This is a genomic window from Halioglobus maricola (assembly GCF_009388985.1).
Classification (GTDB): domain Bacteria; phylum Pseudomonadota; class Gammaproteobacteria; order Pseudomonadales; family Halieaceae; genus Halioglobus; species Halioglobus maricola.
Map to the genome: position 1 here is coordinate 1743542 of NZ_CP036422.1, position 56627 is coordinate 1800168.

Below are 56627 nucleotides of genomic sequence, written 5' to 3' on the forward strand. Positions count from 1 at the left end.
ACGTAAGCGCTGCCATCGGCCCAGTGATAGGCGCGGGGCAGGGGGGCAGCGCAAGCCGCCGGGTCGAAGGCAAAAGCTTCGCTGCACTCACCGGCATTGAGTTGCGCATAGAGGGCCTGAAGTGCGGGCTCTGTGGATGTCCAATCGTCCAGAGCGGATTGCAGGGTGGGGCTGATCTGCGCGGCGCTTACGGCGCGATTGAGATCCCGGGATACGACGACTAATTTGCCGTCGCGGCCGGATCTAAGGCTGGCCAGTTTCATGCGTTGTCTCCAGAAAATTCTTTCTCGTGCAGCCAGGCTGCATGGCGGGGGGCTTTTTTGGTGCGACTCCATTCGTCCAGCATGGCTGGGGCGACACGATTGAGTTCGGCCATTTCTTCATCTGTACAGGTGTTAGCCACGAGTTCAAGGCGGTGACCATTGGGGTCGCGAAAGTAAATGGAATGAAAAATGCCGTGATTGGTAGGGCCGATCACGTCCAGGCCTTCGGCTTCAATGGAAGTCTTGGCTGCGAGTAACGCGTTCCAGTCTTCGAGTTCAAAAGCGATATGTTGTACCCAGTCAGGTGTATTGCCATCGAAGCCCATATCCCGCGAATTGGGCAATTCGAAGAAGGCGAGTACGTTGCCCATGCCCGCATCAAGAAATACGTGCATGTATGGATCGGGCGCTCCGGTTGAGGGTACCTGGTCTTCTGCAATGGCGAGCACGAAGTGCATGCCAAGTACGCGTTGGTAGAACTCGACCGTCTCTTTGGCGTCTCGGCAACGGTAGGCGACATGGTGTATGCGTTTCAGTTCCATGGCTGCGTCTCAGGCTGCGTGTTCGTCAGATTTAATCGCACCGCGAGCCAACTGGTCGCGTTCGATAGACTCGAACAGTGCCTGGAAGTTGCCTTCGCCGAAACCCTCGTCGCGCTTGCGCTGGATAAACTCGAAAAAGATGGGGCCGATCTGGGTTTCCGAGAAAATTTGCAGCAGCAGTCGATTGTCACCATCTTCGGTGGAGCCATCCAGCAGGATGCCACGTCGCTGCAACTCGTCTACAGGCTCGCCGTGGCCAGGCAGGCGCTCGTCGAGCATTCTGTAGTATGTCTCTGGCGGTGCAGTCATAAAGGGCACGCCATTTGCCTTGAGGCGATCCCAGCACTCGATCAGATTGTCACAGGAGAAAGCAATGTGCTGGATGCCTTCGCCGTTGTATTGCAGCAGGTATTCCTCGATCTGGCCCTCGCCGCCAGCCTGTCCCTCTTCATTCAGCGGGATGCGGATTTTGCCGTCGGGCGCGGTCATGGCACGGGAGCGCAGTCCGGTGTATTCGCCCTTGATATCGAAGTAGCGAATTTCGCGAAAGTTGAACAGGTCTTCGTAGTACCTGGACCAATAGTCCATGCGCCCGCGGTACACATTATGGGTGAGGTGATCGATCACGTTGAAACCGCAACCTTCGGGATGACGATCTACGCCTTCAAGATACTCGAAGTCGATGTCGTAGATTGAAGCGCCTTCTTCGTAGCGGTCGATGAGGTAGAGAATGGCGCCGCCAATACCTTTGATGGCCGGGAGCTTGAGCTCCATTGGGCCAACTGGCACATCGATGGGCTGGGCACCCTGAGCCAGCGCCCGTTCGTAGGCGGCCTTGGCGTTTTTTACCCGGAAGGCCATGCCGCAGGCGGAGGGGCCATGCTCTTCGGCGTAGTAGTAGGCCCAGGATTTTGGCTCGTAGTTGATGATGAAGTTGATGTCGCCCTGACGCCACAGATCCACGGCTTTACCGCGGTGTGTCGCTACATGGCTAAAGCCCATCATTGCAAATACCGGCTCCAATACGCCGCGCTCGGTTGCCGCGTACTCGACAAATTCAAAGCCGTCTAGGCCCATTGGATTTTCAAACAGGTCTGCCATGTTATTTCACCTTGTTATTTGTTAGCGATTCAGGTGAAAAATAGTAAGTCGAAGTGAGGGCAGGAATTCTTCTATTTCGGTCTGTAAATGAGGCATAATCGATGGAATTGTTCGTTTATCGTTCATTTTTGGAGAAAAATAACCGTGAAACTCGAGAGACAGGAAAAAGATATTCTACGGACGCTGCAGCAGGATGGCCGGATGTCCAACGTTGAGTTGGCGGAATCGGTGGGGCTGTCGGAATCGCCCTGCTATCGGCGAGTGCGCGCTCTGGAAGAGGCTGGCGTGATCGAGGGCTATGGTGCAAGAGTGGACCGGAGATCTATCGGCCTGCAGGTCACTGCGTTTGTGCTGGTGGCGCTGGAGACACAGGACGACCGCAAGCTGGCGAAATTTCTCTCTGCGGTGGAGGCCGAGGAGTACATAGTGGAGGCGCATGCCATGAGTGGTTCCCATGATTTCCTGTTGAAAACGGTGGCGCGCAGCATGGAGCACTTCTCGGAGCTGGCGATGAATCGAATTCTCAAGATTCCAGGGGTAAAGAATATCGAGACAAATTTCAGCCTGCGCGCCGTTAAAGAAAACGCGCCTTTACCGTTATCATAGGGTCAACCAGGTATCTGTCCGGAAAGAATTGAAAACGCTATGAAACAGAAGAATATCTCCGAGTTCGCCAGACGAATTTCCAAGGGCTCTGATTTCGGTGAACCGACTGAGCTGATCCCCGCTGCCACTGTGATTCTGCTGCGCGATGCTGATGGCGGCGTGGAAACCCTGATGTTGCGTAAGAATTCCAAAATCGCATTTGGTGGCATGTGGGTGTTTCCCGGCGGCCGAATTGATGATGACGACGGTTCTCCCGAAGATGAGATGGAGCATCGGGCGCGGATCGCTGCTGCCAGAGAAGCCATGGAAGAAGCGTCTGTGGAAGTGGCTCCTGCTGAAATGACCTGGATTTCACACTGGACGCCGCCCGCCATGGGGAACCGGCGCTTTAACACCTGGTTTTTTGCGACGTCCGCACCCCGCGGCGAGGTGACCATAGACGATGGAGAGATTACCGAGAGCCAGTGGGTTACCGGTTCTGAGGCGCTGGCTCAGCATGCCGCCGGGGACATCGAGTTGGCTCCACCGACCTATGTCACACTCAGCCTGCTAGCCAGATATACCTGTGTCGCTGACGCAATGGCGTCGCTGGAACCGATGAAACCGCGCCACTATGTCACCAAGATCGTCGCCAGCGGCGACGACCTGGTCGCGATGTGGGAGGGCGATGTTGGCTATGAATCAGGAGATGCGCAAATGTCGGGCGTTCGTCACCGCCTGGTAATGTCCAAAGATGGCTTTGAACTTGATGAATCGGGGGCTGTATGAGTCATTTAGTCGCAGATTTTCGCAGCGATACCGTTACGCGACCATGCCCGGGCATGAAGAAGGCCATGGTGGAGGCCGAGCTGGGTGATGATGTCCTCGGGGACGATCCCACGGTGATGCAGCTAGAGCAGGCACTGGCCAGGCAGGCGGGTAAGGAGGCGGGATTGTTTCTGCCCAGTGGTACCCAGAGCAACCTGGTCGCGCTGATGGCCCACTGTGAGCGAGGCGATGAGTATATCGTCGGTCAGGACGCTCACACCTATAAATATGAAGGCGGCGGCGCAGCGGTACTAGGCAGTATTCAGCCCCAGCCAATAGAGTTCGAGCCGGATTCAACTCTGGATCTACTTAAGGTGAGGGCAAAAATTAAAGCTGATGACAGTCACTTCGCGAATACCCGCTTGCTCTGCCTGGAAAACACCTGTTCCGGGAATGTGCTGCCGCTGGCATACCACGGTGAAGCTCGCGCATTGTGTGACGAACATGGCCTTGGGCTGCATCTTGATGGAGCCCGGCTGTTCAATGCCCTGGTAAAGCAAGATGTATCACTGGCGCAGATTAGCCAGCATTACGACAGCGTATCGTTGTGTTTGTCCAAGGGCCTGGGTACGCCTGCCGGCTCAGTGCTGGTAGGCGATGCTGATGTGCTGGCCAAAGCACGGCGCTGGCGTAAGGTGTTGGGGGGCGGGCTGCGCCAATCAGGTATGTTGGCAGCTGCAGGGCTTTACGCACTCGAGCACAATATCGCACGACTCGCTGATGACCACAGCAATGCCCGGCGCCTGGCCGAGGGCCTGGCTGCGATTCCGGGTGTCTCCTGTGATCCCGCGGCAGTCCAGACCAATATGGTGTTTGCGATGATTGACGACCCTGCGCAGGCGAAACCGTTGGAAGATTTTCTTCGGGATAACGGAGTGCTCACGCTAGGGGGGCAGGTGTTGCGGCTCGTGACGCATAAAGATGTAAACGAAGCAGGGGTAGAGCGAGCGCTGGTATTGGTCGCCGAGTTTTTTTCGAGCTAGCGTTATTCTCCAGACAGAATAAATTCAGCGCCTTTCTCTGCAATCATTACCGTTGGGGCATTGGTATTCCCTGAAACGATTGTTGGCATGATCGAGGCATCAATGACTCGCAGGCCATCTATGCCGTGCACGCGCAGCCGGTCATCAACCACCGCCATCGGGTCGCTGCCCATCTTGCAAGTACCCACCGGATGAAAAATCGTCGTGCCCAGGTCACCGGCGGCCCGTGCCAGTTCCTCCTCGGTTTCAATGTCCGGCCCAGGTTTCAATTCCTCGGGTGCAAAGGGTTTTAGCGCTTCACTGGCCATAATCCGGCGAGTGAATTTGAGGCCCTCTGCTGCGGCCTTGCGGTCTTCAGCGGTGGAAAGGTAGTTCAGTTTTATCTCCGGTGGGTCTTCCGGGGCTGCACTCTTGATACGGATGTGGCCTCGGCTGGTAGGGCGAAGGTTGCACACAGAGGGGGTGATTGCATTGAATTTGTGCAGTGGCTCGCCGAACTTGTCCAGCGATAGCGGCTGCACATGCCATTCCAGATCCGGTGTCGCGAGCGTCGGGTCGCTTTTGGCAAAAGCGCCCAGTTGCGAAGGCGGCATGGTGAGCGGCCCGGTCCTGAATAAAAGGTACTGCAGGCCCATCTTCGCTTTACCCCAAAGAGAATGGTAGAGCGTATTCAGCGTTTTGGTGTTGCTCACCTGATAGACCGTTCTGATTTGCAGATGGTCCTGCAGGTTCTCGCCGACACCGGCCAGCTCCTGCTTAACTTCGATGCCGTGCTGCTCCAGTAAGGCGCGGGGCCCAATGCCCGATAATTGCAAAAGTTGGGGTGAGCCAATGGAACCCGCTGCGAGAATCACCTCACTGCGCGCTTTGAATACCTGTTCATCCCCGCCAGCAACGCGGGCTCTGATGCCTGTCGCTCGCATCTTGCCTTCGACCTGGCTGAGTTCCAGCCCCTGGACCATGGCCTCGGTTAACACTGTGAGGTTGGCGCGTGGCTTTGCCGGGTTCAGAAATGCGTGGGCCGCACTGCAACGCCGGCCCTGCCGCTGTGTCATCTGGAAGTAGGCAGTGCCGAGGTTGTCCCCCCGGTTGTATTCCTCGATTTTGGGGATGCCGCACTCACTGGCGGCATCTTGCCAGGCGTCGAGGATATCCCAGCTGACTCGGCGTTCTTCTACTCGCAGCTCGCCATCTGCGCCGTGGTACTCGCTGGCACCATGCTGGTAGTTCTCGGATTTCCTGAATACCGGGAGTACGTCGTCCCAGCCCCATCCGCGATTGCCAGACTCAGCCCACTGGTCATAGTCGTGTTGTTGTCCGCGCATGTAGATCATGGCATTGATGGAAGAGCAGCCTCCGAGCACTTTGCCCCTGGCGTAGCCCAATGAGCGGCCGTTGAGACCGTCTTCCGGCTCGGTTTCGAAGCACCAGTCCGTGCGCGGGTTGCCGATGGTGTACAGATAGCCCACCGGTATATTGATCCAGAAGTAGTCGTCTTTACCGCCAGCCTCCAGTAGTAACACCTGCTTTTCTGCATCTGCGCTAAGTCGATTTGCCAGTACGCAGCCCGCGGTGCCCGCGCCTACAATGATATAGTCATATTCATGCATGCAGACATTGTGCATGGAATCATGCCGCAGGCAAAGTTTCTGCGAGCTTGCCAAAATGTGTCACGGCAAAACAATAACGACGACAATGCGCGCCAGCTCGAGGACGCCTAAAATCATGCTGAAACTCTATGGTTCCAACATTTCCTACTTCACCGGCAAGATGGAAAATTATTTTCGACTGCGGGAAATGCCCTATGAATTGCAGAGTATGTGCTATCCGCAGGACGGCAAGCTATTAGAGCGGGAGGTGGGCGTCAGCCAGATGCCCGCAGTACAACTCGACGACGGGCGCTGGTTGACCGATAGCACTAAAATGATCGAGTGGTTCGAGGCACAGCAGGATACGCCCGGAGTACTGCCAGCTGACCCGGTACAGGCATTCTTATGTTTACTGCTGGAGGATTGGGCCGACGAGTGGTGGTGGCGACCGGCTATGCACTATCGCTGGCACTATGCAGAGGGCGCGCGCTTCGCTTCCTATCACCTCGCAGATGAAGTCCTCGGGGGTATGCAAGGCCCGCAGTGGCTCAAAGCCCTGGTGCTCAGGCGGCGTCAGCGCGGAGGCTATACAACTGGCGACGGCATAACAGCTGAGAATGTCGCTGCGATAGAAGCCGATGTTGCGAACTTGCTCGGCCATTTGCAGGGTATTTTCAGCGCCAGACCGTTCCTGCTGGGGGATCGGCCTTCATTGGCAGACGTCGGTTTCTCCGGCCCCTTTTTTCGTCACTTTGCGCTCGATCCTGTGCCACTGGAATTAATCAGGCAGCGGGCACCCGCGGTACTGGAGTGGGTGGCGAGGTTATGGAATACACGCTTGGCGGATTGTCAGGGGCAGTGGCTGGAGGGTGTGCCGGAGGATTTTGGCCCCTTACTCGATATGATTGGCAGGAGTTATCTCCCGTATCTCTGTGCCAACGTAGACGCAGTCAATGAGGGTAAAACACGGTTTGATGCAGAGATCGATGGCGTCGTGTTTAAACAGGCTCGATACTCGCATTATCGCGTGTGGTGCCTGCAGCAGCTGCGCGATCACTTTAATGCCATGCCCACGGGCGCGCAAACATCAGTTCAGTTGTTGCTGGAGAGGCATGGTTGTTGGGAACCGCTCTGGCGGAAGCAGGAATTGCCCCTGCTGCCTGGGCAGGAGTCTGAGCTGCCATTCAGAGCACAGACCAAGATGGTCGGGGTCAATGAGTAGCCCCGGGCTTCACTCGCTTGCCTTGATGCGCTCCAGTACGCGAACAAAGGTTTCCGCTTCCTGTGCACCGGGCACCTGAAATTTTTTGTTGAAGAAAAAGGTGGGTACAGCGTGTACGCCGTTGTCGAGCCAAGTATCCAGCTCCTCTCTCACAAGCTCGGCGTAGCGCCCGTCTTGTAGCACCGCCAGCGCCTCTTTTTCAGATAGACCCGCGCGAGCGGCCGCGGCGGAGAGCACAGTGAAATCACTGACATCCTCCCTCTGGGTGAAAAACGCAGCGAAGAGTTCCAACTTGAGTTCGGTTTGTTTTTGCATCGTTCGGGCCCAGTGCAGCAGCTGGTGTGCGCTGAAGGTGTTGACCATGCGCATGTCATCGGCGTAAGCAAACGTGAAGCCCAGCTCGGTACCGAGTTCGGTCATCCTGGCGCGCGCGGCCTTGCTTTGTTCCGGGGTAGTGCCGTATTTCTGGATCACATGCTCGCGCAGGTCCTGACCTTCTGGCGGCATGTAAGGGTTGAGCTCAAATGGATGCCACTCTATCTCAGCATTGAACTGCCCTGACATGCTCTCAAGGGCCTTCAATAACTGTTTGTAGCCGATGATGCACCAGGGACAAACGACATCCGAGACAATGTCGATCTTCAAGTTCGGCGTTTTGGGACCGGGATTCATTGGCTGACCTCGTACTTCTTGTGACGTGACTTTATGAGCTGCACCAGCCCCAGGGTAGCCAAATTTCCCAGCAACGCCCAGAGACCACTGTGTACTGCCGGCGCGGGAGACATCTCGGGCCATAGGCGGAGCGCGATGGCTATGGCACAGCCCACGATAAGTCCGGCGAGCACAGAGCTCGATTGTAGCTTTGAGAAGCGGAGTCCTATCACCACAGCGGGAAACACCTGAATAACCAGCTCCAACTTCAGGACGAGCAGGGACCAGATGGTATTGGGGAGTACGATCGCCATGATGGCCATTACTGCCATCAATACCCAGGTAAGTCTGCGGCCGATCCGGTGCAGCTGATCCTGGGGGAGCTGAGGGTGGCGGCGGGCGATGAAATCCTTGTTGAGAATTGAGCCCATGGTCAGCAGCCCGGAATCTATGGTGGACATGATCGCTGCGACGGCAGCGCCAATGTAGAGCGCCAACAACCAGCTAAGGCTCAAGCCCGAACCTGAATCTGAGCCGGCGCCTAGAAGGTCTCCTATGGCAAAGATCACCACCTGCTCCGTTTCACTCCTGGTGAGATCCGGGAACCAGTCAGCCCCGCTGAAGCCAATCAAAAATAGGGGCAGGGTGGTTAACAGCGGCATGAAGAACATGAAGAAATAGGAGCGGCGTAAAACCGTAATATTTCTGGCGGCATAAATGCGCTGGATAGCCTGCGGGTATACCGCGGCGCCCAACGCAATCAGCAGCACGAGACTGATGAACTGGATTGTCGGGATAGGTTGCGAAAAGAACTCTCCAGTAACCTGAACCAGACGCGCGGGCTCATTCATTATGCCGTTATCGGTGCTGGTTAGCAGGAGCAGGAACACGACGAGGCTGCCAGCCATCAGCAGCAGGCCCTGGATCATATCGGTCCATATTACACCGCGCATCCCGCCCAGCGTTTCGTAGATCGCCATTATCACGCAGACCAGCACAATCGCCGGGGCAAAGCCAAGAGTGCCACCGCTGGCCGTGCTCAAAAGCAGGCCGATGGCCTTCAGATTACCAAGTATGAACGTGACCAAGACCACTACAAATACGGCGTTGACTGCGAATAGCAGAGGGGTGCTTCTGTAGCGCCACAGGATGAAGTCCCCCACGGAAATAAAGTTCTCCCGCTGCGCGATGCGCAACAGCCTGGGTGCGTAGAGCTGGTAGACCAGCACTATACTCATCACACCGACAATGAACGCGCCAGCCATGATGCCGTCGCGGTAAGCCTTGCCGGGCAGGGCGAAGAAACTATTGCCGCTGTACTGGGTGGCGTACAGGGTGAAGAAAAGGCTCATTGCGCCGAGTGAGCCCCCGGCAAGGTAATAGTCTTTCAGGCTCGACTCGCCGCTAGCTTGCTTCGCCAGCCAGCCGACCAGCAGGAGTGAAGTGAGGTATACAACGACCAGCGTGGTTCCAGTGTTATCCAGCGTCATGCTTGGCTCCGGCGTTGGAGGTCAGCAAGCGTCCCAGTTCAGCCACATGCGGGTCATCGTCTCCTAGTTCCTGAAGGGCGTCAGCCAGTTGCAGGACATAGTCACTGTTGCTGCCGCTCGGTCCGGACGAGCTGGCTATGTGGCTGGCCAGTTCATCCATCGGGGCCGGGCCAAGGTAGGCCGGGTTGTCACTGTCAGCGACATAGACAACGCCCTGCACCTCGGTATGACACTTGCGTAAGGTGATAGCGCCATCAAATCGTTGGTAGCCGTTCTTCTCCCGGTAGTCCAGGTGTTCAAAAACAGAGTGCTCGACGAGATAAGCGACGCCATGGCAGATATGGCCGGGGGCGGGAAGAAGGGTTACAACGCGCCCTGGTGCATCGGGAGTGCCTCGGTGATCGTGAGACCCCTGCCAGAAGCGACGCTGCCACCCGGTGATACTCGCGACTTCCCGTCGCAGGTAGGGGAAGTCGACCTTGTAGATCAAGGAACCATAGCCAAAGACCCAGGCGGGCTTGGGAAGGTCACGGTTCACTCTATGCCCATTAAAAAAGTTGTCCAACCTCGCTCCTGAGTTGACGCAATGACAGCTTGCGACTATAGCTCAATGATCATATTTCCCACAGGACTTCCGACCATGGTCAGATTGTTTCACCGTGTCACTAAAGTATTGGCGATAATAATGTTGTTGTCGCCACTGCATGCCGCCCAGGCCGCGATCGATAATGACGCAATCATGCAGCGATTGATGGCTCTGGAGGAAAATCAGCGTCGTCTCGAGCAAGAGTTGGCCCAGCGCGATGGCCGAATTGCTGAGCTGGAGCAGCGAGTAGGGCTTACTGATGAACATCTACAGTCAATCGATATCTCGTCAGACGGCGACAGCGCCGTACCTTCGGCGGATGTGGCGACGGGACAGCTGGCTTCCACGGAAGATTCAGTCATAGGCAGGTTTAATACCGGTGGGCGAGGTATCACGATCGCTGAGTCGCCCGAGGCAAAGTTGAATTTTAGCGCCTGGAGCTATGTACGCTATCTCAATCAGCGCGGTTTGAATGACGAATATACCGACAGTTTTGGCCGTGAGTTCGACATAGACAAACGCAATGATTTTCAGGTCAGCAAGGTTAATCTGACATTCTCTGGTTGGCTCTTCGATCCTGCGTTCCGCTGGATGTTTTATACCTGGACGTCCAATACCAGCCAGGGCGAAAGCGCTCAGGTCGTGGTCGCCGGCAATATGAAGTATCAATTCAACGACTATGTAGATGTTGGATTGGGGATTGACGCTCTGCCTGGCACCCGTTCCATGTCCGGGACCTTTCCACGTTTCCACAAGGTAGACAGCCGTGCCATGGCGGATGAATTTTTCCGCCCCAGTTACACGACCGGGATATGGAGCGCTGGCAAGATTACAGACAGGAGCCAATACAAACTCATGCTGGGGAACAATCTCTCGCAATTGGGTGTCAACGCGAACCGATTGGATGATGAGCTCAATACCTGGTCCGGGCGGGTTGACTGGATGCCTACGACCGGTGAGTTTGGCCCTCAGCGCGGCTTTGACGATTGGGAGATGCATGAGGATGTAGCGACGCTTTTCGGCATAGCTGCGACACGGAGCAAGGAAGATCGGCAGAGTCAGCCCGGTGAGGAAGACATTAATAACAGCCAGATAAGGCTCTCTGATGGTACCAGGATATTCGAGCCGGGTGCATTCAACACCAACGGCAGAATTAATCGAGCGACCTACGAGATGCTGGCAATGGATGCGGGTATGAAATACAAGGGGTTCTCGCTCATGGGCGAGTACTATTGGCGCTGGGTGTCTGACTTTGAGATAGACGGAGATATTCCCGTTGATGAGCTATATGACCATGGTTTCCAGATCCAGACGTCCTATATGTTCATGCCCAAATACCTGCAAGGTTATGTCGCAGGCTCCAAAATATATGGAGAGTACGGTGATCCATGGGATACTGCCGTTGGGATCAATTGGTTCCCCCTGCGAGAGCGACTGTTCCGGGTTAACTCAGAACTGGTTTACATGAAGGATTCGGCGGTTGGTTATTCGAGTATTCCCTATGCCGTGGGTGGCGATGGGGTTGCCTTCCACACCAACGTTGAAATGAAATTCTGACCGGGAGAATTTGACGCTATGAAATGGAAAATTTCGACGATGAAAAGAGCGGCCATGCTTGCCCTTGGGCTGGCTGTGAGCCCTGTCTCTGCACAGGATGACTATTATGACGCCCATGTGCATCTTACAAATTACATTCAGGAAGGGATCAGTGCGCGCCAGTATCTGGATGTTGTGGGTGAGCGGGTGCAGAGGTCAGTTCTATTCGGCATTCCACTGCAAATGCATTGGTCTCACCGTGTCACGGGTGAGGTCGCCCCGACGTACTATCTGGACGCAGATACAGCGCTCTACTACTACTCGTTTACAGACGCCTTCATCGCCCAGCAGTATCTGGGATTGACTGCACAGGAGCAGGCTCGATTTGAGCCGATGATTACCGGCTTTAACCCTGCAGATTCCTACGGCGCTGCACATATTCGCCGTGTCCTGCAAACGTTCCCCGGGGTATTTTCGGGAATTGGTGAGTTTACGATTCACAAAGAGTTTGTCTCTGCAAAAGTGGCGGGCGATGTTGCCAGCCTGATCGATCCTGCGATAGACAAGGTATTCGAGTTTTGTGCCGAATCAGGCCTTGTTGCAATTATGCATAATGACATTCAAATGCCATTTGCCAAGACCGACGCACGTCGATTCTATTTCGAGCAGGCCAAGGCATTGCTCGCTCGCCATCCCGACGCCACTATTATCTGGGCACATACCGGGCTCGGGCGGGTCGTCCAGCCACTTGAAGGGCACATGGCGCTGGTTGAGGAAATTCTGTCAGACCCCAGTCTTGCTCACGTCTATTTCGACATTTCCTGGAGTGAAGTCGCCAAGTATGTGGTGGAAACACCTGAAACGACGGAGTTGACGGCCAGACTGCTGGAGAAGTATCCGGATCGCTTCTTGATGGGTAGCGACAATGTTGCCCTGACAACGCCCGCCGAAAGCTTTGCGGTGTACGAGCAATACCGGCCACTCTGGGATCAACTGTCGCCGCAGACCAGCGAAATGGTGCGTAAACAGAACTTTGTTCGTATATTCGATGCCGCGTCGGCGCGAGTGAGAGCCTGGGAGCAAGCCAATCCGCTGGCCAAGTAGGTCTTATCGGTCACAGAATTGCACGGAGATAGTCTATGGAGTTGCTTAGAACGCCCGATGAATGTTTCAGCGGTCTGGCTGGTTACCCGTTTGCGCCCAATTACCTTCAGGCCGACGATACGGAAGGTGGCGAACTGCGTTTGCATTATCTGGACGAGGGCCCGGCGGAAGCGGAACCTGTACTGTTATTGCACGGCGAGCCTTCCTGGAGTTACCTCTATCGCAAGATGATTCCTGTGCTAGTGGCCGCGGGGCACAGGGTGGTCGCACCGGACCTCGTCGGCTTCGGCCGTTCGGACAAACCCACCCAGCGCACTGACTACACTTACGCGCGTCATGTCGGCTGGATGAAGATGGTTCTGGATCAATTGGGCTTGCGGGACATTACCCTGGTCTGCCAGGACTGGGGCGGCTTGCTCGGTCTGCGTCTCGTGGGAGAGAATCCTGATCTTTTTTCCAGAGTGGTGGCCGCCAATACCCTGTTGCCGACAGGAGATGAAGAACTCGGGGAGGCTTTTCTCAACTGGCGCAAATTTTCTCAGGAGGTCCCGGAATTTCCTACCTCTGGAATTATCCGTGGCGCAACAACAACTGAGTTGAGTGAGGCGGTTTGCGCAGGGTATGACGCACCTTACCCCGATGAGTCGTTCAAGGCCGGCGCGCGTCAGTTTCCTCTGCTCGTACCCGCCACACCCGATAACCCAGCGAGCGCTGCCAACCGCGCCGCATGGGAATCACTCTCGAACTGGCAGAAGCCTTTTCTTACTGCATTCAGCGATAGCGACCCGATTACCGCTGGATGGGACGATTTGATGCAGGAAAAAATTCCTGGGTGTGCAGGGCAGCCACATACGATTATTGAGAACGGTGGGCATTTCCTGCAGGAAGACCAGGGCGAGAAATTGGCCGAAGTCGTGGTCGACTTTATGGCCGCGAGCTAGCGGGTAGGGATTAGTCCCACTTCGGCTCGCGCTTCTCCAGAAAGGCGCCAATACCTTCTTTGGCGTCCGGACTCTTCAAACACGCATTCAGTTGCTCGCGCAGGTAGGGCAGGGCATCGTCGAAGTCCATGCCATCCTGAGCCGCGTATGCCGCCAGACCCATGCTCATGGAACCGGGTGCCAGGCTTGCAAGTTCAGTGGCCAGATCTGTGACATGTTTGTCCAGGGCCTCCGCGGGAACGGCCTCGTTGATGAGCCCCCAGCGCTGTGCTTGTTCAGAGTTGATTGGGTTGCCGCGCATAATAAAGTCCAGGGCGGCGCGCTGGGGCATTACCCGGAACAGGCCGCCCATCACCATAAACGGCCAAATGCCGCGTTTGATTTCCGGGGCGGAAAATTTCACGCCCTCGGCCGCAATAGCATGCGTCACATTGCACAGGAACAACAGGGCGCCAGCATAGAGGTTGCCGTGCACGCGGGCGATCGACGGTTTGTTGAGGTGGCGAAAGCGCAGGGCGATATCGTCGAGGTCTCCGCGTACCGGTACGGTAGAACGGGTCTCGATGGCTTTGCCGCTCATGGCAGCAAGATCGCCGCCGGCGCAGAAGATATCGCCGTTGGCTGCAAGTACTACAACGCGAACGCGCCTTTCCTGTTTGGCATAGTCCAGCGCATAGATGATTTCGGCTGCCATGGTGGGGCTAATGGCATTCTTGCGCTCAGGCCGATTGAGGCGGATGGTCAGCACGTGATCGGTTTCTTCTATTTCGACCGCCTCGAAAAAGAGGCCTTCCAACGAGAGTTGCTCGTCATTCATGTTGTTTTCCTTCTTCATTGCACCAGGCTTGCTGGGACATCGATCATTTTCGCGCGCAGGTATTCTCCCAGGGACTTGGCCTGCGGATCAGTGCGCACAGAGGAGGCTACGCCTTCCCCGAGTATGCCCTTGATAAAGAAATTCAGCGAGCGCACGTTTGCGAGCTCATAGCGAACCGTTTCGAATCCGGCTGTGTCGGGCATCAGGGTCTTCAGTCGTTCCACGGTGAGGTACTCGTGGAGAAAGCCATAGGCTTCATCCGAGGTGGCCCACACGCCGAGGTTGGCGCAACCACCCTTGTCGCCTGAACGTGTGCCGAAGAGACGTCCCAGCGGTATCCGCACGTGGTCGCCTGACGGAGCCGGAGCTATGGCTGCGGCAGGCGCCTCGTATTCGACCGTAGCCAATTGCAGTTGGTTGCTCGGTTTTACCGGGGTGACCTTATCGCCGATATGAACTTGTTCGACGATGTGCTTGCTGTCCACCAGGGCGGGCCAGTAGGCGAGGAAGCTGGCGCCATTGCCGATGGGTGTGGTTACGCCCAGGCCGGGAATGTTGGCCAGCGCAATTTCGATAAACCGTGCACTGAACAGGCGTCCGACCAGGTCTTTGTTGCGGGACTTGGCTATGATGCGCAGGCGAGCGAAGGCCTCCTCGTTCGTTTGCGGGTCTTCCTTGTCGCTGCGCACAAGCTCGATAGAGACATCATCGAATTGCTCCTTGCCGCCCACATTGCGGAAGAAGGTTTCGGTCAGAATTTCCGCCTTGGCTTCAATATCCAGCCCCGCTATCAGTACCTCAAAGCCGTTGCGATAGCCACCGAGGGTGTTGATGCAAACTTTGTGACTGGCCGGGGGAGAGGAGCCCTTGCAGCCGCTGACGTAAACACGGTCGTCACTTTCCTGGTTGATACTGAGGCTGTCGAAGTGGCCGATGACATCGGGGTTCTTGTACGCCGGATCGCCGATTTCATACAGCAGTTGGGCGGTTACCGTGCCTACCGAGACCAGACCCGCGGTGCCCGGATGTTTGGTGATAGTGAAGTTGCCGTTGGCTTCAATTTCAGCAATCGGGTAGCCAGGCTGATCGAAGCTGGGGACTTCCTGGAAGAATGCATAGTTGCCACCGGTGGCCTGTTGGCCGCACTCGATGACGTGACCCGCTGCCAGTGCGCCGGCCAGCGCATCGTAATCATCACGTTGCCAGTTGAATTTCCACGCAGCGGGGCCGATCACGACAGCAGCGTCCGTTACCCTCGGGCAAATGACGATATCGGCACCCTGGTCCAGCGCTTCCTTGATACCCCAGGCACCGAGGTAGGCATTGGCAGTGAGTAGGGTGTTTTTGGTGTCTGCCAGATTGACGCCAGTATCCATGTTGGTGAACGGCTCGCCGGCATTCTGCAGCGCCTCCATACGCGGAGCGAGATCGTCGCCATCGATGTAGGCGACCTTGACGTCCAGCTCCAGCTCCGCCGCGATGTCCTCTACCGCTGAGGCCATTGCCGAAGGGTTAAGGCCGCCTGCGTTACTGACTATCTTGATGTTTTTTTCGATGCAGGGTTTGAGCACTTCCTTTACTTGCTTCAGGAAAGTGCCTACGTAGCCGCCGGTATCACGCGTCATTTTCTGGCTGTAAAGAATGGCCATGGTGAGTTCGGCGAGATAGTCGCCGGTGAGAACATCGATAGGGCCGCCCTCTACCATCTCCTTGGCAGCTGAGAGCTTATCGCCGTAGAAACCACTGCAGTTGGCAATCTTGATGACATCACTCATCGCTTTGTTCTCCTTCTACAGTGGCAAGCAACTGTCTGGATTTAACCTGTTGGCCTGCCTCGCAGCTGATAGCGCTCACCGTGCCGCTGACGCCAGCCTTGAGAGCGTGCTCCATTTTCATCGCCTCAAGCACCACGAGGGTTTGGCCTGCCTCAACCGTGTCGCCCACCTGTGCCAGTACCGCCACAATGGCGCCATCCATGGAGGCTTTCACCTGGCCGTCCCCGGCGCCGCCTGCGGCAGCGGCTGGTTGGTAGGTTGTATCCTCAATGATGAAATGGCCAGTGCCGTCATCGATGTACAAGGTGTTGCCAGCAAAGGCAAAGCGCATGCTCTGACGGACACCGTCTTGAATGTAAACGCACTCACTCTCGTCAAAGTTCACCAGCGAGAGCGCGTAGCTGTTGTCACCACAGAGTATGTCAAAGTGATCGCCCCGACCCGCTATTGAAACAGTGGTGGGGGTGCCTTCGAAAGCGAGTTGATAGTTTGTCGCCGTGGCTGCCGGGTTGTGCCAGTTGGCTTCGCAGTCTCGCTCCCTGTTCAGGCCGCCTTGTAGATAAACCAGAGCAGCTTTGGCCAGTGTCGAGCCGGAGGGGGTGTTCTGGTCCATGCTCAAGTCGGTACTGAAGTGCTGTTCGATAAATGCGGTGGTTGCTTCCCCCGCGCCGAATACGGGGTGGCGTAAAACGTTTTCGAGAAAGCGTTTGTTGTTGTTTATGCCCAGCAGCTGGGTGTCCTGCACCGCGGACGCCAGCCGCCGGATAGCCTCGTTTCGATTGTCCCCAAAGGCGATGACCTTGGCGATCATTGGGTCGTAGAAAGGGCTCACCTGTTGGCCGGTCTGAATGCCGTGATCCATGCGCAACCCGGGGCGCTCCGGATACTCCCACAAGTGTGCTGTGCCTGTTTGCGGCATGAAATCATTGCGCGGATCTTCCGCATAGAGGCGCACTTCCACAGCGTGACCTGTCAGCTCTACCTGCTCCTGGCGCAGCGGCAGCTGTTCGCCCGAGGCGATCTTCAGCTGCCATGCCACCAGGTCGAGCCCGGTGATCATTTCAGTGACGGGGTGTTCTACCTGCAGTCGTGTGTTCATCTCGAGAAAGTAGAAGTTCTTCTCCTTGTCGACCAGAAACTCCACGGTGCCAGCGCCGCGGTAGTTGCACGCTTTGGCCGCGTTGACCGCCGCTTCACCCATGCGTTGACGCAAGTCGGGTTCGACAAAGGGGGAGGGCGCTTCTTCCACGACTTTCTGGTGCCGCCGTTGAATAGAGCAGTCGCGTTCACCGAGATAGATAGCGTTGCCGTGCTCATCGGCAAACACCTGGATCTCAATATGTCGTGGCTCCAGCACAGCCCGCTCCAAGATCAGCTCACCACTGCCGAAAGCAGTTTCTGCTTCTGAGCGCGCGGTGCGAATCTGCTCTGCGAGTTCATTCTGCTCGAGGACCAGCCGCATGCCACGACCACCGCCACCAGCGGAGGCCTTTACCATCAGTGGAAAGCCGATGTCTCCAGCTTTAGCGAGCAAAGTAGCGTCCGACTGGTCCGCGTCCTGATAGCCGGGGATGCAGGGAACGCCTGCCTCCATCATGGCGATTTTGGACAGCCGTTTGCTTCCCATCAGTTCAATGGCGTCGGCGCGTGGGCCAATAAATGTAATTCCGGCGGCTTCGCAGGCATTGGAGAAGGCGGCGTTCTCTGAAAGAAACCCGTAGCCCGGATGAATGGCATCGGCGCCGGTCTGTTTGGCCGCGGCGAGTATCTTGTCCGCGACAAGGTAGGACTCCCCGACGGCAGCAGGCCCTATGCAAACAGCCTGGTCGGCCTCACAGACATGCAGGGCGTCGGCGTCGGCCTCACTGTAGACGGCTACAGTGCGGTATCCCAGGTCGCGTGCTGTGCGTATAACACGTAGCGCGATTTCACCGCGATTGGCGATCAGTACTTTGGTGATATTGCTCATAGTTTATAAACTCTTACAGGCGACCGATGCCAAAGTTGTTGGTGTTTACGCTGCGCTCATCGCCTTCGCGGCAGACGCTGAGGACGAAGGCGACGACCGAGCGCGTGTCGGCCGGATCGATGATGCCGTCGTCCCAGATACGCGCGGTATTCGCCAGGGCATTGGAACGTGCCTCCATGTCCGCAATGGTTTCTCGCTCCAAGCCATCGATAAAGGCCACGGTCTCATCGTTTAATTCGCCACCGGAGCGAAGCACTTTGGCTTCGGCAACCTGTCGCAGTACGTTGCCTGCCTGGGCGGGCCCCATCACCGACACCACGCTGCGCGGCCAGGCGAACAGGAATCGAGGGTCCATTCCGCGGCCAGCCATGGCGTAATTACCGGCTCCGTAGGAGCCGCCGACGATGATAGTAATCTTCGGTACCGTGCAATTAGTCACGGCCTGGATGAACTTGGCGCCGTGTTTGATGATGCCTGCTTGTTCGGCCTCGGTACCAACAATGAAGCCAGTGGTGTTTGTCAGGAAGAGCAAGGGCGTGCCCGATTGTTCACACAGCTGGATGAATTGCCCAGCCTTGGCGGCACCTTTTGCCGTGATAGGGCTGTTGTTGGCGATGACTCCGCAGGGGTAGCCCTCGATCTCGATATGACCGCAGAGGGTGCCCTTGTCGACGTCGCCCTTGAATTCCAGAAAGTCGGACCCGTCAGCCACGCGAGCGATGACCTCGCGGATGTCGAAAGGTGTTTTGGGATCTTCCGGCACGATGCCGCGCATTTCTTCAGCACTATAGAGAGGGTTTTTATAGGTAACAGGGGCGCGTAGTGGCCGATGTTTGTTCCACCCCAGTTTGCCGGTGATATCTCGCGCAATACGAATGCCGTCAGCATCGTTTTCGGCCAAATAGTCATTGGTGCCTGCAACTTCACTGTGCATTTCTGCGCCGCCAAGCTCTTCGTCCGTGGCGATTTCTCCAGTGGCCGCCTTGAGGAGAGGTGGGCCTGCCAGGTACATGGTGGATTGTTTGCGTACGAGGATCAGGTAATCAGAGAGGGTGGGCTGGTAGGCACCGCCGGCGGTTGCACTGCCGTGCACCACGGTAATTTGCGGAATACCGGCGGCTGACAGGCGACACTGTTTGGCAAACAGTGAACCGGAATTGCCGAATATATCTCCAGCCAATTTCAGATTGCCGCCGCCACTTTGTGACAGATTCACCATAGGGAGTTTGTTTTCCATGGCGATATCCAGCATGCGCTTCCGCTTGTCTCCGCCCATGGGGCCGATGCTGCCGCCTTTGGTGAGGTAGTCATCTACTGCTACCACGCAGCGGACACCGCCTATGTAGCCAATACCGGCGATGTAGCTACCGCCGGCGCCGGAGCCGTCGGTGTCTTCATCTTGCATATATCCGGCCAGCGTCGATAGCTCGAGGAAGGGAGCGCCGGTATCCAGCAGAAGGCTCAATCGCTCGCGGGGAGGGATATAGCCTTTCTTGATGTAACGCGGCGCCTTGGCCTGGGCGGTTTCGATGACCTGGCGTTCGATACCGCGGAACTCGTCTACGGCAGCGCTCATCACTTTGAGGTTATTCTGGTAGGCCTCGCCCTGTGTATCCAGTAGAGATTCGATAACAGCCATAATATGTTCCTGTAAAGGTTTATCCCCGTGGCAAGATGCCCATCTTCTTGCAGATAATTCCCAGCATGACCTCGTCGGCACCGCCGCCGATAGATGTCAGACGGGTGTCTCGATAGGCCCTGGAAATCGGGTTGTCCCACATAAAGCCCTGACCACCCCAGTACTGCAGGCAAGCGTCGGTTACCTCGCGGCCCAGGCGGCCGGCTTTGAGCTTGGCCATGGATGCCTTGAGCGTCACGTCCTCTCCCGCTATGTAGCCTTCAACTGCAGCGTAGGTAAGCGCGCGCAGCGCCTCTACTTCAGATTGCAACTCGGCCATGCGGTAGTGGATTACCTGCTGGTCCAGTAGCGGCTTGCCAAAGGCAATGCGCTCGCGCGTGTATTCAATAGTGGCCTCGATACAGGCCTCCATGCCCTTGATGCCGCCGGCCGCAGCAAACAGCCGTTCCTCCTGAAATTGCATCATCTGGTACGCAAAGCCCATGCCCTCGTCACCAATGCGATTTGCTTGCGGCACGCGCACGTCGTCGAAGAAGATCTGTGCGGTATCGGAGGAGCGCATGCCGAGTTTGTTCAGCTTCTCTGAAAAGGAAATGCCGGGCGTGTTGGTGGGTACTACGATCAGGGATTTGTTCAGGTGCTTGTGGTCGCCGCCGGTGTTGGCAAGCAAGCAGAGGTAGTCCGCCTGGGTGGCATTGGTGATCCACATCTTGGTGCCGTTGATGACATAGTCGTCGCCGTCTTTCACGGCATTGGTTTTGATCGCGGCAACGTCTGATCCAGCGTGAGGCTCGCTCACGGCAATCGAGCAAACCGCATCACCGGCTACTGCCTTACTTAGAAATTCCTGCTTGATGTAGTCGCTGCCGAATTTTGCCATGGCAGGCGTTGCCATATCCGTCTGTACCCCGATAGCCATGGATACACCGCCACTGGCGATGCGGCCGAGCTCTTCCGAGAAGACGATCTGGTAGCTGTAGTCTAGTCCCATGCCGCCGTACTCGGTTGGCTTCGCGATGCCAAGTAAGCCGAGGTCACCCATCTTTTTAAACAGCTCATGGGCGGGGAAGATGCCATCTTCCTCCCACTGGTCGCAGTAAGGATTGATCTCCTTGTCAATGAACTGGGCGATAGTATTGCGGATGGCTTCGTGTTCTTCAGTCAAAAGCATTGTGGATATCTCTTCTGGTTATTTGAAAATGCTGCCTTCTTCGCCGAGCACGACCACTTTCTGGAAGGCAGGGCGTTCGCGCATGCGGTTAAGGTAGTCACGTACCTGGGGCTTGTAGCGTTCGTCAATTTTCAGTACCTCGCCCAGGTGCAGGGCATAGGTGATATCAATGTCGGCAATGGTGAACCGGTTGTCCACGAGGTATTCGCGGCCGTCTTCGAGGAAACGGTTCAGCCTGCGCAGGCGGGCGTGGTACCACTTCATATAGTCTGTTGCCGCATCCGCAAGGCCGCGCTCGGGCGGCTCCTGCAAGGTGTAGCGAATGTACACCGTCTGGGGGAATGTGAGCGTGGCATCACTGTGAAACAGCCAGTTTATGTACTCCCCGTACTCCGGATGATCCGGTCTGAGGCCGAACTCGTGTTTGCCGTAGCGCTCCACCAGGTAGAGAGGGATGCCTGATGACTCTGTCATATGGACATCGCCGTCAATCATATAGGGAATGGTGCCCAGCTCATTGACTTCGAGAAATTCTGGCTCGGTAAAACGTGGCGGAAAGGGCATGACCTGAACCTCGTAGTCAAAACCCATTTCCTCCAGAGCCCAGATCGCGCGCAGCGAGCGCGCGTTGTGACAGTGCCATACTTTGATGCTCATGGTCAGACTCCGTATTGACGAGAGGCCAGGTCGCGCATGATTTCTTCTGATCCACCGCCGATGGCCTGGACGCGGACTTCGCGGTAAATACGCTCTACCCGGTTATCGCGCAGGTAGCTTGCGCCGCCGAGTATCTGGCTGGCTTCCCTGGCACAGAATTCCATGGTCTGGCTGCACTGTACTTTGAGTAAGGCGATATCGCCAAAGTTGGCATTCCCCTCGATGATTTCGCGAGAGCAATGGTTGATCATGGCCTGGCAGGCGTTGATCTGTTGTTTCATCTCCGCAATCTTGTGGCGAATGACCTGGTGGTCGGCCAGACGCTTGCCGAAGGTTTTGCGCTCTTGAGCCCAATTCACGGCTTCCTCGAGGCAGACTCGTGCATAGGCCTCCATCTGCACTGACATGGCCATGCGCTCGCTGTTGAAATTGTTCAGAATCACGAGAAAACCGTGGCCTTCCTCTCCCACAAGATTTGCTGCTGGCACCTTAACATTGTCGAAGTAGATGGTGGCTGTGTCGGAGCACCACCAGCCCTGCTTGCGGTCCAGCTGGGTGCGAGACACGCCCTCGAGGTCCATCGGGATCAGCAGCATGGAGACGCCAGCCGGGCCTTCGTCGCCAGTGCGCACGGCGGTGGTGGTCCAGTCGGCCCTCATGCCACCCGAGATAAAGGTCTTGGACCCATTGACGATGTAGTGGTCACCCTCGCGGCGGGCGGTGGTCTGGATGTTGGCGACGTCCGAGCCGCCGCTGGGTTCGGTGATACCCAGGGATATTTTCTTGCTCCCGTTCAATACAGCCGGTACGACTTGCTGTTTTACCGCTTCACTGGCGAAGTTAACGACAGGCGGCAGACCGATACCGTGCACCAGCAACGAGGGGAAGATGCCTCCAACACCGACGCGGGAAAGCTCTTCGTTCAAGATGTTGACGTGCCAGAGGTCGATTCCCTCTGAAATGCCGCCGTACTCCTCGGGGTAGCCCAGGCCCAGCATGCCCACATCTGCGGCCTTGGGCCAAAGATCGTCGGGGAGTGCGCCCGCTTCATCCCAGTCGGCCGCATAGGGCATGATTTCGCGATCGATAAAGCGGCGCAGTTGGGCGCGCCATTCCTCGTGCTCTGACGTCAGGTGGGGGTTGACCAGGCGGGCGCTGTCGAAGTCCAGGGCCATTGATTTTCTCCAGTTTCGGGTTTGTGGCGGGCGAGGGCGATCCTCGCCTCTCGTCGAAGAGAGCTAAGTTTAGACCGATGGCTGGGCGGCGCCCCTTTTTGGGTGCCAATCGCATGGGATTTGGTGCCACAGCAGCCCTAGTGGAGGCGGTGCTCCAGTGGGGACCTGCCGTACCAGGACTTGAAAGCGGTAGAAAAGGAGCCCTGATCGCTGTAGCCGAGCAGAAAGGCGATCTCGGTCACTGTGAGGCGTTCGTCAGAGAGATAGCGCAGGGCCAGATCTGCCCGCAACTGCTGCAGCACTTGCTGGAACTGGGTGTCGCGGTCTGAAAGACGCCTTTGCAGGGTGCGGCGTGACAGGTTCAGCGCTTCAGCAACACCGTCTATATTGCCCCCGCCCTGGGGCAGGAGACGCAGCAGAGTCTCCCGCAGTTCCTTGAGGAACTGGTCGCGGGGCTCGGCCTCATCGAATAGTTGGTCTACCGGCAAGTGGGCCAGCGTCGTGCTCAGGTCGCCGTAGGGGCGGGTCAGGGGATAGTCCAGTGTGTCCCGAGCAAAATACAGGCAGCTGACCGGTTGATCGAAGTACAGCTTGTCCCCAAACAATGTGTGCAATAGCGTCACATCCCTTGGTCTGCTGTAGGTGAAATGGGCCTCCAGAACCGGAATAGGCTGGACACACAGGGAGTCTACAATGGCGGCCGATATGACCAGAACAAAGTCGCTGAGAAAGCGCTGTTGCTCGCTTGGTTGCCACAGAGGGAGCCACTGTAATTTGAGATATTGCCGTTCAGTCTGCATCGCGACTTCGCCCAGATCCCCGGTGGTGCGCAACATACTGGGCATCAGGTTGAGATATTCACGAAAAGTTGTACACACTGTAGACATATAGAGCTGCAGGTGCAGCCCGTCGACGTAGCCGATGCGCCCGGTGTAGAGCCCCAGGTTGCCATCATCGCTGTATTCAGTCGTCAGCTCCGTCAACCTGAGTGCCTGTGCCACGGGAAAACGCTGCTCAGAGTCTTTCAGCAGATGCTTGTCGATGCCCGCCTTGACCAGCAGGGTGTCGATTGGCACTCCCAGTGACTCTCCGGCCTGGACGATGGAGCTTACGAAGGGGCTGTAGACACTCCAGCTCGGATTGAGCTCCTGCATAAAACGGCCTTGTTCCCTGTTGCGATGGATGAGCGGGCGTATTTTAACAGCCGCCCATAATAGCTTTCTATAACCCACCATGGAAATTCGCGAGCGTGGGGTTTATGCTCACTGGCCTCCAGATAACGAGATCCACTGAGGTCACTATGATTCGCACTCTTTCTGCACTGCTCCTGGCCTGCCTGTTTGGCAGCAGCGTGGCTGTTGCCCAGCAACCGTTGAAATTGATGGCGAATACCTCGCCTCCTTACGCGGATGAAAAACTGCCTCAGCGCGGCCTCGCGATTGAGCTGGTCGAGCACGCTTTTGCCGGGACCGGGGTCGAAACCAGTGTGACTATCGAGAGCTGGTCGCGCGCGCTGGAAGGGGCACGGCTTGGAGTCTATAACGGGCTGGCTACGGCCTGGTATTCGGATGAGCGAGCCCAAGACCTGGTGTTTAGTGAACCGTATCTCAGCAGCAAACTCATCGTTCTGAAGCGGCACGGCGACCCCAGGAACTACACTCGCCTGGAACAGCTGGCGGGGAAGCGTTTGGGTATCCGTACTGACTACGCCTATCCAGTCGATCTGGCGGCCATTCCCGGCTTACAGCTTGTGGAAGAGAATCACCTGATCCAGAACCTGTTAAACCTGATCAACGGTGAGGTCGATTTCGTCATTGGCGACCTGCGCACCGTAAACCATCAGCTGCACGAATACCTTGCCAGCAGTCGCCACAAGGTGAAAGTCGCCAATATTTCACTGCCATCGGTTGCCCGCCATGTCGCGGTCAGCCGCAGCTATGCCGGTCACGAAAAAGTTATCGCCAACTTCAATGCCTCGCTGCAGCGGGCCAGGAAAGACGGCAGTCATCAGGCCATTGTCGATCGCTGGGACCAGCGCTACACGGCCAAGTAAGTTCTAGATCAGCCCAAACGCCCTGGCGCCATTATTGAGCTGGTCGTAGAAGGGATCGCTCGCGGCGTCCCGGTGCCACTGGTACTCGGCGCCGTCCGCCGCTGCGACGGCTTCGTCTTCCCCCCACAGCTTGGCTATCAAGGCCAGGCTCATATCCATGCCAGCAGAGACGCCCGAAGATGTAAAAAATTTGCCGTCTTCCACCCAGCGGGCTTCCTCTACCCATTGGGTGTCACTGGGCACCATCGCGCTCAGTGCAAAGAACTGCTTGTTGGTCGTTGCTCTGCGCCCATCCAGCAGGCCGGCTTTGGCCAGCAAAAGTGAGCCGGTACACACCGAGGTCGTGTATTGTGCGTCGGCAGATTGTTGCTGCAAAAATGCGAGGATGGTGTTGTTTTCGAGTTCCGGCAGGGTGCCGAAGCCTCCGGGCAACACGATAATGTCTGCCTGCGGCGCATTGGCGAAATTGTAGTCTGGCGTAGCCCGAGGGCCTGCGCCGACGGCCTGACCCATAGCGGAACCAACAGGCTCCACGGTGGCAGCGATCAGTTTTATATCAACATGTTCTGGCCCCAGCATCGAATACATTTCCAGCGGTCCGAACAGATCAAGCAATTCGAAACCCGGGTAGAGGATACCTGCGACGAGAAGTTTGCCTGCACTCATAGTGTTGTACTTTTCTGTCTGATTAAGCTCTGAATCTAGCAGTGTCGGGGCTAATGTCCAAGGCTTGATATGCTAGAGTGAACCATGTCTCTCGCCTTGATCTACGCTCGCTCGCAAAACTACTGTATCGGCAATAACGGCCTTTTGCCCTGGCGGTTGCCCGCCGAATTCGCCTTTTTTAAACGGACCACGATGGACGCCGCGATCATCATGGGGCGCAAGAGTTACGAAGATCACAACTGTGAGTTACCGGGTCGCTTGAATATTGTGATCACGCGGCAGGGCGACTATCCCCTGGCTTCCGGCGTATTGCGGGCGGATTCGCTGGCGCAGGCGCGAACCCTGGCGAACGAGCACCGTGTGCGTCCATTTGTGATTGGCGGAGTGGGTTTGTTTCGAGAGGCATTGCCAATCGCCGATACCGTCTTCGAAACAATCGTCGATGCACATGTCGACGGCGACACCTTCGTGGACGCCTTTGACTTTTCTCGGTGGGACACGGACGAGCTGCTACACCATCCTGCAGACGAAGAACACGCTTTCTCTTTCACTGCCTACAGTCGAACAAGGCCTACATAGAACTCATCAGGAAGCCCGTGATAGCTGCATTGTTGTGACTCAGGGTAGGCACGACTTCGTCGCGAACGTCTTTGACCAACTTCTGGTATGCCTTGTAGAAAGCCCAGCTGGGGGTGGGGTGGTAACGAAAATCCTCAATTTCCAGATAAGCGAGAATGCCCTTGGCCGTGGTGGGCTTCACAAATACTTCGCGCTTGGGGGCGTAGTAAAAAGGGACAACAGAAATCACCGACCACTTGGCGAGTTTGTGTTGCTTGAGCATGCCCAGCATAATTTCGAAGCCCAGCTGTTTTCTGCCGTGAATTCTCTGGTACACCGCGTCAGAAAAATCCTGTTTTTCGTGGCTATTGAGGCCATGAATGAAATCTCTGAAGCGCGGTTTTTCGAAGCGTGACACCATCGACGAGCGACTGGTGATGGTGAGCACATCGGAACAGACTTTTTCAGGCCGGCCGAACGCGGCTTTCCCTAAATTCTCTCGCGCAAATTCGGTGAGTTTGTCGATATTGTGCTTCTTGCGGACAGTCTCCAGGCCAGGATCGGCGAAGCCACCGGGATAGCGCTGGAGAAAATCAGCTTCTGCCTGTTTTAGTTTTGGCAGGTTCATCAGCCGAAGCAGAATACGTTTAGCTTGTTGCCATCCAGATCACGGAAGTAGCCCGCGTAAAAACCCTCCCCTCGAGGCCCTGCGGCGCCTTCGTCAGCACTACCGAGTGCCAGGGCTTTGGCGTATACGCGGTCAACTTCTTCTTTCGTGTCAACCTGTATGGCAGCCATTACGCCATTGCCTACTGTGGCCGGTTCGCCGTTAAAGGGTTTGGTGATGGAGATAGGAGTGCTGTCTGCACCCGTCGTCCAGGCCACAAATGTTTCTTCATTCATGTAGCGCTTGGCACCGATTTCCGCGAGCAATTCATCGTAATAAGCGACTGCTTTGTCGAGATCGTTGGTGCCGAGCGTGAGGTATCCAAGCATGGTACCTACTCCTGGTGAGTGCGCACTGCGCCGAGGTAGTCCATCTTGCCGAGATTTACACCATCGGCGCGAAGCAGTGCGTAGATGGCGGTGGCATGGAAGTAAAAATTCGGTTGCGAGAAAGTCTGGACGAAACTTTCAGTGGTGAAGGGGATTTCAAAGTCGCCCATTTTAAACTTCATGGGATTGCCACTCATGGCGTTCACGGCTTCAGGCGTCAGCGCTTCCAGTGCTTCGATGGCTTCATCTACGAGGCCTGCGTAGCCTTTCCAGCCTTCAACGTCGACTTTTGGAGGAGGCGTAAACACGCCGGCTTCGATGCCACGGATGGCGCCCAGCGAGTGGTGCCACACAGAAATAATCTGAAACGTCATCGGATGCATGTCATCCGTCATCCGTAGATTGAGCAGGTCATCCGGGTTGCCACCGTTTGCCGTGGCGTGTTCGGCACCTTTGGCCAGTACGTTTTTGACTGCGCCTAGAATCTGCAGGTAGTTGGGCACGGTGATGTCGTAGAGTGATAAAGCCATGTGTTATTTGTCTCTCAAGTGAGTGGATCCAAGGAAGAAGTGAATCGATGCCCACACGCAGGTCGCGGGAACGACATAGAGCATAGCAGTGCGCAGGGATTCTGCACCGAGTTCGGGAGCGAGATAGTCACTCAGTGCCCCGATCAGGGTAGGGCCCATGCCAAGGCCAATGATATTGATCACGAGGAAGTAGAGGGCGGATGCGGTGGCACGCATACGCGGCTCGACCATGCCGTGGGTTAACGCCAGGGCGGGGCCGATATAGCAGGTGCTGAAAATGCTTGGCAGGAAGTTTACGAGCAACGCTGCAGTCTTGCTCTCAGTTGTCAGGACGAATGCGGTCAGGGGCGCCATCAGGAGCACGGTAATAGTGGGTACCCACATGTACCAACGGCGGTCATTTTTGCCGGCCCGATCTGCAATATAGCCCGCCAGAAACGTGCCCAGGCCGCCAAACACACCGGCACCAATTGCCAGCCAGATACCCAGTTCTGCGGTTCCCATGTCATGGCTGCGAATGAAGAACGGTGCGGTCCAGTTGACCATGCCATAGCCCACTAGAGAATTGAGCGCAGAGGCAATGAACAGTTGCCGCAGAGCTCGCTGCTCCCAGATTCGGCTGACAACCGAACCCAGGGATGCGTGGCTCTTGTCAACGACAGCCTGTTCCGACCAGCCGCGAAGGGGCTCAGCCACCGTAGTGCGAATCCATATCGCCAGTAATACGCCCGGGGCGCCTACCAGCACGAAGGCCCAGCGCCAGCCCAGCACTTCATTGAGAATTCCGCCGAGGAAGAAACCGAACATAATGCCGATGTTGATCCCCAGACTATAGGTGGACATCGCTGTGGCTCGTTTTTCCGGAGGAAAAATGTCCGAAATCATGGAGTGCGCGGGGGGGCTGCCGCCAGCCTCACCGACGCCGACCCCGATTCGGGCCATCAGCAACTGGGTGTAGTTCATGCACGCGCCACTGATGGCGGTCATAAAGCTCCAGGTGCCCACCGCGAGGGCGATGATGTTGCGGCGGTTGCCGCGATCGGCCCAGCGCGCGATGGGTACGCCAGCAGACACGTAGAACAGTGCGAACGCGAAGCCGGTTAGCAGGCCCAACTGGGTATCAGACAGTTGCAGGTCTGCCTTGATCGACTCCTGCAGAATGGAGATAAGTTGACGATCAATAAAGTTAAAGGAGTAGACCAGCGTCAGCACCATCAGAACATAGGTGCGGTAGGCGGGTTTCGCGTAAGGGTAGTCTTCACCTGGAGTCTGTGGAGTGACAGCCATTCGTTGTCCTGTTTTGCATTATTGTTAGAACCGTTGTCATCTTAGCTCCTGGCAGCGCAGAGTGCATCCTACTCTGGTGTCGAGCGTCAAAACGCGAGATCATTGGCAGCTGCATAAACCTCGAGACTATTCGATGTCGAACCCCTTTTATCGCCGGTGGATGGTCCCCGCGCTGTTCTTTTTTTCGCCAATGACGCTGGCTCAGACGCCGGCGGCTCCCGTCGTAGTGGCCGCTGCACAGCAGGCCGAGGTCGTTCAGGTGGTACAGCTGACGGGCACCGTGACGGCCCAGCGTGACGCTCGATTGTCGGTGGCAGTGGCTGGGTTGGTAGAAAGCCTTGCCGTAGATGCGGGTGACCATGTCGAAACCGGAGAGGCCATACTGCAGCTGGATGCGGAATTGGCAGAACAACAATATCGGGCAGCAGAAGCCGCCCATGCCAGGGCCAGGCACGCGATGGAAGATGCGCAACGACGTTTGGCCGAAGCGCGTCGCCTTGCACCACAACAGAGTATCGCTGAAACCGCCGTCCGGGATCTCGAGTCTGAGGTGGCTGAGGACGAGGCAGAGCTCAGCCGACTGAGGGCAGAACTCGCCTACCGCAAAGGCGTGCTCGACCGGCACACAGTCAGAGCACCTTTCAGCGGTGTGATCGGTGCGCGGTCGGTGGAACTGGGAGAGTGGGTCGCGCCCGGAGCGGCGGTAATGTCTCTGGTTTCTACCGAGGATCTACGCCTGGACTTTCAGGTGCCGGAGGATTATCTGGGGCGGGTTGCGAAGGGCAATAAGGTCCAGTTTAATCTCGGGGCAGACAAAGAGAACGCCTATCCTGGGACAGTGATAGCTGCCGTTCCAGTGACCGACCCCACGGCGCGCACGTTTCTTGTCCGGGTGGTGCCCACCGGAGAAATCAGTGGCTTGTTGCCCGGAATGTCAGCAAACGTGACGCTTCGCCTTGGAGACGGACAGAAAGGGACGGCAGTACCTCGCGACGCAATTCTTCGCTATCCCGACGGGCGCGTTATCGTGTGGGAGGCCGTTAGTGAAAATGGGGCGCTTGTGGCCAGAGAACGCCTCGTACAGCCGGGCTTTGATTTCGATGGCCTCATTGAAATTCGCAGTGGGCTGGATGAAAACGCCCGGGTGGTCGTCGAGGGTAATGAGACCCTGCGGAACGGCCAGGCACTCGATGCCCGTGCCTCGGGGGCGCGCTGAACGTGTTTGAGAAAATTGTCGCAAAGGGCACGCTGGTCGCAGTTTCGGTACTGATTGTTGCGCTCCTGGGCATACTCGCCGCGACCCGGATCCCGGTGCAGATGATTCCTGACCTCGATGTGCGCACTATCGGGGTGCGCACTGTCTGGCCCGGGGCAACGCCGCAGGATGTGGAGAAGGAACTGATCATTGAGCAGGAAGATTTCCTGCGCAATCTGCCCAATCTGTCGCGCATCACCGCTACCGCCCAGAGCAGTTCGGCCAATATCAGGCTGGAGTTCCCGCTCGGCGTCGATATGACCGATATGATGATTCGGGTGAGTAACGCTCTCAGCCAGGTGCCGAACTACCCGGAGAATGTCGACGAGCCGGCGGTCTTCGCCAGTTCATTTTCCAGCAATGCTTTCATGTTCTTTAACGTGATGCCGCTGCCTGGTAATCCGCGCCAGCTGGATATGGATCTGGTACGCGATTTCCTGATTGATAACCTCAGGCCACGCATGGCAAGTGTGCCCGGTGTTTCGGAAGTGGATTTCTGGGGTGGTTCAGTGCGTCAGGTGCAAATTCTGGTGGACCCGGCCCGGCTGGCTCAGCGCGGTCTGACACTGATGGATGTGCGCAGTGCGATTCGTACGCGCAATCAGGATCGATCCGGCGGCGACCTTTCTTCAGGCAAGCGCCAGTATCTGTTGCGCACCATCGGGCGCTTTGAAAGCCTGGAAGAGTTGAAGGACCTGATTCTTGCTCGGCGCGATGACAATATTATCTACCTTAAGGATGTAGCAGAAGTACAGCTGGATCACTTTGAAAAACGCCAGTTCGCGCGCTATAACGGCCGGGAGAATATTACGATCGCTGTCCGGCGAGAGTCTGGCTCGAATGTCATTGAGATCAAGGAGAAGATGCTCGCGGAGATGGACATCCTGCGGGAGAAAGTGCTCAAACCAGCCGGGCTGGATGTTGTGCTGTCGTCTGACGACGTTCGCTACGTGGAGGATTCGGTAGCTACTGTATGGAAGAACCTGATCCTCGGGGCATTGCTCGCAACCGCGGTGATGTATCTGTTTTTGCGCTCTGGGCGGGCGACTCTTGTCGGCGTTATTGGTATCCCGCTTTGCATCATCGTGGCGTTTCTGGGCTTGCTGATCACAGGGCGCACGATCAATGTGATTTCCCTCGCCGGTATCGCTTTTGCCCTTGGGATGACGCTCGACAACAGTATCGTTGTGCTTGAGAGTATTGAACTGGAGCGACGCAGTGGAGCCAGTCGCTTTCAGGCGGCAGTCAACGGCGTGCGCAAGGTATGGCCAGCGGTGTTCGCGTCCACTATGACAACCGTCTTGGTCTTTCTGCCCGTACTCTTTGTTGAGCAAGAGGCAGGGCAGCTCTACTCTGATATTGCTATCGCGATCTCGGCGGCAATTCTAGCCTCGTTGGTCGTGGCCATCACTGTGTTGCCTACCGCAGCTGCCCGACTCGAATTCGTGAGTGAGTCGCGACAGGCGCGTGGCGCTGGGGATGGACCGGGTGGTGCGAAAGCATGGACCATGCGTCTGGTCGGCCGTCTGTTGCAGAGCCCGAAGAGTCGTCTCGTCACTGTTACTGTGGCGGTTTTTTCCAGTGTACTGATCATCCTTACGCTGACCCCTCCGGCAGAGTACTTGCCTGAGGGAGAGGAACCGAAGGTCTTTTCTTCTATGATCCCGCCGCCGGGGTACAACCTGGCAACCCTCGAGCGAATAGCGAGAGAGCTGGAAGACTATTTTCTGGACTTCGTAGATGCTGATCCAAAGGCGTACGACCGGGGCGAAATAGACGTACCGGCGATCAAGTATATCTCGATGCGGGTAAACGCTTCCCGTGTTGGCGGTCTTGTAGAGCCTTTGCGGCATCAGGACATTGAACCCCTGATGGACGCGCTGACCAGCAAGTACCGCGAGTACCCGGGCATGCGCGCCTTTGCCTCGCGCGGCTCCATTATTTCGAGTAACGACGGTGGCTCCCGTTCGATCAATCTTGATATCTCAGGCCCAGACCTGTTCACGCTGTTTGAGGTTGCCCGCACCATTGAACGCAGGGCCGAAGAGGTACTGGAAAATCCGCGTATTCAGAGCCAGCCTCGCTCGCTGTCGCTTGCACAGCCTATGATGGAGATTCGGCCGCGCTGGGAACGCGCAGCAGAGCTTGGTATTGACGCGAATAATTTGGGCTACACAGTCTCCGCTATGACTGACGGCGCTTTTGTTGACGAGTTTTTCCTCGATGACGATAAGATAGATATGTATCTCTACAGCGATACAGGGCTGGATGTGGAGCTGGAGAATATGCGTCAGGTGCCGCTGTACACGCCTCGCGGTGAAGTCGTGCCGTTGGGTGCGGTGGCTGAATTCAGGGAAAGTGTGGATACCAATGCCATTCGCAGAGTGGGCGGCCGCCGCACGGTAACGCTGAACATTATCCCGCCGAGGACGACGCCTCTGGAAAGTGGCGTCGAGCAAGTAAAGGCCGATGTGATGCAATACCTCATCGACAGCGGTGAGATTCCGGCCAATGTGAACGTGAGCATTTCCGGCGCGGCAGACGCATTACAGAAAACCCGGGACGCGCTGCTCGGCAACTACCTTGTGGCCATGTTTATTGTCTACCTGCTGATGGTCGCAATCTTTAACCACTGGGGCTATCCGCTGCTGATCCTCACCTCTATTCCGGTGGGTATTGCCGGTGGACTGATCGGCCTATGGGCGCTGAACGGCGTAGGGGCACTGCTGCCACTGCTGGGAGGTGCGGCGATTGTTCAGCCCTTCGATATGATTACTATGCTCGGCTTCCTGATACTGATGGGTACGGTGGTAAACAACCCGATTCTGGTGGTGCACCGGGCGGTGGAGAACTTCAGGGATGGTCTTGAACCACTGACGGCAGTGACCGAGGCGGTTCAGACCCGCTTGCGCCCCATCGCCATGTCCACTATCACAACCCTGTGTGGGCTCGCACCGCTGGTATTGCTGCCAGGCGCGGGGACAGAGTTGTACCGGGGGCTGGGCGCGATCGTGTTATTCGGTATTCTCAGCGCCATGCTGGTGACGCTCACGATGCTGCCAGCGCTGACAGTCATGGTGTTGGAATTCCAGCGTAAACGTAGCGAGCAGGAGTAAGCATGGCAGGCAATCTTTCTTTTGACGCCCTCAGGCAACAGGTAGAGGCGGGCAGTATCGATACGGTGATCGCGGCCATTCCCGATATGCAGGGCCGGCTGATGGGCAAGCGCTTTCAGGCCGAGTACTTTGTGTCCACGGCCTGGCAGGAAACGCATTGCTGTAACTATCTTGTCGCCACCGATATGGAAATGGAGACGGTGGCGGGATACAAGTCTTCCAGTTGGGAGGCCGGCTACGGTGATTACAGCATGGTGCCTGATATGGCCACGCTCCGGCAGCTGCCCTGGGTGGAGGGAACGGCACTGGTGTTGTGCGACCTGGTGGATCATCACAGCCATGAACTGGTACCCCATGCGCCGCGCACTGTCTTAAAGAAACAATTGCAGCGTCTGGAAGCTCTTGGCCTTGGCACCGCAGTAGCGACGGAGTTGGAGTTTTTCGTTTTCAGGGAAGACTTCGAGACCTTGCGTGATGCCGATTACACCGACATGACCACCATCAGTCCCTACAACGAAGATTACCACCTGTTCCAGACTGCCAGGGAAGAGAACCTGATGCGTAGTATTCGCACTGGCCTGCAGGGCGCCGGCGTTGCGGTGGAGAATACCAAGGGCGAAGCCTGCGCGGGCCAGGCGGAAATCAATGTGTGTTACACCGACGGCCTTGAGATGGCCGACAACCACGTACTGGTCAAGCAAGCGGTAAAGGAAATCGGGCTGCAGTGTGATCGAGCAGTCACGTTCATGGCGAAGTGGGATACCGATGCGGCGGGCTCTTCCAGTCATATTCACCAGTCTTTGCGCGCCGCTGATGGCACTCCCGTGTTCTATGACGCAGAAAAAAAGTACGGCATGTCTGACACCATGCGCCACTATCTTGCCGGCTTGTTGGCGCATGCCGATGATGTCACTTTCTTTCTCGCGCCGTATATCAATTCATACAAGCGCTTTGCTGAGTCTACCTTTGCTCCTACCAAGGCCGTGTGGTCTATGGATAACCGTACCGCGGGATATCGCATTGTGGGACCAGGGACAGCGTCTGTTCGCGTCGAGTGCAGGGTGGGCGGTTCCGACCTGAACCCCTATCTCGCTATTGCCGCGCAACTGGCGGCCGGCATCAAGGGTATTGAAGACAAGCTTGAACTGGAACCGGAGTTTTCCGGTAACGCCTATGAAGCCGAGGGAGTTCGCGAGATTCCCCGCACGTTGCGCGCAGCCACAGAGGCACTGCGCAATTCGAGCATGCTGCGCGAGGCGATGGGTGGCGAGGTGGTAGACCACTATGTGCGTTGTGCCGAGTGGGAGCAGGAAGACTTCGACCGCAAGGTTACTGATTACGAACGCAGGCGCGGTTTCGAGCGCGCCTGAGGATCCGCTATGAGTCTACAGGCTAATTGGTCCTATCCCACAGCCGTCCGCTTCGGGGCAGGGCGTATATCAGAGTTGGCCGAAGCCTGTACCGAGGCGGGCATCTCCCGACCGTTACTCGTGACCGACCGGGGCCTTGCGGACCTACCCATGGTCGGTGCCGCGCTGGATGCGATGGCCCAGGCCGACTTGGGTCGATCGCTGTTCGCCGGGGTGGATCCAAATCCCGATGAAAGCAACCTTGCTGCCGGGCTCGCCGCGTTTCGCGATGGGGGCCACGATGGCGTGGTTGCCATGGGCGGCGGCTCCGGGCTCGACCTGGGTAAACTGGTAGCGTTCATGTCCGGCCAGACGCGCCCGGTATGGGATTTTGAAGATATCGACGACTGGTCGAGTCGCGCTGATGTCGCAGGAATTGCCCCCATTGTTGCAGTGCCGACGACCGCAGGTACCGGGGCGGAAGTAGGGCGTGCGGGGGTGCTCTCCAACTCGGTTACGCATGAAAAGAAAATCATATTTCACCCTCAGATACTCCCCATGCAAGTGATCTGCGATCCGGAGCTTACCCTGAGTATGCCTCCTGCGATTACCGCAGGTACCGGGCTGGACGCATTCGCCCACTGCCTCGAGGCCTACTGCGCCCCCAACTATCACCCGATGAGCCACGGTATCGCTGTAGAGGGTATGCGCTTGGTGAAAGATAACTTGCTACAGGTATTTCGGGACGGCAGTAATATCGAGGCCCGGGGGCATATGATGTCCGCTGCATTGATGGGCGCCACCGCTTTCCAGAAGGGGCTGGGCGCCATTCACGCCCTGTCCCATCCACTGGGTGCGATCTATAACACGCACCACGGAACGACCAATGCCGTGCTAATGCCTGCGGTGCTCCGGTTTAATCGCCCGGCGATTGAAACTGCCATCGAGCGTCTGGCCGCCTATCTGGAGATAGAGGGCGGTTTTGAAGGCTTTCACCGTTACCTCGTAGAACTGAACAGCCTGTTGGGCATTCCGGGTAGTCTCACCGAGTTGGGCGTGGTCGACCCCGACATCGATCGGCTGGTTCTCGCGGCTCTCGCCGACCCCTCTGCTGGCGGAAATCCTGTTACCATGACCGGCGAAAATACCCGGGCCCTGATTGAGGCCTGTGTCTAAAACTATAAACGGGTTTCCGCATGGGTGAGTTATACGTCCAGTATGAGTACTGGTTCGCAACCTTCCAGTTAGTAACTGCCATGCTTGGCATGGGCGCTACGCTGACGGCACGAGATTTTGCCGATATTCTTCGCGCTCCTCGTGCAGTGAGCCTCGGGCTCGGCATTCAACTCCTGTTGATTCCCTTGGTGGCCTACCTGTTTCTCGGGGTTTTGGGTATTGTCGGTGGCCTGGCCATTGGCTTCGCCCTTATCGCGGCGATTCCCGGCGGCACGACCTCCAATATTTTCACTTTTTTTGCCCGCGGCAACAGTGCGCTTTCGATCTGTATTACAGCGATTACCACGCTCGCTTGCCTGGTGAGTACACCTCTGATTCTTTCGCTATTGATTAGTGACAGTCTGCCTGCCGACTTCAGCATGCCGACTGGCCAGATCATGTTCGAGATCGCAATGGCGCTGTTATTGCCGCTATCGCTCGGCATGTTGTTTCTCTTTATGTACCCGGTTGCGGCGGCGCAGTTTTCCAAGTGGTGTATCCGCGCATCACTGTTTGGCATCCTCTTGATTGTGGTGGGTTCTGCCAGTGCGGGCCGGCTCGACCTTGAAGCATTTGGTATGGCCAATGTCGCTCTCGTCGCCGGCTTTACTCTAATTCTGGTCGTTGTCGGTGCCAGCGCACCAAGAATTTTTGGCCTGGCCAAGCGCGACGCTATCGCCGTCGAATTTGAGGTGATCGTGCGCAATACCAATCTGGGGGTGATGCTCAAGGCCTCTCTTTTCCCCGCCTCAGCAGCGGCCACAGCCCACCTCGGTGACACGGTATTGTTTACGGTGCTGTTGTATGGCGGTTTTCAATTGTTGATAGCGCCGGTGCTGATCAGAATCTACACCCGCGAATGAATGCGGTTTTATATCTCTCCACCGTATTCATCTTTGGGACCACATGGTTAGCGATTTACTACCAGATTGGCGAAGTTCCTGTAACCGTCTCAGTGTTCTATCGCTTCGCTCTTGCCGCGATAATTATGTTGGTGGGCGTGCGTCTGCTCGGCAAACTACAGCACACTACCTGGCGGGATCAGGGCTACTTGTTTTTACAGGGTTGCTGCCTCTTTTCGTTTAATTTTCTTTGCTTCTACACAGCCACCGAGACAATTGCCAGCGGCCTGGTTTCCGTTGTGTTCTCGCTGGCTTCGATTTTCAATGCCATTAACAATCGATTGATCTGGAAGGAAGCAATTCCGCTAAGGGTGGTGGCAGCCGGTGCTATTGGTGCGCTGGGCCTGGTGCTGCTGTTCTTGCCCGAATTGCAAGGGGAGGGTGTCAGCCTCGTCTCCCCCCGAGGCGTTTTTCTGGCAATTCTGGGGACCTATCTGTTTTCTCTCGGCAATATGATCACTCGCCGCAATGGTTCTGTCGGGCTGCACCCTGTTACCACTAACACCTACGCGATGGCTTATGGCGCGCTGATTCTTGCGCTTGTATTGATACTTACTCAGCAACCGCTGGTCATGCCGACAGCGGCGGAGTATTTCCCGGCGCTGCTCTACCTGAGTGTGTTCGGCTCCGTCATCGGCTTCACAACTTACCTTCTTTTGGTAAATCGCATTGGCCCCAATCACGCGGCCTATACGACAGTGTTGATGCCAGTGATTGCCCTGTTTCTGTCGAGCTGGTTCGAGGGCTACGTCTGGTACGTAACTAGCTATGTCGGTTTGGGTTTGGTGTTGCTCGGCAATCTCGTACTTGTGCTAAAGCGCAGGGCTTAGCCTCTTTGGCTTCGTAACGACGCACGAGCTAGGCGATGGCATCGTCTACGTACCGATTGAATCTGGCAAGCGCGCCCTCAAACCGGCCAAAATTCAGATGGGCATTGGCGCCGCTGGCGAGTCCTGATTGTATCTCCTCTGCAAATTGAAAATCTTCGTCCAGGGTGAGTAGGGTGAATTCGTGGTTTTTCCGCCAGTAATCCCGCCTCGCTTCGGTGTTCTGTGTCGTTGGCACGAGTGTTGTTAGTTCCAGGCGAGTGCGGTCCGGCCCTAGCGGGATGCCGCGAATCCAGATGAAGTGATCAGACTGCACCAGGAACTGGGACCCCGGAAACAGGCTGTACAGGATGTTGGCGTGATCGCGGATCCGCCACTGGTCTTGTGGCATATCTGCCTGTGAGTTGATGGTGTTGCGCGGCAGTATAGAGCGTATATGGCGACCGTAGCATCGGTAGGAAGACAGATTGTCCGGGAACAGGCCCGCGATGGAGTCTGCGTGGGCGACGCGGAAGTGGTACGCCTCGAGTCCACCCTCAACCAGGATTTTCCAGTTGGCGTTGATATCGCGAACGTCACTGGCGAAGATCTGATGCTCATCGGCTCTCATGGCAAGCATGTCGCCTGCCAGGGCACCAAGATGCGCTTTTATGTCGATGTCGCAGTTTGTGTCCAGAGAGAGCCATATCCAGCCAGCGTATTCCTGGCAGGGAACAGCGACGAGGCCCAGAGCGGCGCGGTCCAGGTCTGGAAACCCTGTCTTCTGGTGGGGCACGCCAACCAGGTCGCCGGTATTGCTGTAGGTCCAGCCGTGGTAGGGGCAGCTGAAGCGAAGCTGGCAGCCTTTTTGGCCTCTGACCAGTGTTGCTCCGCGGTGGCGGCAGACGTTGAGAAATGCGTGTGCGCTGCCTTCCCTGTCGCGTGTGAGAAGAATACTGCGTCCGGCGATCTCGGTTGTGACATAGCTATCGGGTGCTGGCAGCGCGGAACTGTGCGCTGCGATCTGAGGGAGGGTCGCTGCAATATGCTCGCGCTCTCGGGCGAATATTTCAGGAGAGGAATAGCGCTCGAGGGGCTCGCGTGTCCACTGTTCATCCAGGAAAGGGGCTTTCTGGGCATGTAGGCCCAGTAACTCTTCGATCAATTCAATTTCGGTGCTGCGATCCATGGTGCGCTCTTAGCAATAGCCTTCTTACCGTTCGGTAAGTGTTTCGCAAAGGCTACTTACCGACTGGTAAGCTGTCAACTGCTGCGATAGAATCGCGCGTCCCAGCTGAGATAGATCATGAGTGAATCCACCCGAAAACAGTTTCTGCAGGCGGCTCTCAAGCTCTTCGCTGAGCGAGGCTTCTATGGCGCAAGTATTGCCGCTATTGCAACCGAACTGGGCTTGACCAAACAGGCGTTGTTGCACCACTTTGGCACCAAGGAAAAATTGTATGGCGAAGTGTTGGCACTTATCTCCGCCGCGCTCTCAGAAGTCACCGACGCGATCATTGCCGAGCAACTCGAGCCAGCGCAGCGTCTGGAAGCATTGGTACTCGCCCAGTATCAAGACCAGATGAACCATCCCGATGCTGCGCGCTTGATCATGCGTGAGCTGTTGGACAATGAGAAGCGCGCAGCCGAGGTGGGCAACTGGTACCTTAAATCCTATCTGGAACTGCTGGTCGCGACTGCCGGGCAAATTGATGTTTCTGGTAAAATGGACGAGGGCAGGTTGCTGGCCATGGTCTACCAACTGTTGGGGGCGGCACACTACTTTGCGGTATCAGGGCCAACCCTTGGTCAGATTTTCGGCGCGGGGCACTATCGCCAGACCCAAAACGCTTTTGAAGATGAATTACGGGTGCTGATACGCTCCCGTCTGGCGGCAATACAATAAGGACGAACAGCGTGAAACTACGATCTATTGCAATAGCCTGTGCAGCGTTAATGCTCGCGAGCTGCTCATCCGAGCAACATGAGGGCAGAGCTTCCACAGACTCAAGTGCCGGATTTTCGGCACCCTCGGAAAAAACAGCAGAGGCCAACCGTAAAATTGCCCAGGTCTTGCCGGACGATGCCGGCGCAGATCTTGAGGCGGCAAAGCGAGGGTTTATTGCCACTCGGACTGAGCCGCTGATCACCTCATCCGCGGGAGAGACGATCTGGAATCTGGAGGAATATACCTTCATCGACGGCCCAGCCCCTGACAGTGTGAACCCCAGCCTCTGGCGCCAGGCGACTCTGAACAATCTCCACGGCCTGTTCGAGGTGACCGACAGGATCTACCAGATACGCGGTTTTGACCTCGCCAATATGACCCTGATCAAGGGCGAGAAAGGGTTTGTTCTGGTTGACCCGCTCACCACGGAAGAGACAGCCGCTGCAGCGCTTGCATTCGCACGTGAGCACCTCGGTGATCTGCCGGTGACAGCGGTGATCTTTACCCATAGCCATATCGATCACTTCGCCGGGGTATGGGGTGTGATTGATCGCGCTGACTACGAAGCGGGAAATGTGCCGGTCATTGCGCCGGAAGGCTTCATGGAAGAGGCCACCAGCGAGAATATTATCGCTGGTGTCGCCATGGCACGCAGGGCTTCCTTTATGTACGGCCGCCGCTTACCGCGTGAAGAGCGGGGGCATGTGGGCTCAGGGCTGGGTAAATCGCCAGCGTTTGGCACGGTCGGTATTGCGGTGCCCACCGAGATTATCGATCGCACGGGTCAGAGCCTGACCTTGGACGGTCTGGAATTTGTATTCCAGGCTGCGCCTGGATCGGAAGCGCCCGCTGAGCTGACATTTGCCTTGCCGGAGCTCAAGGCCTACTGCGGCGCCGAGGTAGCTACCCGCAATCTGCATAATCTCTATACGCTGCGTGGCGCCAAGGTGCGCGATGCGCTCAAGTGGAGCGCCTATATCGACGAGATGATCGAACTCTCAGCGGGCAGCGACGTCTACTTCGCCAGTCACCATTGGCCAGTGTGGGGCAGGGCAGACATTGTTTCCTACCTCGAGACACAGCGTGACAGCTACAAATTTATTCACGACCAGACGGTGCGTCTGTTTAACCGGGGAATGACGCCGCGTGAAATCGCCGAGGAACTCCAACTACCCGCGAGCTTGCAGCAGGGATACGCCAACCGCGATTACTACGGCACTGTCTCGCACAATAGCAAAGCGGTTTATCAGGCATATCTGGGCTGGTATGACGCCAACCCGGCGAACCTGAATCCGCTGCCTCCAGAGGAATCCAGTAAGCGCTATGTCGCGCTGGCAGGTGGCGCGGAAGGCGTCATCGCTGCTGCGGAGGAGGCCTACACGGCCGGGGATTATCGCTGGGCAGCGGAGTTACTCAATCATCTGGTGTTTGCTCAACCATCAAACAAGACAGCTATGCAATTACTTGCAAATAGCTATGATCAGCTCGCATATACCGCGGAGTCCGGACCCTGGCGCGACGTATACCTCAGTGCCGCCTACGAGCTGCGCCACGGCGCGCCACAAGAGTCACAACTGCGTTTATCGCTGCTGGTGAACATGCTGGAGCAGACGCCAGTGGAGAAATTCTTCCAGACGATGTCAGTGCGGCTCGACCCGGAAAAGGCAGAGGGGGTCGATCGCCAGGTGGGTATCGTGTTCGACGACCTGGATGAGTCCTACCTGCTGACGGTCAAGAACTCGGTGCTGCATCACCGACCTGCCGACGACCTTGATGACGCAGATGTCGTACTGCGGATCACGCACGCCATGTTTGTTCGAATGTTGCTTGGGGACCTGGGCCTGATGGAGACCTTGACCTCGGATGACCTGAATGTGGACGGGAGTGCAGTTTCCCTGGCGCGATTCTTCGGTATGTTTGAGCAGCCGGATACCGAGTTCAATATCGTTACCCCCTAGGATTACGATTCCACGCAATACACTCGGCGAGGGAGACACCCTCGCCGCCGAAGATATCAAGCGCACTGCCAATGGTCAGGTCGACGCGGCCGTTGGAGAGTGCCTGAACGAGCTCCAGGTCCGCCAGGGCGCGGGCGCCACCTGCGTAGGTCACGGGAATAGGGCAGCTCTGGCCCAGTAGTTGCACCAGGTCTTCATCGATACCGCCCTGTAGGCCTTCTACATCCGCCGCATGCACCAGGAACTCATCGCAGTAGCCGGACAGTTCCGCCAGTGTCTCTGCGCTAACAGGCGTTTCAGTCACGGTTTGCCAGCGGTCGGTGGCGATGTACCACCCGCCCTCTGAGCGGCGGCAGCTGAGGTCCAATACGAGCCTGTCTTTACCGGCCTCTTGTAGCATTTCATCCAGTCGTGCCGCGGAGAGCTGGCCACGCTCAAACAGGTAGCTGGTGACGATCACGTGGGAGGCTCCGGCCTGGAGGAAGTCCGCAGCATTGTCGGCTTTCACTCCGCCGCCAAATTGCAGGGCGCCTGGCCAGGTATGAAGCGCGGACAAAGCCTGCGCCTGATTGCCCGGGCCGAGTGCGATCACATGCCCCCCGGTGAGATTATGTTCCCGGTAGAGGCTTGCGTAGTGGGCCGCATCGTGTGCGCTCACAAAATTGGTGTCGGCGCCCTCGTCGTTGAGGCTGCCACCGACAATTTGCTTCACCTGGCCCTGGTGAAGATCAATGCAGGGACGAAATAACGTCACACTCATATTCCATACTGATGGTGATCGGGGATTATAACGTTTCCGCATATGCCGGTGATAAAAAATCGCCAGATTCGAAGGCTGTAATGGCGCGTAATTGGTTCTGGACAGCAGCTTTGTTAAAACTGTAGCTGTCGTAAAGCGTGACTTGGAGAACATCATGCCGAAGCTGACAAACTGGCTAGAACAGATCGATGAATTATGGATTGCGGGGGCGTTCTTTGTCTGCGCTGCTTGTCTCGGTCTCGTCAGTATCCTCTAGATTTAAAGAGTTCCAGCCGCTATTCCACGGATAGGTGTGGCGATTTGGAAAACAGGCCTTCCAGGGAAGGAGGGCCAACTTCGCTCACACGCCTGAATGTCCCCCTTGGTCTATGCTGTGAATAACCCAGATCAATCCAAGGAAGCTTCCCATGCATGTCGGCGCCTTTTCCATCAGTCTCGCAGTTAAAGATTTAGCCACCTCGCGCGATTTCTACGAGAAGTTGGGCTTTTCGGTGTTTGCCGGAGAGATGGAGCACAAATTCCTGATGCTTAACAACGGTGAGCATGTCATTGGACTGTTTCAGGATATGTTTGAGCTAAATACACTGACGTTCAACCCTGGCTGGGACCAGACTGGCCAGAATGCCGAGGGCTTTACCGATGTGCGCCAATGGCAGGCGCACCTGCAGCAGCAGGGGGTAACGATTGACCAGGAGGTCACGTCTGAGAGTGGTGCCGGTTTTTTCCTGGTGCATGATCCGGACGGCAACCCGATCCTGTTTGATCAGCACAGAGCCGATTGACCTCTCGCAGCTTCAGCTGCGTTTTCAGGTTAGCCCAAACACACGCTTCGCATTGCCTGTCAGGAAAAGTTCTTTCACCTCGTCATCCAGCTCGAGCAAGTCGAGTTGGCCTAGTGCGACATCCGGGGTAATCATCGGGAAGTTGGAGCCGAACATCACCTTGTGCCTGCCATGCCCCTTCATGTATTCGACAAGCTCACGCGGATACCGTTTGGGTACGTAGGCAGATGTATCGATATAGACGTTCGGAAACTTGGTCGCGACCGCGATCATCTCCACATGCCATGGGTAGCCGATGTGGCCGCCCACGATCTTGAGGTCGGGGAAATCCAGTGCGATTCTCTCGATATGCGCAGGCCTGCCAGACTCAGAGCTCAACAGCGGCCCCGTATGTCCCACCTGCAGACAGATCGGCACATTCAGTTCGACGCAGGCCGCTAGAAGAGGGTAGTAGAGTGCGTGAGAGCAGGGCAACTCCCACAGCCACTGCACGATTCGCAGGCCTTTGAAGCCGTGGTCGTTAACGTACTTGCGCAGTGTTTGCACTGCCGCCACCGGGTCGCGCAGGTCGGCCGACGCCAGGCCATAGAATCGGCCGGGATGGGCTTCGATCGTGGCCAGCACTTGTTCATTTGAAATCAGTGGCCCCTGGGGGCCATACCAGGCAGACAGTATTGCCTGGCTGACGTTTGCCTTGTCCATGCAGCCGAGCAGAAAGTCGTCGGGGATATCCGACAGGTCGCTGCCAACCCAGCGCCTCAGTGACTCGAAGTACGGCTGGGACAGGAAGTGGGAGTTGGGTTGTTGGGCCCAGACGTCAATGGCTTGCATGGTTCAGGCCGTTCCATCCAGCTCGGTGAAATCGCCGAAAGCGCGATCGACAAATGTGGGCTCGCGGCCTTCCAGAGCGGCCATGACAGACTCTACCTGGTTGGATTGGCCCAGAATCGGCCCCTGCAGACGCTCTTCAGCAGCCAGTCCGTCGACGCTGTCTCCGCGCCAGGTGGTCTCGAACATGTACTTGCTGCGGGCAACTGCGTCCGGATTTTTACTTGCGATGTTTTCGGCCAATGCCCGGGCATCGTCATAGGGGGTTTCACTCAAGCGGGTGACGAGACCCAGGTCCAGGGCCTCGGGGCCTTGCAGTACACGGCCGGTGAAAGCCAGTTCCTTGGCAACATCCACCCGAACGAGGTCGCGCAGCGTCTGGGACGCTGACATGTCAGGAATCATGCCCCACTTGATCTCCATGAGTGACAGCTTGGTGCCGGGGTGAGCGATACGAATGTCCGCGCCCATAGCGATCTGGAAACCGCCGCCATAAGCGGCGCCGTGCAGGGCGCAGATCACCGGCGCTGGGATGGCTTTCCAGAGGTAGGCCGGTTCCTGATAATAGTTGGGAGTAAAGCCACCGCGGCCCTCGCCAAATGGGTCCTGGCCCAGGCCGGCACCAAAGTTTTCCAGGTCCATGCCTGCGCAGAATCCCTTGCCTTCACCGGAGAGTACGATAGCCCGAACGTCGCGATTGCTCGCCAGTTCTTTGGCGGCACTCGTAATAGCATCAAACATATCCCAGCTGAGGGCGTTCATTTTTTCGGGGCGGTTGAGGCGGACATCCGCGACGTGGTTCTGGATGTCGATGGTGACTAGATCGGACATGAAAGGCTCCAGCGCAAGGGTGAAAGGTGTGTTTGAGTATAGCTATTCTGTGGGATGTTTACAGTGAAAACTCTTGGTGTTTGACAGCTTTGACGGACTATCCTGACTTGCTCAGGCCGGGCCCATCCAGGCCGGGCCCATCCAGGCCGGACCCCACGGTGGCCTTGATTTCCTTTGGTGTGAGTACGCGACCATCTTCACTGCGAACACTCATTCGCTGGATGGGGCGTTGCTGGTCCCTGTCGACAAAGGTAATACGCTCGCCCTTCGGGTTGGCGCGGTACTTGTCGCCCCAGTGGGTCATGGAGAGCAGCACGGGTTGGAGATCGAGACCCTGCTCGGTCAGTGCGTATTCAGTGTGACCACCCGCTGCGGGTTCCCGACGTTCCAGAATGCCCTCATCAACGAGCATCGCCAGGCGAGCGCTGAGAATGTTCTTGGAAATGCCCAGGTTGCGCTCGAACTGGTTGAAGCGTCTGGCGCCAAAGAAGGCATCCCGCAGAATCAGCAGTGTCCAGCGCTCTCCGATAATGTTGAGTGTCTGCGCCAGGGAGCAGTTCATGTGGTCGAACGTTTTGTATTTCATGGCTGGCCAGTAAATTTCTTTGTAATCTTGCTTGAATAATACGGTTGCATGATGCAACCTTGCAAGCAATTCAGTTGCATCATGCAACTAAGTCGTCAGCGCGAACAGAAGCGAGAGGGAACCTATGAAGCCAGTTTGCCTTGTGATTGGTGCCGGAGCCGGCATCGGTGGGAATGTCGGGAAGCGTTTTGCAGCGGCGGGCTACCACGTGGTGCTCTGCCGTCGGAGTAATGAGCAAGGGTTGCAGGATCTCGTGCAACAGATTGAGGCCGACGGTGGTTCCGCTTCAGGCCGCCTGTTGAATGCCGCGGCAGAAGACAGCATCGAGGAATGTGTGTCTTCAGTTGAAGCGGAGATCGGCCCGATCGAGGTGGCGCTGTACAACCTGGGCGCACAGATCGGGAACCGTTCGTTGGAAGAGACTAGCTACAAGGCATTCGAATTGGGTTGGCGGCTCGGCACTTTTGGTCTCTTTCGTCTTGCGTCAGTGCTGTGTCCGCTGATGGCGGAGCGCGGTAAAGGCAGCATTCTTGTTACCTCTGCAACATCTGCGATGCGCGGCAATAGTGGCCAGCATTCGCACGCCGCAGCGATGGGCGGTCGCCGAATGTTGTGCCAGTCGCTGAATGCCCAGTATGCATCGAAAGGGGTTCACGTCGCGCATATCCTGGTCGACGGCGCCGTCGACGCGCCCGATACATTGGGAAAGATGTTGGGCCCAGAGGTATTTGCGCAACTGCGCGAAAAGCACGGCGGCGAGAACGACGGGCTGATGCTGCCCGCAGAAATGGCCGAGACCTATTTTCACATTGCCCACCAGCACCGCTCCGCATGGACGCATGAACTCGATTTGCGCGCCTTTAGCGATGTAGCCTGGTGGAACCACGAATAAACGTTAATCAATCAGGAGAAAAACATGGCGAAGCTGGAATTCATGCTCGATTTTGCAAGCCCCAATGCCTACTACTGTCACAAGGTGCTGCCGGAAATTCTGCAACGTACCGGTGCCGAATTAGAGGTTGTGCCGGTCCTGCTCGGTGGCCTCTTCAAGCTCACCGACAACCAGGCCCCTTTCGTCGCCTTCGGTGGGGTGAAGGGCAAGATGGACTACGAACTGCTGGAGAGCAAACGCTTCCAGGAGAAACACCAACTCAATGAATTTGTTTTCAATAGCCACTTCCCGATGAATACCATTACCGTTATGCGCGGGCTGGTAGCGGCCCAGGACCTGGGCGTCGCGGCTGCCTATATCGAAGCCGTGATGCTCGCGATGTGGGAGCAGGGCCAGAAGATGGATGACCTAGAGGTAGTGGCACAGGTCTGGCGCGATGCCGGTCTGGACGCAGATGCACTGCTGACGATGATTCAGACGGATGCTGTAAAAGAATCACTGAAGCAATCTACCCAGGCGGCGGCCGATCGAGGTGCGTTTGGAGTGCCTACCTTCTTTGTGGGCGATGAGATTTTCTTTGGCAAGGAAAGGTTGGGGCAGGTAGAGGAAGAGTTGCTGAAATAGGGCTGCGTTATACAGCGGTACTTTCAACATGCTCGACATCGTCAGGGTGTTGCCTGGCCGCTAATAAACAGCCGATAACAATCAGCGCTGTCCCGGCGAGTGTTATCAGGGTCAGCTTCTCCCCGTACATAAGCCAGCCGAACAGCGACGCCCAGATAAACGCGGTGTACTCAACCGGTATCAGTGTTTTCGCCTCGGCTTTCCCATAGGCCCAGGACAGGCACAGCAAAGATAAGACCCCGAGTGCTGCAGTCAGGGTGAGGGTAGGCCACTGCTCGAGTGCAGGCACGACTGCGAGAAACGGCGCAAACAGCAGGTAAATGCCTACGACAGTGGCGTTCTGGAACAGGGAGATTTCAACCGGGTTCGCGATGAGTGCCTGCTGTCGTTGCAGAATCAAGTTGTAGGCGTAGAGAGCGGCAGAAATGAGAATGGCTGCAACACCCTTGCCCACCTCGCTACTGTACTCCCCGCTGAGTTTTCCCTGAATGATGATGCCCGCGCCCGCCAGCCCTAGTACGGACGCCATAATGGTATTTCTGTTTATCTTCTCTCCCAGTAGTATCGCCGCCAGATACAGTGCGATCAGTGGCGCGATAAATGAAAGTGCGATTGCCTCTGCCAGTGGCACATACACCAACCCCCAGAAGAACAGATAGGCCATCACTGAGGTGATGATGCCGCGCCAGACATGAATACGCAGTGCCTTCGAGCCGGGGAGTGCGCTGCGTCGAATGAGAAAGAGCAGCAGGGCCAGTCCTGCGGCGATGCCGGTGCGCCAGAGCAGGGCATTGTAGACCCCCATTTCGATCGATAGCCCTTTCATGAGCGCGTCCATGCCTGCGAATGTCGCCATGCCCAGGCAGGCGGCAGCGAATGGAATACCCGGGTGGAGGATGGGTCTGCTCATGGTGGTCTCAGGAGAGCGTGTCGGCAAGGAAGTTTACGAACAGTCGCACTTTAGCGGATAAGTGCCGGTTGTGGGGGTAAACCGCCCATACGCCTGTATCTGTCGGCGCGAATTCTTCCAGCACAGTTATCAGCTTGCCGTCAGCGATATCCTGCTCCACGTAGAACGCCGGCAATTGCACCAGGCCGATTCCAGCGATAGCCGCATGCCGCAATGCCCGGCCGTTATTGCTACGCCAGCTACCGCTGACGCGCAAGTCCAGGTGGCGATTATTCTCGCGGAAGCGCCAGCTATCGAGGGTGCCCAGCAGGCAGTTGTGATTGGTCAGGGCGTGAATGTTGCCGGGGGTGCCGTTTCGCTCCAGATATGCGGGTGCGGTGCAGGTGAGTAATTTCCTAGAACTGATGCGCCTGGCGATCAGGGAAGAGTCTTTGAGCGTGCCCGCGCGAATGGCGAGGTCGTAGCCCTCAGAGATCAGGTCGATCAGCCGGTTGTTGAAATCCAGTTCGACTGCAATGTCCGGGTGCTGTGCCATAAAGCGAATGGCGGCAGGGGCGATGAAATCCTCGCCAAAGGCGCCGGCTACACTGACCCGTAAAATACCGCGGGGTTTGGCCTGCTGGTCCTGTACCGCCTGCTCGGCTTCGTCCAGGTGGTTGAGAATTCCCTGGCATTGGAGATAGAACGCCTGGCCGACATCGGTGGTAGACACCTTGCGGGTGGTGCGCAGGAGCAACTGTGCCCCCAGGCGATTCTCCAGCGCGCTAACCTGACGGCTGATGTGCGAGCGGGACACGCCCAGCTCCTCAGCGGCGCGGCTGAAACTGTTAAAGCGGACGACTCTCTCAAACGCTTCTATACTTTCCCAGCGATGGCCTGACATAGGTATTGTTTCTGTATGGCAACAGTAACGTGCAAGATAGGCTATTTATCTTTGTTTCGGCAACTATTTAAATAGATCGATACCGTAAACGATCTGAGGGATGTCCGATGAAAACACGTGCTGCAGTAGCTTTTGGCGCCGGCAAGCCGCTGGAAATTTGTGAAGTGGACCTTGAGGGCCCGCGCGCGGGTGAGGTGTTGGTAGAGATCAAGGCCACGGGTGTGTGCCATACCGATGCGTTTACCTTGTCCGGTGATGATCCGGAAGGCGCTTTTCCCGCGATCCTTGGTCACGAGGGAGCGGGGGTTGTTGTCGATGTGGGTCCCGGTGTGACCAGCCTCAAGCCAGGGGATCACGTCATCCCTCTGTATACGCCTGAGTGCCGTGAGTGTAATTTCTGTTTGAATCCCAAAACCAACATGTGCCAGTCGATTCGTTCGACCCAGGGGCAGGGTCTGATGCCGGATGGCTCCAGTCGCTTCTCTCTCGATGGCGAACCCATCCTGCACTACATGGGTTGCTCAACTTTCTCTAACTACACCGTGTTGCCCGAAATAGCGCTGGCCAAAGTGCGTGAGGACGCTCCTTTCGACAAGATCTGCTACATCGGCTGTGGTGTAACCACCGGTATTGGCGCTGTGGCTTTCACCATGAAAGTAGAACCCGGTTCTACCGTAGCAGTATTCGGCCTCGGCGGTATTGGCCTGAACGTAATCCAGGGTGCGAAGATGGTTGGGGCGACCCGGATCATCGGTATCGACCTGAACCCCGGTAAAGTAGAGCTGGCGAAAAAGTTCGGCATGACGGACTTCGTTAACCCGAATGAAGTGGATGATGTCGTAGGCCATCTGATTGAAATTACGGGCGGTGGTGTGGATTACAGCTTTGAGTGTATCGGTAACGTCAATGTCATGCGCCAGGCACTGGAGTGCTGCCATAAGGGTTGGGGTGAAAGCTGTATCGTTGGTGTGGCCGGTGCCGGCCAGGAAATTTCCACACGTCCGTTCCAGCTGGTGACAGGCCGTTCCTGGAGGGGCACTGCCTTTGGTGGCGCGCGAGGCCGCACCGATGTGCCCAGAATTGTCGATTGGTACATGGACGGCAAAATCCAAATCGATGACCTGATCACTCACACCATGCCGCTGGATGATATCAACAAGGCGTTCGATCTGATGCACGCCGGCGAGAGCATTCGCTCAGTGATTGAATACTGATGGAGCTGATAGCAGAGAATCGATCATTTGGCGGCCGCCAGCTGCGTTACAGTCACCGTTCCGAGGTGCTTGCTTGTGACATGATTTTTGCCGTTTACCTGCCGCCGCAGGCAGAGCAGGGGCCAGTGCCCGTGTTGTACTGGCTCTCAGGGCTCACCTGTACCGACGAAAACTTCGTGACCAAGGCGGGAGCTCAGCGCTATGCGGCGGAGCACGGCATTGCGATTGTCGCCCCGGATACCAGCCCGCGTGGCGAAGGTGTCGCGGACGATCCTGACGGTGCTTATGACTTCGGTCTGGGCGCAGGCTTCTATGTCAACGCCACCGAAGCGCCCTTTGCGGCGAACTATCAGATGTATGACTACGTGGTCAGCGAATTGCCGGCCCTGGTAGAGGCCGAGCTGCCGCTCGATCCAAAACGACAGGCGATTTCCGGGCATTCCATGGGGGGGCACGGTGCATTGACGATTGCTTTGAAGAACCCGGGACGTTTCAAGTCTGTATCTGCCTTCTCGCCAATCTGCTCGCCGCTGAAATGCCCCTGGGGTGAAAAAGCACTGGGGGGCTATCTGGGTGACGACAAAGAAGCCTGGCGAGAATACGATGCAACTGAGCTTGTAGCGCGGGCCGAGGAGCGGCTGCCAATGCTGGTGGACCAGGGTGAGGCAGATGACTTTCTCGCTGAACAGCTTAAGCCCGAGCTGCTCGAGAAGGTGGGCGCCGCTGCGGATTATCCAATGGCAATCCGCATGCAGCCTGGCTATGACCACAGCTATTATTTCATCGCCAGTTTTATCGGCGAACATATCGCTTTTCACGCGGCTAACCTGTAGAGGCTTGCCGTGGTATCACGCGGAGGACACAACGTGCCGATCGACCAACTGGTAGCGGGAATCCTGGCGGATCACAGTCAATCGCAGCACGAGTTGTTGCCGGTGCTGCACAAGGTGCAGGCTGCCCAGGGCTATGTGCCGCAGGGCGTATATCCTGCCATTGCAGAGGCATTGAACGTGTCAGTTGCAGAGGTACATGGTGTAGTGAGTTTCTATACGGATTTTCGCACCGAACCTGTCGGAAAACATGTAGTACAGATATGCCAGTCTGAATCCTGCCAGGCCTGCGGCTCGCGCGAACTCACCGCGCATGCAGAGCAACTGTTGGGCGTTGCGCTAGGTGAGACACGTAGCGATGGAGCCGTCACGCTGCAGGCCGTGTATTGCCTCGGAAACTGCGCCTGCTCTCCAGCAATTGCGATTGATGGTGAGAGCCATGCCCTGGTCGACAATACGAAGCTCGATGCCCTGGTCGCAAAAGTGGTAGGGGATATGCAATCGTGAACTGCATCTGGTATCTACCCGCCGACACAAGCGCAGGTGCACTCGGTGCAGATGGCCTCGAAGCTGTTTTTATAGCGGAACTGGATTCCGGCGATAAACTGATTCGCAGTGGTTCGCGTGGTGCGTTCTGGCTCGAACCGCTGGTAGAGGCCGAACACGCCGGCCGGCGAGTTGGCTTTGGCAATGTCGACTGCGAGAGTTTGCGGGAGGTATTGCGTCTTGGGCCCGATCATTGGTCATCGCACCCTGCCTATCTCGGCGATATTGATGAACTTCCCTGGTTTCAGCGACAGTCGCGGTTAACGTTTGCTCGCGCCGGCGCTGGCGATCCCTTGTGTCTGGATGCCTATGAGTCCCGGCAGGGTTATGTAGCATTGCGCCGGGCGCTGCAGCTGGCGCCTGAAGAGATCGTTGACGAAGTGACGCGCTCCGGCCTGCGTGGCCGCGGTGGCGCCGCATTTCCCGCTGGCGTGAAATGGAACACGGTACTTCAGGCCCAGGCGGCGCAAAAGTACATTGCCTGCAATGCCGACGAGGGCGACTCCGGCACCTTTGCCGATCGCCTGCTGATGGAAACAGACCCCTATCAATTGATTGAAGGGATGACGATCGCCGGTTTGGCCGTCGGTGCAAATACCGGTTACATCTATCTCCGCTCCGAATACCCCAGAACCCTGCATGTGATGCGCGAGGCGATTGGTCGGGCTGAACAGGCGGGTTACCTCGGACAGGGCATCGGTGGCACCGATCGCTGTTTTGTCATCGAACTACGGGTGGGCGCAGGTGCCTACATCTGCGGTGAGGAAACTGCGATGCTCGAGAGCCTGGAGGGTAAGCGAGGCATGGTCCGGAGTAAGCCGCCGCTGCCTGCGCTGGAGGGTTTGTTCGGGCTGCCTACGGTGGTCAACAACGTGCTTACCCTGGCCTCGGTGACCTCGGTATTGGCCGACGGAGCAGATGCCTACGCTGCCCACGGCTCTGGGCGTTCGCGCGGCACCCTGTGCCTGCAACTCGCCGGGAATGTTAAGCGCGGAGGCTTGTTGGAAGTGCCGTTTGGTATGAGCTTGCGCGAAGTCGTCATGGAGTTTGGCGGAGGCACGCGCAGCGGCCGGCCAGTGCGGGCTATTCAGGTAGGCGGCCCACTCGGCGCCTACCTGGCCGAGGCCCAGTGGGATACGCCACTGGAATATGAGGCATTCGCAGCGGTGGGCGCAATGTTGGGCCACGGTGGCGTGGTGGTCTTCGACGATACTGTGGATATGGCGGACCAGGCCCGCTTCGCGATGGCATTTTGTGCCGAAGAGAGTTGTGGGAAATGCACACCTTGTCGGATCGGCTCTACCCGCGGGGTTGAGGTGATCGACAAGATCATCGCCCGCGATAATCCACAGCAGAATCTGGCGCTGCTCGAAGACCTCTGCGATACCATGGAGCACGGCTCGCTGTGTGCCATGGGCGGCCTGACCCCACATCCCGTGCGCAGCGCGCTGCAGCACTTTCCCCAGGATTTTTCTTTCGGAAAGTCCCAGGACTTAGCCGAGGTGTAGCGTGCTGCAATATTACGAACCGCAAAAAGATTTCGGCACACCGGCAGTCATCTCCGATGAAACCGTGGCCTTGACCATCGACGGTGTTTCGATGGCCGTCCCCGCAGGGACCTCAGTGATGCGGGCCGCCGCATTGGCTGGCATCAAAGTGCCCAAGCTCTGCGCCACAGATAGTGTCGATGCTTTCGGCTCGTGCCGGGTTTGCCTGGTGGAAATTGAAGGCCGCCGCGGCTATCCGGCCTCCTGCACCACACCGGTGGAGGAGGGGATGGAAGTGCGCACCCAGACGCCGGGTGTGGCGAAGTTGCGTCGCAATGTGATGGAGCTGTACATATCTGACCACCCGCTTGATTGTCTTACCTGTCCGACCAATGGCGATTGCGAATTGCAGGACACCGCTGGCGAGCTGGGGCTGCGTGAAGTGCGCTATGGCTTCGGCGGCGACAACCATCTTGCGGCTGAGAAGGACGAGAGCAACCCTTATTTTAGCTTTGATCCTTCCAAGTGCATTGTCTGTTCCCGTTGCGTGCGGGCCTGTGAGGAAGTGCAGGGCACTTTCGCTCTGACTATCGAGGGGCGAGGCTTTGAATCGAAAGTCAGCACGGGAGGAAGCGATTTTCTAGCATCGGACTGCGTGTCCTGTGGCGCCTGTGTAGATGCATGTCCCACGGCAACACTCGCCGAAAACAGCATTATCGAGCAGGGGATCCCTGAACACAGCGTGGTGACGACTTGCGCCTACTGTGGTGTTGGCTGTGCTTTTCGCGCCGAGGTGAAGGGCAACACTGTTGTGCGTATGACACCCTGGAAAGACGGTGCAGCCAATGAGGGCCATGCCTGCGTGAAAGGACGTTTTGCCTGGGGCTATGCGACTCACAGTGACCGTATTACCTCGCCCATGGTTCGCGACAGCATCGACGAGCCCTGGCGAGAAGTGAGTTGGGACGAGGCAGTCAATTTCGCCGCAGCCAGATTTCGTCGTATCCAGACGCAGTACGGTCGCAATAGCGTCGGGGCAATCACGTCCAGTCGCTGTACCAATGAAGAAGTGTATCTCGTGCAGAAACTGGTGCGTGCAGGTTTCGGCAACAATAACGTCGATACGTGCGCCCGGGTGTGTCATTCCCCCACGGGCTACGGCCTTAAAACCACGCTGGGAGAATCTGCCGGTACACAGACATTCGCATCCGTCGACCACGCCGATGTCATTGTGGTGATTGGCTCCAATCCCACCGAGGCTCATCCGGTATTCGGTTCGCGCCTGAAGAAGCGTTTGCGCGAGGGTGGCAAATTGATTGTTATCGATCCGCGTAAAATAGAACTCGTCAACGCACCTCATATACACGCGGACTATCATTTGCCTGTTAATCCAGGCTGCAATGTTGCAGTGCTCAATGCCCTGGCGCATGTGATTGTGACGGAAGAGCTGCATAATACCGCGTTCATAGCATCTCGCTGTGAAGACGAAGCCTTTGCTGAGTGGTTGCTGTTTATCAGTGAGCAGGAGCATGCGCCTGAAAATTTGGCCGAGGTTACGGGCATTCCTGCACAAGACCTGCGAGGAGCGGCCAGGCTTTATGCCCAGGCGGGCAATGGCGCTATTTATTACGGCCTTGGTGTTACCGAACACAGCCAGGGTTCTACTGCGGTAATGGGAATCGCCAACCTGGCGATGCTGACCGGCAATGTTGGCCGGGAGGGTGTAGGTGTGAATCCCATGCGCGGCCAGAACAATGTTCAGGGCGCCTGTGATATGGGTTCCTTCCCTCACGAACTACCCGGCTATCGCCACCTGTCGGATGCGAGCACCCGGGCTCTGTTTGAAGATGCCTGGCAGGTCGAGCTGGATAGCGAACCGGGGATGCGAATTCCCAACATGTTTGACGCGGCGGTTGATGGCCAGTTTCGCGGTCTCTATTGCCAGGGGGAGGACGTCGCCCAGTCCGATCCGAACACGCTCCATATCGAGGCAGCGCTCAAGGGGTTGGATTGTCTGGTAGTGCAGGATATTTTTCTCAACGAGACCGCCAAGTATGCACATGTGTTCCTGCCTGGCTCATCGTTTTTGGAGAAGGATGGTACCTTTATCAACGCCGAGCGCCGCATTTCTCCGGTGCGTAAGGTGATGCCGCCCATGGCAGGAAAAGCTGATTGGGAAGCCACCATGGCCTTTGCCAATGCTCTTGGCTACCCGATGAACTACACCCACCCGAGTGAAATCATGGATGAGATCGCCCGGCTTACGCCGACCTTTCGCGGTGTTAGCTACAGCAAACTCGATGAGTTGGGCAGTATACAGTGGCCCTGTGATGACAGCGCGCCGGAAGGCACGCCCACTATGCACGTTGATGAATTCGTGCGTGGCCGCGGCCACTTTGCTATTACCGAGTTCGTGCCGACCGATGAACGGGCCAATCGCAGGTTCCCGCTACTTTTGACAACGGGGCGTATTCTCAGCCAGTACAACGTGGGCGCCCAGACCCGACGGACAGAGAATTCTACCTGGCATGAAGAAGACGTATTGGAGATGCACCCTCACGATGCCGAGGAACGCGGTGTGAGCCAGGGCGACTGGCTGGGTATCCAGAGTCGCGCGGGCGACACGGTGTTGCGCGCGCAAATATCAGAGCGGGTGAAGCCGGGCGTGGTTTATACGACCTTTCACCATCCACTATCAGGGGCCAACGTGGTCACCACCGATAATTCGGATTGGGCCACTAACTGCCCGGAGTACAAGGTAACCGCGGTACAGGTGACCAAAGTGACTGAACCCTCGGCGTGGCAGGCCCGGCAGCGTGAATTTGATGGACGCCAGCAAGCACTTCTGGCGCGCGCGAAGGCCGATGCCTGAGACTGTCCGACGTTTGGCGCGTCAAGACTGGCGTGCGGGCCAGCTGAATCATGACACCGACCAGGTGGTGGTCGAGGTGCCTGTGGCGCTGGCATATAACGGAATTTCTCACGCGGTGCTAATGGCCACTCCCTGCGATCTGGAGGATCTTGCGCTGGGCTTTAGCCTTTCAGAATCCATTATCGAATCGCCACAGCAATTTCTCGGGGTGGAGATACTCGAGCGTGAACACGGGCTGGAACTCGCCATAGAGATCACTGCCCAACCCTTCGCCACTCTGAAGGGAAAGCGGCGTAATCTGTCCGGCCGCAGCGGTTGCGGCTTGTGCGGCAAGGAGTCTCTGGAAGCATTGCAGTTGTCTGCGCCCTGCGTACCGACAACGCTATCGCTGGCTCAGGAAGCGCTGCAATGCGCCGTTGACGGGCTTGATGGTGCCCAACCTCTGAAGGCCCTTACTGGCGGAGTCCACGGTGCAGCCTGGTGTGACACTGAAGGCAATATCCTGCTGCTCAGGGAAGATGTCGGGCGCCACAATGCACTTGATAAGTTGTTGGGGGCCATGCGCAAGCGAGCGGCAGAGCCCGGTTTTGTTCTGGTGAGTAGCCGAGCGAGTTACGAGATGGTGTTAAAGGCCGGCACAAGTGGGGTTGAATTATTGGCAGCGGTTTCCGCGCCGACGGACCTTGCGGTGCGAAGTGCACAGGATCTTGGAATGACACTGGTCGCTTATCTACAGGGCGAGCGGCATGCGGTCTACTGCGGCGGCCAGCGATTAAAAGAGGGGTAGGCATGGCGGGACAAGAGATCGGGCATCTGGTCAAGATGGCCAACCAGATCGTACTGAACTTTGGCGAACGCAGAGACTCCAAGATGGCAGCGCAACGGACCGTCGAGCACTTGCAGAAGTTCTGGACGCCTGCGATGCGTGAACAGCTGTCGGCGTACGCCGCTGAAGGGGGTGGCGACCTGTCACCAGCCCTGCAGCGTCTGCTGGCAGATTCCTGAGTTTTTAGAGTAGAGCATCATGATGAATCGTTCAGCTAGCCTGTTTACCTTGTTGGTTTTTCTATCCATGGCCCTCGTGGCGCCCGTCAGTGCAAGTTCACCCCCTGGAGAGATCAGGACAAGGGGTGAGGCAGAGGCGAAAATGGCACCGGATATGGCGACGGTACAGCTTACTGTTACTCGAGAAGCGGCCACCGCACGGGAAGCACTGGATGCCAATTCAGCCGCGATGGCCGAGGTGATTGCAGCGATGAAAGCCGCAGGCGTAGAAGAGCCAGATTTGCAGACGTCAAACTTTGGCATTCAGCCGCGCT

55 protein-coding genes (2 of these 55 running past the window's edge) are annotated in these 56627 nt (G+C 56.9%); 28 read left to right on the forward strand and 27 right to left on the reverse strand.

Annotated elements, in window-relative coordinates:
• The 3 genes in view from EY643_RS07890 to hppD are tightly spaced (at most 9 nt apart) and all read right to left on the reverse strand, a layout consistent with a single transcriptional unit that may run on beyond the window.
• Positions 1-263, reverse strand: the 5' end (the start) of a protein-coding gene (locus EY643_RS07890) for a fumarylacetoacetate hydrolase family protein (protein ID WP_152661683.1). The gene continues 730 nt to the left of window position 1, outside the view; only the first 263 of its 993 coding nucleotides appear in the window; its start codon is at positions 261-263; the stop codon falls past the left edge of the window.
• Complete coding sequence (locus tag EY643_RS07895) at positions 260-805, reverse strand: VOC family protein (RefSeq protein ID WP_152661684.1); 546 nt, start codon at positions 803-805, stop codon at positions 260-262. The genes EY643_RS07890 and EY643_RS07895 overlap by 4 nt, the downstream gene beginning before the upstream one ends.
• A 9-nt stretch (positions 806-814) precedes the next feature.
• Entirely contained in the window at positions 815-1906 is a 1092-nt protein-coding gene (gene hppD, locus EY643_RS07900) for a 4-hydroxyphenylpyruvate dioxygenase (RefSeq protein ID WP_152661685.1), read from the reverse strand.
• A gap of 144 nt (positions 1907-2050) precedes the next feature.
• On the opposite strand from hppD, the gene EY643_RS07905 reads away from it, so the two are divergent.
• From EY643_RS07905 to ltaE, 3 genes are read left to right on the forward strand one after another with little or no spacing between them, the layout of a single operon-like run.
• Positions 2051-2512 carry an Lrp/AsnC family transcriptional regulator gene (locus EY643_RS07905; RefSeq protein ID WP_240732860.1) on the forward strand — a complete coding sequence of 154 codons (462 nt, stop codon included), beginning with the start codon at positions 2051-2053 and terminating at the stop codon, positions 2510-2512.
• Between the two features lie 39 nt (positions 2513-2551).
• Positions 2552-3280 carry an NUDIX hydrolase gene (locus EY643_RS07910; RefSeq protein ID WP_152661687.1) on the forward strand — a complete coding sequence of 243 codons (729 nt, stop codon included), beginning with the start codon at positions 2552-2554 and terminating at the stop codon, positions 3278-3280.
• On the forward strand, positions 3277-4302 hold the full coding sequence (gene ltaE / locus EY643_RS07915; RefSeq protein WP_152661688.1) for a low-specificity L-threonine aldolase: 1026 nt from the start codon (positions 3277-3279) through the stop codon (positions 4300-4302). The genes EY643_RS07910 and ltaE overlap by 4 nt, the downstream gene beginning before the upstream one ends.
• A 2-nt stretch (positions 4303-4304) precedes the next feature.
• Here ltaE and EY643_RS07920 read toward each other — a convergent pair whose 3' ends face one another.
• A complete protein-coding gene (locus tag EY643_RS07920) occupies positions 4305-5927 on the reverse strand; it encodes a GMC family oxidoreductase (protein ID WP_205743180.1) in 1623 nt (540 codons plus the stop codon).
• A gap of 100 nt (positions 5928-6027) precedes the next feature.
• Between EY643_RS07920 and EY643_RS07925 the strand changes: the two genes are divergently transcribed.
• The gene (locus tag EY643_RS07925; protein WP_240732861.1) at positions 6028-7113 is read left to right on the forward strand and encodes a glutathione S-transferase; all 1086 of its coding nucleotides are present in this window, start codon (positions 6028-6030) and stop codon (positions 7111-7113) included.
• A gap of 9 nt (positions 7114-7122) precedes the next feature.
• Here EY643_RS07925 and EY643_RS07930 read toward each other — a convergent pair whose 3' ends face one another.
• Genes EY643_RS07930 through EY643_RS07940 form a run of 3 tightly spaced genes read right to left on the reverse strand, consistent with a single transcriptional unit; the run spans position 7123 to position 9792 of the window.
• Positions 7123-7785 carry a DsbA family oxidoreductase gene (locus tag EY643_RS07930; protein WP_152661690.1) on the reverse strand — a complete coding sequence of 221 codons (663 nt, stop codon included), beginning with the start codon at positions 7783-7785 and terminating at the stop codon, positions 7123-7125.
• Positions 7782-9254: a sodium:solute symporter family protein gene (locus EY643_RS07935; protein WP_152661691.1), complete on the reverse strand. Its 1473-nt coding sequence runs from the start codon at positions 9252-9254 to the stop codon at positions 7782-7784. The genes EY643_RS07930 and EY643_RS07935 overlap by 4 nt, the downstream gene beginning before the upstream one ends.
• Positions 9241-9792 (reverse strand): gamma-glutamylcyclotransferase, encoded by a 552-nt coding sequence (locus EY643_RS07940; RefSeq protein WP_205743181.1) that lies wholly within the window; start codon positions 9790-9792, stop codon positions 9241-9243. The genes EY643_RS07935 and EY643_RS07940 overlap by 14 nt, the downstream gene beginning before the upstream one ends.
• 102 nt (positions 9793-9894) lie before the next feature.
• Here EY643_RS07940 and EY643_RS07945 point away from each other — a divergent pair, with 102 nt between their 5' ends.
• The 3 genes from EY643_RS07945 to EY643_RS07955 are packed head-to-tail and all read left to right on the forward strand — an operon-like array spanning position 9895 to position 13421.
• The gene (locus EY643_RS07945; protein ID WP_205743182.1) at positions 9895-11397 is read left to right on the forward strand and encodes a hypothetical protein; all 1503 of its coding nucleotides are present in this window, start codon (positions 9895-9897) and stop codon (positions 11395-11397) included.
• 18 nt (positions 11398-11415) lie between these two features.
• Positions 11416-12480, forward strand: coding sequence for an amidohydrolase family protein (locus tag EY643_RS07950; protein WP_152661693.1), 1065 nt, complete (start codon positions 11416-11418; stop codon positions 12478-12480).
• A 35-nt stretch (positions 12481-12515) separates the two neighbouring features.
• Positions 12516-13421 carry a haloalkane dehalogenase gene (locus EY643_RS07955; RefSeq protein ID WP_152661694.1) on the forward strand — a complete coding sequence of 302 codons (906 nt, stop codon included), beginning with the start codon at positions 12516-12518 and terminating at the stop codon, positions 13419-13421.
• 10 nt (positions 13422-13431) lie between these two features.
• Here EY643_RS07955 and EY643_RS07960 read toward each other — a convergent pair whose 3' ends face one another.
• From EY643_RS07960 to EY643_RS07995, 8 genes are all read right to left on the reverse strand, one after another.
• Positions 13432-14238, reverse strand: coding sequence for an enoyl-CoA hydratase/isomerase family protein (locus tag EY643_RS07960; RefSeq protein WP_152661695.1), 807 nt, complete (start codon positions 14236-14238; stop codon positions 13432-13434).
• A 14-nt stretch (positions 14239-14252) separates the two neighbouring features.
• Complete coding sequence (locus tag EY643_RS07965; RefSeq protein ID WP_152661696.1) at positions 14253-16013, reverse strand: acyclic terpene utilization AtuA family protein; 1761 nt, start codon at positions 16011-16013, stop codon at positions 14253-14255.
• Positions 16006-17982 carry an acetyl/propionyl/methylcrotonyl-CoA carboxylase subunit alpha gene (locus EY643_RS07970; protein ID WP_152661697.1) on the reverse strand — a complete coding sequence of 659 codons (1977 nt, stop codon included), beginning with the start codon at positions 17980-17982 and terminating at the stop codon, positions 16006-16008. Before EY643_RS07970 ends, EY643_RS07965 begins: the two co-directional genes overlap by 8 nt.
• A 13-nt stretch (positions 17983-17995) precedes the next feature.
• The gene (locus tag EY643_RS07975; RefSeq protein ID WP_152661698.1) at positions 17996-19621 is read right to left on the reverse strand and encodes an acyl-CoA carboxylase subunit beta; all 1626 of its coding nucleotides are present in this window, start codon (positions 19619-19621) and stop codon (positions 17996-17998) included.
• 19 nt (positions 19622-19640) lie between these two features.
• Positions 19641-20792 carry an acyl-CoA dehydrogenase family protein gene (locus tag EY643_RS07980; protein ID WP_152661699.1) on the reverse strand — a complete coding sequence of 384 codons (1152 nt, stop codon included), beginning with the start codon at positions 20790-20792 and terminating at the stop codon, positions 19641-19643.
• 18 nt (positions 20793-20810) lie between these two features.
• The gene (locus EY643_RS07985) at positions 20811-21449 is read right to left on the reverse strand and encodes a glutathione S-transferase family protein (protein WP_152661700.1); all 639 of its coding nucleotides are present in this window, start codon (positions 21447-21449) and stop codon (positions 20811-20813) included.
• Positions 21450-21451: 2 nt separating this feature from the next.
• The gene (locus EY643_RS07990) at positions 21452-22624 is read right to left on the reverse strand and encodes an acyl-CoA dehydrogenase family protein (protein ID WP_152661701.1); all 1173 of its coding nucleotides are present in this window, start codon (positions 22622-22624) and stop codon (positions 21452-21454) included.
• Between the two features lie 137 nt (positions 22625-22761).
• Positions 22762-23778, reverse strand: a complete 1017-nt coding sequence (locus EY643_RS07995; protein ID WP_170287323.1) for a helix-turn-helix transcriptional regulator — start codon at positions 23776-23778, stop codon at positions 22762-22764.
• A 146-nt stretch (positions 23779-23924) separates the two neighbouring features.
• Between EY643_RS07995 and EY643_RS08000 the strand changes: the two genes are divergently transcribed.
• Positions 23925-24677: a substrate-binding periplasmic protein gene (locus EY643_RS08000; protein ID WP_170287324.1), complete on the forward strand. Its 753-nt coding sequence runs from the start codon at positions 23925-23927 to the stop codon at positions 24675-24677.
• Between the two features lie 3 nt (positions 24678-24680).
• Here EY643_RS08000 and EY643_RS08005 read toward each other — a convergent pair whose 3' ends face one another.
• Positions 24681-25343 (reverse strand): DJ-1/PfpI family protein, encoded by a 663-nt coding sequence (locus EY643_RS08005; RefSeq protein WP_152661704.1) that lies wholly within the window; start codon positions 25341-25343, stop codon positions 24681-24683.
• 84 nt (positions 25344-25427) lie between these two features.
• Here EY643_RS08005 and EY643_RS08010 point away from each other — a divergent pair, with 84 nt between their 5' ends.
• Positions 25428-25922 (forward strand): dihydrofolate reductase, encoded by a 495-nt coding sequence (locus EY643_RS08010; RefSeq protein WP_152661705.1) that lies wholly within the window; start codon positions 25428-25430, stop codon positions 25920-25922.
• Here EY643_RS08010 and EY643_RS08015 read toward each other — a convergent pair.
• Genes EY643_RS08015 through EY643_RS08030 form a run of 4 tightly spaced genes read right to left on the reverse strand, consistent with a single transcriptional unit; the run spans position 25915 to position 28714 of the window.
• Positions 25915-26529, reverse strand: a complete 615-nt coding sequence (locus tag EY643_RS08015) for a hypothetical protein (protein ID WP_152661706.1) — start codon at positions 26527-26529, stop codon at positions 25915-25917. The two genes, EY643_RS08010 and EY643_RS08015, sit on opposite strands and share 8 nt — an antisense overlap.
• Entirely contained in the window at positions 26529-26897 is a 369-nt protein-coding gene (locus tag EY643_RS08020) for a VOC family protein (RefSeq protein WP_152661707.1), read from the reverse strand. The genes EY643_RS08015 and EY643_RS08020 overlap by 1 nt, the downstream gene beginning before the upstream one ends.
• Before the next feature lie 5 nt (positions 26898-26902).
• A complete protein-coding gene (locus EY643_RS08025) occupies positions 26903-27427 on the reverse strand; it encodes a DUF1993 domain-containing protein (RefSeq protein WP_152661708.1) in 525 nt (174 codons plus the stop codon).
• Between the two features lie 3 nt (positions 27428-27430).
• A complete protein-coding gene (locus EY643_RS08030; RefSeq protein ID WP_152661709.1) occupies positions 27431-28714 on the reverse strand; it encodes a spinster family MFS transporter in 1284 nt (427 codons plus the stop codon).
• A gap of 133 nt (positions 28715-28847) precedes the next feature.
• Between EY643_RS08030 and EY643_RS08035 the strand changes: the two genes are divergently transcribed.
• Genes EY643_RS08035 through EY643_RS08060 form a run of 6 tightly spaced genes read left to right on the forward strand, consistent with a single transcriptional unit; the run spans position 28848 to position 37381 of the window.
• On the forward strand, positions 28848-29930 hold the full coding sequence (locus EY643_RS08035) for an efflux RND transporter periplasmic adaptor subunit (RefSeq protein ID WP_152661710.1): 1083 nt from the start codon (positions 28848-28850) through the stop codon (positions 29928-29930).
• Positions 29931-29932: 2 nt separating this feature from the next.
• Positions 29933-33085, forward strand: coding sequence for an efflux RND transporter permease subunit (locus tag EY643_RS08040; protein ID WP_152661711.1), 3153 nt, complete (start codon positions 29933-29935; stop codon positions 33083-33085).
• A gap of 2 nt (positions 33086-33087) precedes the next feature.
• On the forward strand, positions 33088-34455 hold the full coding sequence (locus tag EY643_RS08045; protein WP_152661712.1) for a glutamine synthetase family protein: 1368 nt from the start codon (positions 33088-33090) through the stop codon (positions 34453-34455).
• Between the two features lie 9 nt (positions 34456-34464).
• The gene (locus EY643_RS08050) at positions 34465-35610 is read left to right on the forward strand and encodes an iron-containing alcohol dehydrogenase (RefSeq protein ID WP_152661713.1); all 1146 of its coding nucleotides are present in this window, start codon (positions 34465-34467) and stop codon (positions 35608-35610) included.
• 20 nt (positions 35611-35630) lie between these two features.
• The gene (locus EY643_RS08055; RefSeq protein ID WP_152661714.1) at positions 35631-36512 is read left to right on the forward strand and encodes a bile acid:sodium symporter family protein; all 882 of its coding nucleotides are present in this window, start codon (positions 35631-35633) and stop codon (positions 36510-36512) included.
• Positions 36509-37381 (forward strand): DMT family transporter, encoded by an 873-nt coding sequence (locus EY643_RS08060; RefSeq protein ID WP_152661715.1) that lies wholly within the window; start codon positions 36509-36511, stop codon positions 37379-37381. Before EY643_RS08055 ends, EY643_RS08060 begins: the two co-directional genes overlap by 4 nt.
• Before the next feature lie 28 nt (positions 37382-37409).
• Here the strand turns inward: EY643_RS08060 and EY643_RS08065 are convergent, their stop codons facing one another.
• Positions 37410-38546 (reverse strand): aromatic ring-hydroxylating oxygenase subunit alpha, encoded by a 1137-nt coding sequence (locus EY643_RS08065; protein WP_152661716.1) that lies wholly within the window; start codon positions 38544-38546, stop codon positions 37410-37412.
• 117 nt (positions 38547-38663) lie between these two features.
• Here EY643_RS08065 and EY643_RS08070 point away from each other — a divergent pair, with 117 nt between their 5' ends.
• A complete protein-coding gene (locus tag EY643_RS08070) occupies positions 38664-39263 on the forward strand; it encodes a TetR/AcrR family transcriptional regulator (RefSeq protein ID WP_152661717.1) in 600 nt (199 codons plus the stop codon).
• Positions 39264-39274: 11 nt separating this feature from the next.
• The gene (locus EY643_RS08075) at positions 39275-41263 is read left to right on the forward strand and encodes an alkyl/aryl-sulfatase (RefSeq protein ID WP_240732862.1); all 1989 of its coding nucleotides are present in this window, start codon (positions 39275-39277) and stop codon (positions 41261-41263) included.
• Here EY643_RS08075 and hisA read toward each other — a convergent pair.
• The gene (hisA, locus tag EY643_RS08080; RefSeq protein WP_152661718.1) at positions 41253-42017 is read right to left on the reverse strand and encodes a phosphoribosylformimino-5-aminoimidazole carboxamide ribotide isomerase; all 765 of its coding nucleotides are present in this window, start codon (positions 42015-42017) and stop codon (positions 41253-41255) included. The two genes, EY643_RS08075 and hisA, sit on opposite strands and share 11 nt — an antisense overlap.
• Positions 42018-42430: 413 nt before the next feature.
• Between hisA and EY643_RS08085 the strand changes: the two genes are divergently transcribed.
• Positions 42431-42805: a VOC family protein gene (locus tag EY643_RS08085; RefSeq protein ID WP_152661719.1), complete on the forward strand. Its 375-nt coding sequence runs from the start codon at positions 42431-42433 to the stop codon at positions 42803-42805.
• Between the two features lie 24 nt (positions 42806-42829).
• Here EY643_RS08085 and EY643_RS08090 read toward each other — a convergent pair whose 3' ends face one another.
• The 3 genes from EY643_RS08090 to EY643_RS08100 all read right to left on the reverse strand — a co-directional run bounded on the left by EY643_RS08090 (position 42830) and on the right by EY643_RS08100 (position 45050).
• The gene (locus tag EY643_RS08090) at positions 42830-43636 is read right to left on the reverse strand and encodes an amidohydrolase family protein (RefSeq protein WP_152661720.1); all 807 of its coding nucleotides are present in this window, start codon (positions 43634-43636) and stop codon (positions 42830-42832) included.
• 3 nt (positions 43637-43639) lie between these two features.
• Entirely contained in the window at positions 43640-44464 is an 825-nt protein-coding gene (locus tag EY643_RS08095; RefSeq protein WP_152661721.1) for a crotonase/enoyl-CoA hydratase family protein, read from the reverse strand.
• Between the two features lie 97 nt (positions 44465-44561).
• The gene (locus EY643_RS08100) at positions 44562-45050 is read right to left on the reverse strand and encodes a winged helix-turn-helix transcriptional regulator (protein ID WP_152661722.1); all 489 of its coding nucleotides are present in this window, start codon (positions 45048-45050) and stop codon (positions 44562-44564) included.
• Positions 45051-45174: 124 nt separating this feature from the next.
• On the opposite strand from EY643_RS08100, the gene EY643_RS08105 reads away from it, so the two are divergent.
• Together EY643_RS08105 and EY643_RS08110 are read left to right on the forward strand one after the other, a co-directional pair.
• Complete coding sequence (locus EY643_RS08105; RefSeq protein ID WP_152661723.1) at positions 45175-45942, forward strand: SDR family NAD(P)-dependent oxidoreductase; 768 nt, start codon at positions 45175-45177, stop codon at positions 45940-45942.
• 24 nt (positions 45943-45966) lie between these two features.
• Positions 45967-46566, forward strand: a complete 600-nt coding sequence (locus EY643_RS08110; RefSeq protein ID WP_152661724.1) for a 2-hydroxychromene-2-carboxylate isomerase — start codon at positions 45967-45969, stop codon at positions 46564-46566.
• A 7-nt stretch (positions 46567-46573) separates the two neighbouring features.
• Here EY643_RS08110 and EY643_RS08115 read toward each other — a convergent pair whose 3' ends face one another.
• Together EY643_RS08115 and EY643_RS08120 are read right to left on the reverse strand one after the other, a co-directional pair.
• On the reverse strand, positions 46574-47476 hold the full coding sequence (locus EY643_RS08115; RefSeq protein ID WP_152661725.1) for a DMT family transporter: 903 nt from the start codon (positions 47474-47476) through the stop codon (positions 46574-46576).
• A 7-nt stretch (positions 47477-47483) separates the two neighbouring features.
• On the reverse strand, positions 47484-48359 hold the full coding sequence (locus tag EY643_RS08120; protein ID WP_152661726.1) for a LysR substrate-binding domain-containing protein: 876 nt from the start codon (positions 48357-48359) through the stop codon (positions 47484-47486).
• Between the two features lie 107 nt (positions 48360-48466).
• On the opposite strand from EY643_RS08120, the gene EY643_RS08125 reads away from it, so the two are divergent.
• The 8 genes in view from EY643_RS08125 to EY643_RS08160 are tightly spaced (at most 33 nt apart) and all read left to right on the forward strand, a layout consistent with a single transcriptional unit that may run on beyond the window.
• On the forward strand, positions 48467-49573 hold the full coding sequence (locus tag EY643_RS08125; protein ID WP_152661727.1) for an S-(hydroxymethyl)glutathione dehydrogenase/class III alcohol dehydrogenase: 1107 nt from the start codon (positions 48467-48469) through the stop codon (positions 49571-49573).
• The gene (gene fghA, locus EY643_RS08130; RefSeq protein WP_152661728.1) at positions 49573-50406 is read left to right on the forward strand and encodes an S-formylglutathione hydrolase; all 834 of its coding nucleotides are present in this window, start codon (positions 49573-49575) and stop codon (positions 50404-50406) included. Before EY643_RS08125 ends, fghA begins: the two co-directional genes overlap by 1 nt.
• A gap of 33 nt (positions 50407-50439) precedes the next feature.
• A complete protein-coding gene (locus EY643_RS08135; protein WP_240732863.1) occupies positions 50440-50910 on the forward strand; it encodes a formate dehydrogenase subunit gamma in 471 nt (156 codons plus the stop codon).
• Positions 50907-52457 (forward strand): NADH-ubiquinone oxidoreductase-F iron-sulfur binding region domain-containing protein, encoded by a 1551-nt coding sequence (locus tag EY643_RS08140; RefSeq protein WP_152661729.1) that lies wholly within the window; start codon positions 50907-50909, stop codon positions 52455-52457. The genes EY643_RS08135 and EY643_RS08140 overlap by 4 nt, the downstream gene beginning before the upstream one ends.
• A 1-nt stretch (position 52458) precedes the next feature.
• Positions 52459-55308 (forward strand): formate dehydrogenase subunit alpha, encoded by a 2850-nt coding sequence (gene fdhF / locus EY643_RS08145; protein ID WP_152661730.1) that lies wholly within the window; start codon positions 52459-52461, stop codon positions 55306-55308.
• Positions 55301-56095, forward strand: a complete 795-nt coding sequence (gene fdhD, locus EY643_RS08150; RefSeq protein WP_152661731.1) for a formate dehydrogenase accessory sulfurtransferase FdhD — start codon at positions 55301-55303, stop codon at positions 56093-56095. The genes fdhF and fdhD overlap by 8 nt, the downstream gene beginning before the upstream one ends.
• A 2-nt stretch (positions 56096-56097) precedes the next feature.
• On the forward strand, positions 56098-56313 hold the full coding sequence (locus EY643_RS08155) for a formate dehydrogenase subunit delta (protein WP_152661732.1): 216 nt from the start codon (positions 56098-56100) through the stop codon (positions 56311-56313).
• A 22-nt stretch (positions 56314-56335) separates the two neighbouring features.
• Positions 56336-56627, forward strand: partial view of an SIMPL domain-containing protein gene (locus EY643_RS08160; RefSeq protein ID WP_240732864.1) — the beginning only. It continues 422 nt past the right edge of the window; only the first 292 of its 714 coding nucleotides appear in the window; its start codon is at positions 56336-56338; its stop codon lies off the right edge, out of view.

Excerpts from the sequence above, each read along its gene's own strand:
- ltaE (WP_152661688.1), top strand. The coding sequence starts at position 3,277 with ATGAGTCATTTAGTCGCAGATTTTCGCAGCGATACCGTTACGCGACCA.
- EY643_RS07975 (WP_152661698.1), bottom strand. The coding sequence starts at position 19,621 with ATGGCTGTTATCGAATCTCTACTGGATACACAGGGCGAGGCCTACCAG.
- EY643_RS07990 (WP_152661701.1), bottom strand. The coding sequence starts at position 22,624 with ATGGCCCTGGACTTCGACAGCGCCCGCCTGGTCAACCCCCACCTGACG.
- EY643_RS08095 (WP_152661721.1), bottom strand. The coding sequence starts at position 44,464 with ATGTCCGATCTAGTCACCATCGACATCCAGAACCACGTCGCGGATGTC.
- EY643_RS08110 (WP_152661724.1), top strand. The coding sequence starts at position 45,967 with ATGGCGAAGCTGGAATTCATGCTCGATTTTGCAAGCCCCAATGCCTAC.
- hppD (WP_152661685.1), bottom strand. The coding sequence starts at position 1,906 with ATGGCAGACCTGTTTGAAAATCCAATGGGCCTAGACGGCTTTGAATTT.
- EY643_RS07950 (WP_152661693.1), top strand. The coding sequence starts at position 11,416 with ATGAAATGGAAAATTTCGACGATGAAAAGAGCGGCCATGCTTGCCCTT.
- EY643_RS08000 (WP_170287324.1), top strand. The coding sequence starts at position 23,925 with ATGATTCGCACTCTTTCTGCACTGCTCCTGGCCTGCCTGTTTGGCAGC.
- EY643_RS07935 (WP_152661691.1), bottom strand. The coding sequence starts at position 9,254 with ATGACGCTGGATAACACTGGAACCACGCTGGTCGTTGTATACCTCACT.
- EY643_RS07930 (WP_152661690.1), bottom strand. The coding sequence starts at position 7,785 with ATGAATCCCGGTCCCAAAACGCCGAACTTGAAGATCGACATTGTCTCG.
- EY643_RS07985 (WP_152661700.1), bottom strand. The coding sequence starts at position 21,449 with ATGAGCATCAAAGTATGGCACTGTCACAACGCGCGCTCGCTGCGCGCG.
- EY643_RS07980 (WP_152661699.1), bottom strand. The coding sequence starts at position 20,792 with ATGCTTTTGACTGAAGAACACGAAGCCATCCGCAATACTATCGCCCAG.
- EY643_RS08060 (WP_152661715.1), top strand. The coding sequence starts at position 36,509 with ATGAATGCGGTTTTATATCTCTCCACCGTATTCATCTTTGGGACCACA.
- EY643_RS08125 (WP_152661727.1), top strand. The coding sequence starts at position 48,467 with ATGAAAACACGTGCTGCAGTAGCTTTTGGCGCCGGCAAGCCGCTGGAA.
- EY643_RS08090 (WP_152661720.1), bottom strand. The coding sequence starts at position 43,636 with ATGCAAGCCATTGACGTCTGGGCCCAACAACCCAACTCCCACTTCCTG.
- EY643_RS08035 (WP_152661710.1), top strand. The coding sequence starts at position 28,848 with ATGTCGAACCCCTTTTATCGCCGGTGGATGGTCCCCGCGCTGTTCTTT.
- EY643_RS07945 (WP_205743182.1), top strand. The coding sequence starts at position 9,895 with ATGGTCAGATTGTTTCACCGTGTCACTAAAGTATTGGCGATAATAATG.
- EY643_RS08005 (WP_152661704.1), bottom strand. The coding sequence starts at position 25,343 with ATGAGTGCAGGCAAACTTCTCGTCGCAGGTATCCTCTACCCGGGTTTC.
- EY643_RS07995 (WP_170287323.1), bottom strand. The coding sequence starts at position 23,778 with ATGCAGGAGCTCAATCCGAGCTGGAGTGTCTACAGCCCCTTCGTAAGC.
- EY643_RS07920 (WP_205743180.1), bottom strand. The coding sequence starts at position 5,927 with ATGCACAATGTCTGCATGCATGAATATGACTATATCATTGTAGGCGCG.
- EY643_RS07965 (WP_152661696.1), bottom strand. The coding sequence starts at position 16,013 with ATGAGTGATGTCATCAAGATTGCCAACTGCAGTGGTTTCTACGGCGAT.
- EY643_RS07910 (WP_152661687.1), top strand. The coding sequence starts at position 2,552 with ATGAAACAGAAGAATATCTCCGAGTTCGCCAGACGAATTTCCAAGGGC.
- fdhD (WP_152661731.1), top strand. The coding sequence starts at position 55,301 with ATGCCTGAGACTGTCCGACGTTTGGCGCGTCAAGACTGGCGTGCGGGC.
- EY643_RS07955 (WP_152661694.1), top strand. The coding sequence starts at position 12,516 with ATGGAGTTGCTTAGAACGCCCGATGAATGTTTCAGCGGTCTGGCTGGT.
- EY643_RS08085 (WP_152661719.1), top strand. The coding sequence starts at position 42,431 with ATGCATGTCGGCGCCTTTTCCATCAGTCTCGCAGTTAAAGATTTAGCC.
- fghA (WP_152661728.1), top strand. The coding sequence starts at position 49,573 with ATGGAGCTGATAGCAGAGAATCGATCATTTGGCGGCCGCCAGCTGCGT.
- EY643_RS08020 (WP_152661707.1), bottom strand. The coding sequence starts at position 26,897 with ATGCTTGGATACCTCACGCTCGGCACCAACGATCTCGACAAAGCAGTC.
- EY643_RS08010 (WP_152661705.1), top strand. The coding sequence starts at position 25,428 with ATGTCTCTCGCCTTGATCTACGCTCGCTCGCAAAACTACTGTATCGGC.
- EY643_RS08100 (WP_152661722.1), bottom strand. The coding sequence starts at position 45,050 with ATGAAATACAAAACGTTCGACCACATGAACTGCTCCCTGGCGCAGACA.
- EY643_RS08030 (WP_152661709.1), bottom strand. The coding sequence starts at position 28,714 with ATGGCTGTCACTCCACAGACTCCAGGTGAAGACTACCCTTACGCGAAA.
- EY643_RS08045 (WP_152661712.1), top strand. The coding sequence starts at position 33,088 with ATGGCAGGCAATCTTTCTTTTGACGCCCTCAGGCAACAGGTAGAGGCG.
- EY643_RS08115 (WP_152661725.1), bottom strand. The coding sequence starts at position 47,476 with ATGAGCAGACCCATCCTCCACCCGGGTATTCCATTCGCTGCCGCCTGC.
- EY643_RS08025 (WP_152661708.1), bottom strand. The coding sequence starts at position 27,427 with ATGGCTTTATCACTCTACGACATCACCGTGCCCAACTACCTGCAGATT.
- EY643_RS08065 (WP_152661716.1), bottom strand. The coding sequence starts at position 38,546 with ATGGATCGCAGCACCGAAATTGAATTGATCGAAGAGTTACTGGGCCTA.
- EY643_RS07925 (WP_240732861.1), top strand. The coding sequence starts at position 6,028 with ATGCTGAAACTCTATGGTTCCAACATTTCCTACTTCACCGGCAAGATG.
- EY643_RS08050 (WP_152661713.1), top strand. The coding sequence starts at position 34,465 with ATGAGTCTACAGGCTAATTGGTCCTATCCCACAGCCGTCCGCTTCGGG.
- EY643_RS07960 (WP_152661695.1), bottom strand. The coding sequence starts at position 14,238 with ATGAATGACGAGCAACTCTCGTTGGAAGGCCTCTTTTTCGAGGCGGTC.
- EY643_RS07970 (WP_152661697.1), bottom strand. The coding sequence starts at position 17,982 with ATGAGCAATATCACCAAAGTACTGATCGCCAATCGCGGTGAAATCGCG.
- EY643_RS08055 (WP_152661714.1), top strand. The coding sequence starts at position 35,631 with ATGGGTGAGTTATACGTCCAGTATGAGTACTGGTTCGCAACCTTCCAG.
- EY643_RS07895 (WP_152661684.1), bottom strand. The coding sequence starts at position 805 with ATGGAACTGAAACGCATACACCATGTCGCCTACCGTTGCCGAGACGCC.
- EY643_RS08120 (WP_152661726.1), bottom strand. The coding sequence starts at position 48,359 with ATGTCAGGCCATCGCTGGGAAAGTATAGAAGCGTTTGAGAGAGTCGTC.
- EY643_RS08105 (WP_152661723.1), top strand. The coding sequence starts at position 45,175 with ATGAAGCCAGTTTGCCTTGTGATTGGTGCCGGAGCCGGCATCGGTGGG.
- EY643_RS08155 (WP_152661732.1), top strand. The coding sequence starts at position 56,098 with ATGGCGGGACAAGAGATCGGGCATCTGGTCAAGATGGCCAACCAGATC.
- EY643_RS08070 (WP_152661717.1), top strand. The coding sequence starts at position 38,664 with ATGAGTGAATCCACCCGAAAACAGTTTCTGCAGGCGGCTCTCAAGCTC.
- EY643_RS08015 (WP_152661706.1), bottom strand. The coding sequence starts at position 26,529 with ATGAACCTGCCAAAACTAAAACAGGCAGAAGCTGATTTTCTCCAGCGC.